The sequence below is a fragment of the Hymenobacter ruricola genome, from assembly GCF_015694525.1.
GTDB classification, from domain to species: domain Bacteria; phylum Bacteroidota; class Bacteroidia; order Cytophagales; family Hymenobacteraceae; genus Hymenobacter; species Hymenobacter ruricola.
The window spans coordinates 56946-112179 of the sequence record NZ_JADQDM010000016.1 but is presented as its reverse complement, the minus strand read 5'-3'; the positions used below and the strand labels follow the sequence as shown (position 1 = coordinate 112179).

Annotated in this window: 52 protein-coding genes, 1 tRNA gene and 2 pseudogenes (1 of these 55 running past the window's edge); 20 read left to right on the top strand and 35 right to left on the bottom strand. The window is 63.5% G+C overall.

Annotated elements, in window-relative coordinates:
- The 7 genes from I2H31_RS21180 to I2H31_RS21150 form a co-directional block, all read right to left on the bottom strand.
- Positions 1 to 197: the 5' portion of a sodium:solute symporter gene (locus tag I2H31_RS21180; RefSeq protein ID WP_196295047.1), read on the bottom strand. 1306 nt of this gene lie to the left of the window's left edge; 197 of the gene's 1503 nt are visible here — the first part of the coding sequence; it begins with the start codon at positions 195 to 197; its stop codon lies beyond the left edge, outside the window.
- 287 nt (positions 198 to 484) lie between these two features.
- A complete protein-coding gene (locus I2H31_RS21175; RefSeq protein WP_196295046.1) occupies positions 485 to 1498 on the bottom strand; it encodes an MBL fold metallo-hydrolase in 1014 nt (337 codons plus the stop codon).
- A 203-nt stretch (positions 1499 to 1701) separates the two neighbouring features.
- A complete protein-coding gene (locus I2H31_RS21170) occupies positions 1702 to 2709 on the bottom strand; it encodes a hypothetical protein (RefSeq protein WP_196295045.1) in 1008 nt (335 codons plus the stop codon).
- A gap of 149 nt (positions 2710 to 2858) precedes the next feature.
- The gene (locus tag I2H31_RS21165) at positions 2859 to 3854 is read right to left on the bottom strand and encodes a PspA/IM30 family protein (protein ID WP_196295044.1); all 996 of its coding nucleotides are present in this window, start codon (positions 3852 to 3854) and stop codon (positions 2859 to 2861) included.
- A 58-nt stretch (positions 3855 to 3912) separates the two neighbouring features.
- Positions 3913 to 4626: a hypothetical protein gene (locus tag I2H31_RS21160; protein WP_196295043.1), complete on the bottom strand. Its 714-nt coding sequence runs from the start codon at positions 4624 to 4626 to the stop codon at positions 3913 to 3915.
- Between the two features lie 190 nt (positions 4627 to 4816).
- Positions 4817 to 6682, bottom strand: coding sequence for a M61 family metallopeptidase (locus I2H31_RS21155; RefSeq protein ID WP_196295042.1), 1866 nt, complete (start codon positions 6680 to 6682; stop codon positions 4817 to 4819).
- A 182-nt stretch (positions 6683 to 6864) separates the two neighbouring features.
- Positions 6865 to 7548: a class I SAM-dependent methyltransferase gene (locus I2H31_RS21150; RefSeq protein WP_196295041.1), complete on the bottom strand. Its 684-nt coding sequence runs from the start codon at positions 7546 to 7548 to the stop codon at positions 6865 to 6867.
- A gap of 191 nt (positions 7549 to 7739) precedes the next feature.
- Between I2H31_RS21150 and I2H31_RS21145 the strand changes: the two genes are divergently transcribed.
- A tRNA-Leu gene (locus tag I2H31_RS21145) sits at positions 7740 to 7821 on the top strand.
- An 85-nt stretch (positions 7822 to 7906) separates the two neighbouring features.
- Entirely contained in the window at positions 7907 to 8587 is a 681-nt protein-coding gene (locus tag I2H31_RS21140; RefSeq protein WP_196295040.1) for a phosphatase PAP2 family protein, read from the top strand.
- Positions 8588 to 8733: 146 nt separating this feature from the next.
- Here the strand turns inward: I2H31_RS21140 and I2H31_RS21135 are convergent, their stop codons facing one another.
- The 4 genes from I2H31_RS21135 to I2H31_RS21120 all read right to left on the bottom strand — a co-directional run bounded on the left by I2H31_RS21135 (position 8734) and on the right by I2H31_RS21120 (position 14071).
- A complete protein-coding gene (locus I2H31_RS21135) occupies positions 8734 to 11106 on the bottom strand; it encodes a GAF domain-containing protein (protein ID WP_196295039.1) in 2373 nt (790 codons plus the stop codon).
- 80 nt (positions 11107 to 11186) lie between these two features.
- Positions 11187 to 11705 (bottom strand): hypothetical protein, encoded by a 519-nt coding sequence (locus I2H31_RS21130; RefSeq protein ID WP_196295038.1) that lies wholly within the window; start codon positions 11703 to 11705, stop codon positions 11187 to 11189.
- 109 nt (positions 11706 to 11814) lie between these two features.
- Positions 11815 to 12474: a hypothetical protein gene (locus tag I2H31_RS21125; RefSeq protein ID WP_196295037.1), complete on the bottom strand. Its 660-nt coding sequence runs from the start codon at positions 12472 to 12474 to the stop codon at positions 11815 to 11817.
- A 190-nt stretch (positions 12475 to 12664) separates the two neighbouring features.
- Positions 12665 to 14071, bottom strand: coding sequence for a dicarboxylate/amino acid:cation symporter (locus I2H31_RS21120; RefSeq protein WP_196295036.1), 1407 nt, complete (start codon positions 14069 to 14071; stop codon positions 12665 to 12667).
- 188 nt (positions 14072 to 14259) lie between these two features.
- Here I2H31_RS21120 and I2H31_RS21115 point away from each other — a divergent pair, with 188 nt between their 5' ends.
- Positions 14260 to 15267, top strand: a complete 1008-nt coding sequence (locus I2H31_RS21115) for an enolase C-terminal domain-like protein (protein WP_196295035.1) — start codon at positions 14260 to 14262, stop codon at positions 15265 to 15267.
- A 9-nt stretch (positions 15268 to 15276) separates the two neighbouring features.
- Here I2H31_RS21115 and I2H31_RS21110 read toward each other — a convergent pair whose 3' ends face one another.
- On the bottom strand, positions 15277 to 15843 hold the full coding sequence (locus I2H31_RS21110; protein ID WP_196295034.1) for a DUF6799 domain-containing protein: 567 nt from the start codon (positions 15841 to 15843) through the stop codon (positions 15277 to 15279).
- A 158-nt stretch (positions 15844 to 16001) separates the two neighbouring features.
- On the opposite strand from I2H31_RS21110, the gene I2H31_RS21105 reads away from it, so the two are divergent.
- Both I2H31_RS21105 and I2H31_RS21100 read left to right on the top strand, forming a co-directional pair.
- A complete protein-coding gene (locus tag I2H31_RS21105; RefSeq protein ID WP_196295033.1) occupies positions 16002 to 16487 on the top strand; it encodes a MarR family winged helix-turn-helix transcriptional regulator in 486 nt (161 codons plus the stop codon).
- A gap of 74 nt (positions 16488 to 16561) precedes the next feature.
- Entirely contained in the window at positions 16562 to 17209 is a 648-nt protein-coding gene (locus I2H31_RS21100; protein ID WP_196295032.1) for a YceI family protein, read from the top strand.
- Positions 17210 to 17287: 78 nt separating this feature from the next.
- On the opposite strand, the gene I2H31_RS21095 is transcribed toward I2H31_RS21100, so the two are convergent.
- Positions 17288 to 17845 (bottom strand): hypothetical protein, encoded by a 558-nt coding sequence (locus I2H31_RS21095; RefSeq protein WP_196295031.1) that lies wholly within the window; start codon positions 17843 to 17845, stop codon positions 17288 to 17290.
- 133 nt (positions 17846 to 17978) lie between these two features.
- On the opposite strand from I2H31_RS21095, the gene I2H31_RS21090 reads away from it, so the two are divergent.
- From I2H31_RS21090 to I2H31_RS21070, 5 genes are all read left to right on the top strand, one after another.
- A complete protein-coding gene (locus tag I2H31_RS21090; RefSeq protein WP_196295030.1) occupies positions 17979 to 18260 on the top strand; it encodes an ATP-dependent Clp protease adaptor ClpS in 282 nt (93 codons plus the stop codon).
- A gap of 99 nt (positions 18261 to 18359) precedes the next feature.
- Positions 18360 to 18974, top strand: coding sequence for a recombination mediator RecR (gene recR, locus I2H31_RS21085; RefSeq protein WP_196295029.1), 615 nt, complete (start codon positions 18360 to 18362; stop codon positions 18972 to 18974).
- Positions 18975 to 19278: 304 nt separating this feature from the next.
- Complete coding sequence (locus tag I2H31_RS21080) at positions 19279 to 21309, top strand: glycosyltransferase (protein WP_317192254.1); 2031 nt, start codon at positions 19279 to 19281, stop codon at positions 21307 to 21309.
- A 148-nt stretch (positions 21310 to 21457) separates the two neighbouring features.
- Complete coding sequence (locus I2H31_RS21075; RefSeq protein ID WP_196295028.1) at positions 21458 to 22681, top strand: pyridoxal phosphate-dependent aminotransferase; 1224 nt, start codon at positions 21458 to 21460, stop codon at positions 22679 to 22681.
- Positions 22682 to 22846: 165 nt separating this feature from the next.
- Positions 22847 to 23845 carry a bifunctional heptose 7-phosphate kinase/heptose 1-phosphate adenyltransferase gene (locus tag I2H31_RS21070; RefSeq protein WP_230687969.1) on the top strand — a complete coding sequence of 333 codons (999 nt, stop codon included), beginning with the start codon at positions 22847 to 22849 and terminating at the stop codon, positions 23843 to 23845.
- Positions 23846 to 23934: 89 nt separating this feature from the next.
- Here the strand turns inward: I2H31_RS21070 and I2H31_RS21065 are convergent, their stop codons facing one another.
- From I2H31_RS21065 to I2H31_RS21040, 6 genes are all read right to left on the bottom strand, one after another.
- Positions 23935 to 24144 carry an alkylphosphonate utilization protein gene (locus I2H31_RS21065; protein ID WP_196295026.1) on the bottom strand — a complete coding sequence of 70 codons (210 nt, stop codon included), beginning with the start codon at positions 24142 to 24144 and terminating at the stop codon, positions 23935 to 23937.
- 42 nt (positions 24145 to 24186) lie between these two features.
- Positions 24187 to 24378: a hypothetical protein gene (locus I2H31_RS21060; protein WP_196295025.1), complete on the bottom strand. Its 192-nt coding sequence runs from the start codon at positions 24376 to 24378 to the stop codon at positions 24187 to 24189.
- Between the two features lie 80 nt (positions 24379 to 24458).
- Positions 24459 to 24938 carry a hypothetical protein gene (locus tag I2H31_RS21055; protein WP_196295024.1) on the bottom strand — a complete coding sequence of 160 codons (480 nt, stop codon included), beginning with the start codon at positions 24936 to 24938 and terminating at the stop codon, positions 24459 to 24461.
- A 15-nt stretch (positions 24939 to 24953) separates the two neighbouring features.
- Complete coding sequence (gene hemE, locus I2H31_RS21050) at positions 24954 to 25982, bottom strand: uroporphyrinogen decarboxylase (protein ID WP_196295059.1); 1029 nt, start codon at positions 25980 to 25982, stop codon at positions 24954 to 24956.
- A 165-nt stretch (positions 25983 to 26147) separates the two neighbouring features.
- Positions 26148 to 28949: an outer membrane beta-barrel family protein gene (locus I2H31_RS21045; protein WP_196295023.1), complete on the bottom strand. Its 2802-nt coding sequence runs from the start codon at positions 28947 to 28949 to the stop codon at positions 26148 to 26150.
- A gap of 7 nt (positions 28950 to 28956) precedes the next feature.
- The gene (locus I2H31_RS21040; RefSeq protein WP_196295022.1) at positions 28957 to 29763 is read right to left on the bottom strand and encodes a GLPGLI family protein; all 807 of its coding nucleotides are present in this window, start codon (positions 29761 to 29763) and stop codon (positions 28957 to 28959) included.
- 149 nt (positions 29764 to 29912) lie between these two features.
- Between I2H31_RS21040 and I2H31_RS21035 the strand changes: the two genes are divergently transcribed.
- Positions 29913 to 31418 carry a sensor histidine kinase gene (locus I2H31_RS21035; RefSeq protein ID WP_196295021.1) on the top strand — a complete coding sequence of 502 codons (1506 nt, stop codon included), beginning with the start codon at positions 29913 to 29915 and terminating at the stop codon, positions 31416 to 31418.
- 111 nt (positions 31419 to 31529) lie between these two features.
- Positions 31530 to 32207, top strand: a complete 678-nt coding sequence (locus I2H31_RS21030; protein ID WP_196295020.1) for a response regulator transcription factor — start codon at positions 31530 to 31532, stop codon at positions 32205 to 32207.
- 131 nt (positions 32208 to 32338) lie between these two features.
- Here the strand turns inward: I2H31_RS21030 and I2H31_RS21025 are convergent, their stop codons facing one another.
- Positions 32339 to 32959 carry a MarC family protein gene (locus tag I2H31_RS21025; protein ID WP_196295019.1) on the bottom strand — a complete coding sequence of 207 codons (621 nt, stop codon included), beginning with the start codon at positions 32957 to 32959 and terminating at the stop codon, positions 32339 to 32341.
- 201 nt (positions 32960 to 33160) lie between these two features.
- On the opposite strand from I2H31_RS21025, the gene purE reads away from it, so the two are divergent.
- Complete coding sequence (gene purE, locus I2H31_RS21020) at positions 33161 to 33646, top strand: 5-(carboxyamino)imidazole ribonucleotide mutase (protein WP_230687970.1); 486 nt, start codon at positions 33161 to 33163, stop codon at positions 33644 to 33646.
- Positions 33647 to 33655: 9 nt separating this feature from the next.
- The gene (locus I2H31_RS21015; RefSeq protein WP_196295017.1) at positions 33656 to 34774 is read left to right on the top strand and encodes an endonuclease/exonuclease/phosphatase family protein; all 1119 of its coding nucleotides are present in this window, start codon (positions 33656 to 33658) and stop codon (positions 34772 to 34774) included.
- A 174-nt stretch (positions 34775 to 34948) separates the two neighbouring features.
- On the opposite strand, the gene I2H31_RS21010 is transcribed toward I2H31_RS21015, so the two are convergent.
- From I2H31_RS21010 to dnaK, 4 genes and pseudogenes are all read right to left on the bottom strand, one after another.
- Complete coding sequence (locus tag I2H31_RS21010) at positions 34949 to 35611, bottom strand: hypothetical protein (RefSeq protein ID WP_196295016.1); 663 nt, start codon at positions 35609 to 35611, stop codon at positions 34949 to 34951.
- Between the two features lie 118 nt (positions 35612 to 35729).
- Positions 35730 to 36389, bottom strand: coding sequence for a hypothetical protein (locus tag I2H31_RS21005; RefSeq protein ID WP_196295015.1), 660 nt, complete (start codon positions 36387 to 36389; stop codon positions 35730 to 35732).
- 222 nt (positions 36390 to 36611) lie between these two features.
- On the bottom strand, positions 36612 to 37397 hold the full coding sequence (locus I2H31_RS21000; protein ID WP_196295014.1) for a hypothetical protein: 786 nt from the start codon (positions 37395 to 37397) through the stop codon (positions 36612 to 36614).
- A 74-nt stretch (positions 37398 to 37471) separates the two neighbouring features.
- Positions 37472 to 39424 (bottom strand): annotated as a pseudogene (gene dnaK, locus I2H31_RS20995) (molecular chaperone DnaK); the annotation flags it as partial.
- Positions 39425 to 39681: 257 nt separating this feature from the next.
- On the opposite strand from dnaK, the gene I2H31_RS20990 reads away from it, so the two are divergent.
- On the top strand, positions 39682 to 40125 hold the full coding sequence (locus I2H31_RS20990; protein ID WP_196295012.1) for a hypothetical protein: 444 nt from the start codon (positions 39682 to 39684) through the stop codon (positions 40123 to 40125).
- 29 nt (positions 40126 to 40154) lie between these two features.
- Here I2H31_RS20990 and I2H31_RS20985 read toward each other — a convergent pair whose 3' ends face one another.
- Positions 40155 to 40340, bottom strand: coding sequence for a hypothetical protein (locus I2H31_RS20985; protein WP_196295011.1), 186 nt, complete (start codon positions 40338 to 40340; stop codon positions 40155 to 40157).
- Positions 40341 to 40372: 32 nt separating this feature from the next.
- Between I2H31_RS20985 and I2H31_RS20980 the strand changes: the two genes are divergently transcribed.
- The 3 genes and pseudogenes from I2H31_RS20980 to I2H31_RS20970 all read left to right on the top strand — a co-directional run bounded on the left by I2H31_RS20980 (position 40373) and on the right by I2H31_RS20970 (position 43689).
- Positions 40373 to 41155, top strand: a complete 783-nt coding sequence (locus I2H31_RS20980) for an ATP-grasp domain-containing protein (RefSeq protein WP_196295010.1) — start codon at positions 40373 to 40375, stop codon at positions 41153 to 41155.
- 100 nt (positions 41156 to 41255) lie between these two features.
- Positions 41256 to 41741, top strand: a pseudogene (locus tag I2H31_RS20975) (NIF family HAD-type phosphatase); the annotation flags it as partial.
- Between the two features lie 151 nt (positions 41742 to 41892).
- A complete protein-coding gene (locus I2H31_RS20970; RefSeq protein ID WP_196295009.1) occupies positions 41893 to 43689 on the top strand; it encodes a tetratricopeptide repeat-containing sensor histidine kinase in 1797 nt (598 codons plus the stop codon).
- A 16-nt stretch (positions 43690 to 43705) separates the two neighbouring features.
- Here I2H31_RS20970 and I2H31_RS20965 read toward each other — a convergent pair whose 3' ends face one another.
- From I2H31_RS20965 to I2H31_RS20930, 8 genes are all read right to left on the bottom strand, one after another.
- Positions 43706 to 44710 (bottom strand): alpha/beta hydrolase, encoded by a 1005-nt coding sequence (locus I2H31_RS20965; RefSeq protein WP_196295008.1) that lies wholly within the window; start codon positions 44708 to 44710, stop codon positions 43706 to 43708.
- A 139-nt stretch (positions 44711 to 44849) separates the two neighbouring features.
- On the bottom strand, positions 44850 to 45506 hold the full coding sequence (locus tag I2H31_RS20960) for a pseudouridine synthase (protein ID WP_196295007.1): 657 nt from the start codon (positions 45504 to 45506) through the stop codon (positions 44850 to 44852).
- 86 nt (positions 45507 to 45592) lie between these two features.
- A complete protein-coding gene (locus I2H31_RS20955; RefSeq protein WP_196295006.1) occupies positions 45593 to 46723 on the bottom strand; it encodes an MBL fold metallo-hydrolase in 1131 nt (376 codons plus the stop codon).
- 113 nt (positions 46724 to 46836) lie between these two features.
- Complete coding sequence (locus I2H31_RS20950; RefSeq protein WP_196295005.1) at positions 46837 to 47514, bottom strand: NAD-dependent epimerase/dehydratase family protein; 678 nt, start codon at positions 47512 to 47514, stop codon at positions 46837 to 46839.
- A gap of 178 nt (positions 47515 to 47692) precedes the next feature.
- Positions 47693 to 49774 (bottom strand): VWA domain-containing protein, encoded by a 2082-nt coding sequence (locus I2H31_RS20945; RefSeq protein ID WP_230687967.1) that lies wholly within the window; start codon positions 49772 to 49774, stop codon positions 47693 to 47695.
- An 18-nt stretch (positions 49775 to 49792) separates the two neighbouring features.
- On the bottom strand, positions 49793 to 50230 hold the full coding sequence (locus tag I2H31_RS20940; protein WP_196295004.1) for a type II toxin-antitoxin system VapC family toxin: 438 nt from the start codon (positions 50228 to 50230) through the stop codon (positions 49793 to 49795).
- Positions 50227 to 50472: a DUF6364 family protein gene (locus I2H31_RS20935; protein WP_196295003.1), complete on the bottom strand. Its 246-nt coding sequence runs from the start codon at positions 50470 to 50472 to the stop codon at positions 50227 to 50229. The genes I2H31_RS20940 and I2H31_RS20935 overlap by 4 nt, the downstream gene beginning before the upstream one ends.
- Positions 50473 to 50516: 44 nt before the next feature.
- A complete protein-coding gene (locus tag I2H31_RS20930) occupies positions 50517 to 51182 on the bottom strand; it encodes a YiiX family permuted papain-like enzyme (protein WP_230687966.1) in 666 nt (221 codons plus the stop codon).
- Between the two features lie 155 nt (positions 51183 to 51337).
- On the opposite strand from I2H31_RS20930, the gene I2H31_RS20925 reads away from it, so the two are divergent.
- The gene (locus I2H31_RS20925) at positions 51338 to 51868 is read left to right on the top strand and encodes a hypothetical protein (RefSeq protein WP_196295002.1); all 531 of its coding nucleotides are present in this window, start codon (positions 51338 to 51340) and stop codon (positions 51866 to 51868) included.
- A gap of 15 nt (positions 51869 to 51883) precedes the next feature.
- Here the strand turns inward: I2H31_RS20925 and fabG are convergent, their stop codons facing one another.
- Positions 51884 to 52633, bottom strand: coding sequence for a 3-oxoacyl-[acyl-carrier-protein] reductase (gene fabG, locus I2H31_RS20920; protein ID WP_196295001.1), 750 nt, complete (start codon positions 52631 to 52633; stop codon positions 51884 to 51886).
- 133 nt (positions 52634 to 52766) lie between these two features.
- Between fabG and I2H31_RS20915 the strand changes: the two genes are divergently transcribed.
- The gene (locus I2H31_RS20915; RefSeq protein ID WP_196295000.1) at positions 52767 to 54011 is read left to right on the top strand and encodes a geranylgeranyl reductase family protein; all 1245 of its coding nucleotides are present in this window, start codon (positions 52767 to 52769) and stop codon (positions 54009 to 54011) included.
- Between the two features lie 160 nt (positions 54012 to 54171).
- Here the strand turns inward: I2H31_RS20915 and I2H31_RS20910 are convergent, their stop codons facing one another.
- Entirely contained in the window at positions 54172 to 55131 is a 960-nt protein-coding gene (locus I2H31_RS20910) for a tetratricopeptide repeat protein (RefSeq protein WP_196294999.1), read from the bottom strand.
- Positions 55132 to 55234: the final 103 nt, after the last annotated feature.

Genomic DNA, 55234 nt, shown 5'->3' with positions numbered 1-55234 from the left:
ACGTTGCCCGGCACCGAGATGAAGGTGACGCCCGAGAGCGAGGTGCCAATCATGGCGAAGGCCACCATGTACCAGGGGGCGTTGCGGTTGGCCACGAAGAAGCTTTCGCTGGTGGCGCCCCGCGAGGTGAGCACGGCAATGATGATGAGAACGGCGAAGTAGCCCGCAACGAGGCTTAAAACTAAAGTAGGCGACATAGGGGGCAAAGGTAGCGCTTGCGGGCGCCGCTGTGCGCTTCCGGCGCGGTTTGGCCCGGTGGCCGCCCATCTCGGAAGGCTGGCCCACTGCCTCGGAACCGTGGCCGCGTATCTCGGAGCCCTGGCCCACTACCTGGAACGCTGGCCCAACACCTCGGAGCCGTGGCCGCATGCCTCGGGAGGCTGGCCCAACGCCTCGGAGCGGTGGCCCACCATCCCAGAGGATTGGCCCACTGCCTCGAAGCCGTGGCCCAACGCCTCGAAGCAGTGGCCCACGGCCCGGCGCGCTATTCCCAGTCCTGCCAGCGCAGCACCTCGCCCACGGCCGGGGCGTGCAGCTCGCCGCGCAGCATGCCGCCCGCGGCCACTTCCGTGAGCTGGCGCAGGGGCTCGGAGGCGGGCTCGTCGCTCAGGTCGAAGGTGCCGTGGTGCATGGGCACCACGTGGCCGGCGCGCAGCACGTTGGCGGCTTTGGCGGCTTCGTGGGGGTTCACGTGGCTTTGGGCCATCATGTAGGCCGGCTTGTAGGCGCCGATGGGCATCAGCGTGATGTCGATGGGGCCGAAGCGCTGCTCGATGGCCTCGAAGTGGTTGGCGTAGGCCGTGTCGCCGGCGAAGTAGAGGAGCTTGTCATTGACCTTAATCAAAAAGCTGCCCCAGAGCACTTCGTTCAGGTCGGCCAGGCCGCGGCGGTGCCAGTGGGCGGCCGGCAGGTAGGTGATTTCGAGCGGAGAATCGGGGCCGAGGTCGTACTGCTGCCACCAGCCGGCTTCCTGCACGTTGATATTTTTGGCCATGCCGCGCAGCAGCGGCCCCATGCGCAAGGACGAGAGCACCTGCATCTGCGGGTTCTGGTGGGCCAGCAGCTTGATAGATTTTTCGTCGAGGTGGTCGCGGTGGCCGTGCGAGAGCAGCAGGTAGTCGAGGCTGCGCATGGCTTCGGGCGGGCAGGGGAGGGCGTGGCGGTGGCGCAGGCCAATCGAGCTGAACAGCACGGGGTCGAAGAGCAGCGTGACGCCGGCGGCGCGCAGCAAAAAGCAGGAGTGGCCCAGCCACACCAGCAGGTCTTCGGTGGCGGAAAACGCGGCCGTGCAGTCCACCACGGCGGGTGCCCAGGTATCGGCTTTCTTTTCCTCTTTCTGCGGGTTGGTTTCGAGCTGCCACTTCAGCACGGTGCCGAAGCTGGGCTCTAACAGCTCTTCGCCGTTGGCGAATTCGTTGCCGAACAGCTTGTTGCCGGGGTAGCCGGGGCGCACGGTGGGCAGTTGGTCGTTGCGGAGGTAGGAAATGCGTTTGGGCATCGGCGGGAAACAGAGAGGAGCTTGGGAAGCCAAAGAAACGGGTGGGCGGCGGCAGGGTTTTATAAACCAAAAACGTCTGTCATCCTGAGCGCAGCGAAGGACCTTCTCACTTGGGAACGGCTTGTTCAGCGGTGAAAAGGTCCTTCGCTGCGCTCAGGATGACAGACGTTTACTATTGATTGTTTGCCAATGAAGAGACCTGCTTACTTGGGCAGCGTCAGCAAATAGCCGATGGTGAAGTTGGCGTCCCAGTCGAACACAAACTGCTTGCAGCCCGTGGCGTCGGCAATGGCTTTGTAGATGTTGAGGCCGGCTTTCGACTTGGCGTTGTCGAGCTGGTAGGCGCTCGGGGCGTCGAGCACGGTGTAGCGCTCCTTGCCGTTGCGCACCTTTTTGGCCATTTCAAACGGCACGCCGCCGATGATGAAGCAGGTGCCGCGCAGGTCGGCCGGCACCTGGCCGGCTTTGGCTTTCACCTCGGTGGCCACGGCGGCATCGTCGGTGCCTTTCTCAAAATACTTGGCGCCGTAGGTTTCCACCGATTTGGGCTGGTTGCCGTCGAGCCACGAAATCTTGGTGTTGCCCGAGCCGATGTCGGCTACAAACGCCCGGTCGGCATACGAGGCGGGCAGCACCGAGCGCAGGCCCAGCACGCCTTCCTTCTCGGGCGTCACGGTGTTCACCACGTAGTTGAGGCTTTTCAGGGCTTTCACGATTTTGGCCGTGCCCTCGGCTTTCAGCGCCCCAGAGCTCACCACAAAATGAATGTCGCGCCCGCCCACGCCAAAGTCCAGCATCGAGCCGATGTATGCCTTGAGGCCTTTGCGAATGTCGTCGTCGGACGCCATGTTTTCCAGCACCAGGCTGTTGCCGAATTCGGCCTTTTCCAGCTTCCAGGTGCGTTGCGGGTCGATGCGCACGATGAAGGAGTTGAAGCCGCTGGCGCCCAACTCCACCACGCCTTTCAGCTTGCCGTTCACCGGCTCGGGCGCGGTGTAGGCGAAGGCGGGCTTGGTGCCGGCCGCAGCCGGCGTGTCGGACGCCCCCCCCGAGCTGGTTGGGCGGCTGGTGGTGTCCGCCACCGGGTCGATGGCCGAGCGGCCCGACTGGGCCAGTTCCGGGTTGGTGGCCGTGAAGCGGCGAATGCCGAAATACAGGCCAATGAGGATGATGGCCGCAATGATGGCCTTGCTGGCAAAGGTGAGACGCATGAAAAGGTGGTAATGGTGAAAATGGAGAGGGTTTAGAACGTCATGCAGAGCGAAAGCGAAGCATCTTTACTGCGCAATGCATTCATTTACTATTGCGGTAAAGATGCCTCGCTGACGCTCTGCATGACGGCCTAACGTTTCATTATTTATCAGTCGAGCAGCTTGCCGTAGGCGTCGTCGGTGGCCTGGCGGGTAGCGGCCGCGCTCATGCGCACCGGCGGCTCATTCTCCATAATGGCGTTGAAGTCGCCGTTTTGGTATTTGTTGAGCAGGGCCTGTCCCTTCTCGGACATGACGCCGTTCTGGATGTCCATCTCCTTGACGAACTCCTGCGAGTAGCGCATGGCCTGCTTGATTTGGCCCAGCTGCTGGGCCATGTCCTGGGCCACGCGGTCAGTGGCCAAGTCGAAGAAGTACTTCTTGTCGGGGTCGCCACGCAAAATGTTCATCGCCGCCCGCATCCCCGAGCTCGTGCGCTTCACCAAGGCGTATTCATCCTTGAGCAAATTCACTTTAAACTTGCTGTTATCAATCTGGCGCAGGGCGGCCTTTAGTATCTGGCGCATCACCAGGCTCACGTTGGCCGTGGTCGTGGCCATGGGCGTCAGGCGCTTATTGTAATCTTCCAGCTGCGCGGCGCGGCTGGCGTAGCTGTCAGCGCTGTCTCTTTCGCCCTGGCGCTGGGCCGAGGCGGCCAGGGCCAGGTACTCCTTCATCTGCGCGTCGTTGGCGGCGAGCTTGCGCTTGACCAACTCGTGGGCGCCCTCGATGTTGGTGACTTCGGCATCCATCTTGCGGGCTTCCTGCTCGGTATTGCGGATGTAGTCTTCCATGATGCCGATGGGGTCGGTGTTCACGAAAATGCTGGCCGCCGTACGAAAAATGCGCTGCCCGGCGTACCAGAGCCCGGCCTGAATGCGCTTGTTGGTGGCCAGCAAAAACAGCACGAACAACGCCCCCAGGCCAATCCCCAGCTTCACGGTGTCGAAGACAATGTCAATCAAATACGGCAAAATCTTGCCCCAGTAATACACGCCCGCGCCCACTAGCGCGGCCACGAAAACCCAGGCGGCTGCTTTCTCGGGTTTCTGCCAGGAGGGAAGGCCGTCTTCCGGCGACGGCGGGCCTAGTAGGGGAGTGTTCATGGTCTTGCAAATAAGAAAGGAAGGTCGCCAGCCATTACGGGCGGGGCGGCGGGCGCGGCTACTTAGCCGCGCCGCCCGCGTTCAGGAAAGACGCGGCGGCTTTGCGGTGCGCTTGCAACTCCGCCAGGGCCGCGGAGTTGGCCAGTTCGTAAGACGCCAGCGCGGACTGGGTTTTTTGGAGCTCCTCGGCCAGCTGCTGTTGGGTCTGGAGCAGTTGTTGCTGCTTGGCCTGCACCTGCTGGGTGAGGTCGGCCAGCTCGGCGGCCAGCTTTTTTTCCTGGGCGGCGAGCTGCACGGCGGCGCTGGCCGCGGCGCCGGGAGCAGCAGACTCGCCCATTTTTTCGCGGTGGCGGGCCAGCACTTTTTCGTGGTCAGTGGCCAGGGCCTGCTCAAACTGCCCGGCCGAGGACAGCAGCGCGGGCACGGTGGCCCCGTTCACGGCCGCGAAGGCGTTGAAAGCCGTTTGGTAGAGCAGTGGGCCGGTGAGGCCGCTGCTGGCCATGCTCTTCACCATTTTCACGTAGGCGCTGAAGTCTTTGCCGTCGCCGGCCAGCAGGCCCGCAATGTGGTCGAGGTGGCGCTGCTCGGCCTGCGTGGGCGGCAGCGAAGCGCCCGGCACGGCCGCGCTGCCGGCTGCTGCCGGGGCCCCTGGCTGGGCCGCGGCTCCGTACTGCGCGGTGGGGGGCGTGGTGGGCGCGGGCGCCGGCTTGCCTTCTTCGGGCTCAATGAAAAAGTCCTTGGCGGCGCTGGTGAGCTTATCGAAAATGTCCATAGCAGGAGCTGGAAAGGAAGAAACGGGCCGCCGGCCGACGGGCAAAAAAGGCCGGCAACGATTCAAAGGTAAAGATATCGGGCAATCCAAGGTGGCCTGCCAACCCTACGCAAAAAAGCCCTGCTGGGCCGGCGTTGCGAGGTCAAACGCCGGTTCAGCAGGGCTTTATTTCCGAAAGCCGCAACGAAAGCTAATTGCTGGCCTGGCTGGCCAGCCAGGCCTCGCGCAAGGCTTTCTGGGCGGGCGAATACACCATTTTCTCCACCGTGTCGTTGGATTTTACCTGCACGTTGGGGTCCTCGCCCAGAATGAGCTGGGTAGTGCGCTCCACGCCGCCGCGGGTTTTCACCTTCACAAACACCACATCGCTGGGCGAGTGCTTGCGCAGCACGCCATCTAGGTCGCCGGCGCTTTTCAGCTCCTTGCCGTCGAGCATCACCAGCTGGTCGCCGCGGTCGATGCCGGCCTTGTAGAGGCCCGAGCCAATCTGGGTGTTGTAGGCCACGATGCAGCGGCCTTCTTCGTCAAATTCCACCTGCCGGGGCAGGGCCGCGCCCAGCACCCGCGTCGGAATCACGGCCAGGCCGGCCACCAGCAGGTTTTCGGTGAAGCGGGGCATCTCGCGGCCGTAGACGTACTGGCGGAAGAAGCGCCCGGCAAACACCGTGTCCTTGCTCACTTCGCCCACCACGCGCTGCACGTCGCGGATGGTGTAGGGCTTGGTGGGGGCGTAATTGGCTTGCTTCGAACCAAATTCCTGCCACAGCGCCTGCATCACCTTGTCCAGCGACGTGCGGTGGAACTGACGGAGCTGCAAGTCGAGCACCAGCGCAATGCCGGCGCCCTGAGTGTAGTACGACAGCGTGGTGTTCACCGTGTTCATGGGCGTGGCGCTGCCCGAGCCGTCGGTGAAGGCCGCCTGCCGGCTCATGTCGATGGCCGAGGCGTAGCGGGCGCCGGGGCTGTTCTGGCGCTGGTTCACCCAGCCGCTGATGTCGTCGAAAAACTCCTCGTCCTCAATCAGCTTGGCCCGGCGCAAACTCAGGCGGCCGTAGTACTGCGTGAAGCCCTCGGCCAGCCACAGCATGTCGCTCATGTTCACGCGCTGGAAGTCGAACGGTTCCAGGTCGCGCGGGCGCAGGCGCTCCACGTTCCAGGCGTGGAAAAACTCGTGCGCCACCGTGCCCAGGTTGCGGGTGCCGTCCTCCTCGCGCAAGGGGCGCGGGCTGGTGAGCGAGGTGGAGTTGCGGTGCTCCATGCCGTCGCTGGTGGCCTGGCTCAGGTAGTCGGCAATGAATGTGTAGCGCGCGAAGTCGAACTTCGGCAGCTCGCCAAACACCGCTTTTTCCTCTTTCACCACCTTCTGCACCTTCTTGGCAAAGGCATCAATCTCAGCGTTGGTGCCCTGGTACAGCAGCGACAGCTCAATGGTCTGGTCGCCCTCCTGCCAGCTCCGGAACTGCTGGTTGCCCAACGACACCGGGCTGTCCATGAGGTATTGCAGGTTGGGGGCGGTGTACACCGTTTTGTCGGCGCCCGACTGCAACTGCGTGGCCACTTTCCAGCCGGCCGGCAGCTCAAATTTCACTTCCGCCGCCCGCGCTTCCAGACCCGTGGCGTAGCAGAGCGTGGCCGGCGGGTTGAGGTGGGCGTGCTGCTGGTCGATGCCCGCGAAGGTGCCGTCGGTAAGGTCGCCGTACAGCGTGTAGCTGAAAATGACCTTGCCGTCGGCGGCCGGCGTCACGTCCCAGCCGTAGGGGTCGGGGCGGTTCAGGGGCAGGGGGTGGTTGGCGCCGTCGGTGGCCACCACGTAGTACACGTTTTTGGCAAAGTCGTGCAGGGCGTAGCGCCCCGGCGAGCTGCGGGCCATGCGCACATGCAGCGGCCCGGCCGGCAGGCCGGCAAACGTGGCCGTCACCTTGGCCTCGTGGTGCACCGCGTTCGGAAACGCCACCGTGTAGCGCACTGCAGGCCCCGCGCCCGCATCGGCCTGCGCACGGGCTTCGGTGAGGCCCAGCGCGAGCGAGGCAAACAATAGAGGGGCGAGGTTTCTCATAGTAGAAATTATAGGTTAACAAGGTATACCCTAACAGTCCGGTACCGAAGTACGATACAAAGTTGCGGAAAATTTACAATAAAAGAATAGAATCAACCCTGCAAAAGCCACCCAATACTGATAAAATTATGTTTCCGCAATATTGGGGGCGGTTATTAAAAATCAAGGGTAAAGCTCGGCCGCTACTCCGTATAAACGACGGCCTCAATTGCTTCGCCAAAAAAGCGCGCTTCCTGCGCGGGGCGCAGGCCCAGCCGGGCCAGCTCCGTGCGCAAGTCCGGCAGCTCGCGGGCCCGCAGCCCCGTGGTGAGGCGGAAAAACGTGTACATCGCCACCAATAGCCAATGGCGCCAGCCGCGACCGGCCGGCCGGAAGTCGGCCACGAGCCAGGGCGCGCCGGGCCGCCGGGCCCGCCGTAGCAGGCCCAGCGCCTCCGGCAGCTCCGGCAGTGCAATGCAGTCCAGTACAAAAAAAGTGACCACCGCATCGAAAGTTTCTGCGGAGCGCAAGGCGGCCTGCGTGCCGTGCCGAAACTTCACCTGTGTGCTCGCCGCGGGGTTTTGCCGCGCCAGCCGCTTGCGGGCCCAGGCCAGCATATTGGGCGAGGCTTCCAGGTAGAGCACCGTGGCTTGCGGCCGGCGCCGCAGCAGTTCGGTGAGCACCCAGCCGGTGCCACCGCCCAGGATGAGCACATGCGGCGCCTCCATCGCTGGCAGGCCCGCCAGGGCCGCCGCCTGCGCGCGCCGCTGGGCCGGCCCAAATACCAGCCTGGCCAGCGCGTCGTAGCACCACGCCACGCGGTCGAACCCACGCAGGGGCGCCGCGCCGGCCGGGGCGGAAAAGGCGTCGTTTGGCCATTCAGACATGCCGCAAAGCGCTACGCAGCGAAAAAAATATCATGCGGCAAGTAACTGAAAAACAATTGGCGGTGCCCACAGCGGGCCTCGGATACCGAAAAAAATGCAGCGAATGTTGCGTCGGGATAAATCGGGGCTGTATCTTTGTGCCATCAAAAGGCCGCTCCACCCTCGGATGGCGCGGCTTTTTAGCCCCAACTGCGCTTGTGGCGAAATTGGTAGACGCGCTGTCTTCAGGCGGCAGTTCCGCAAGGTGTGAGAGTTCGAGTCTCTCCGAGCGCACGTTTAGAAAAGCCAGTCCGAAAGGGCTGGCTTTTTCTGTTTTTCGTATCAACGGTTTTCGCATTCCATCCCCAAGCGTCGGCTCATGAACCGCCTCACCACTCGTTTATGGGCCCTGGCCGGGCTGCTGACCGCGGAAGTGGCCATTGGGCTGGGGCTGTTTGTGGCCGCGTTTGCGGGGTTCTTCTACCTGGCGCGGGTGGTCTTCGTGCACCATTCGCAGGCCCTTGACCAGTGGGCCTTTGCCACCGTCGACGCCTGGCAGCGCGCCCACCCCTGGGCCGAAGGGCCCATCAACTTCGTCACGTTTTTCGCCTCGCTGTATTTTCTGCTGCCCGCCAGCATCGGCGGCCCGCTGCTGATGCGGCGGCTTGGCCACCCGCGCGAGGCCTGGGAGTGGCTGGTGGCCATGGCCGGCAGCGTGCTGCTCAACCAGTTGCTGAAAACGTTTTTCAACCGCCCCCGGCCCGCCAATACCCTGCTGCACACGTACGGGCTGAGCTTTCCCAGCGGGCACGCCATGCTGGGGCTCACCTTCTACGGCTGCCTGGCCTGGCTGCTGGCCCGGCACTTCGGGCAGCGCGGCTGGGCGGTGCCGCTGCTGCTGTGGGCCGGCCTCATCGGCCTCACGCGCATTTGCCTGCACGCCCACTACGCCACCGACGTGCTGGCCGGCTTTGCAGGCGGGGCGGCCTGGCTGGTGGCTTGCCGCGCCGGGCTGAAGCTGTTTTGGAAAGAGGAAAAAGCGGCGCTGGAAAAGAGGTAGAAAACGCATCTTGCCGCAGGTAGTATAACGGTCATGTCGAGCTTGTCGAGACATCTCGCGTGCTACCACCAATCCATTGGTTACTGCCCCGAGCGAGATGTCTCGACAAGCTCGACATGACGTTCTGTTGCGCTCGGCTTGACATTCTATTGCTCACCGATTTTCACCTTCACGCGCAGGGCCAGCAGCCCTTTCACGCCCTGCAACTCTTCAAGTTCCAGCTCTTCCACGCCGGGTTCCAGCAGGCCGCGGTCCTGTAGGTAGTCGATGTACTCGTAGTACTCCACGGCCTCCCGGGTTTGGGCGTAAACCAGGGCAATGGTGCCGGGCTGGGTGAGGCGCTCGCCGGTGCCCAGCACGGTGGCTTTGTCGATGCGCTTCTTGATGATTTCGTAGCGGATGTTGTAGGCGCCGTCCACGTCGAACTGGCGCTCGTCCTGCCGAAACCGGATGCTCAGCGGCTGGCCGTGGATGAGGATGAGCTGCGTGGTGTCGAGGGGCACGGGCAAGGTGGCCTTTAGCGCGGCGGTGCGGCGCGTGATTTCCACCATGGTCAGCAGCTGCCACAGGCGCAGGTTTTTCAGGAAAACCAGGTCGAACGGCTTATTCTCCACCAGCGTGCTGCCCACGTAGATGTTGAACTCCACGCCGTCGGTTTTGTAGCGCTGGAAGTAGTGCGGAAACATCTGCTGGGCCTTTTCCTCCTCCTCGTCGAGGTAGTCGCTCACGGCGTCATTCAGCGTGGTCACGCTCGTCTCAAAATCCTGGCGCCGCTTGTAGAGGATGCCCAGCTTGGGGTCGATGTTGCTCCAGTACTTGATGATGATGGGCCGCAGCTCGGGCGTGTGCGTGGCCAGGTATTCGAACAGCGGCTCCACCTCGCGCTTCAGCGAGTCGTAGATGTTGGCCTCGTCGCCCGAGAGCATGCCTTCGCGCAGGCGCTTCAGGTTTTTGGTGACGTAGAACTTCAACTCGTCCAGAATGGGCAGCTCCTGGCATTCGGAGGCCTTTTTCAGCACCTTGTTGGCCAGGGTGAGGTGCTCAATCAGGTCGCCCTGAATGGCTTCGTTGCGCACGGTGCTGCTGCTGCGAATGTCGCAGGAGCCGTGCAGCGGGTACACGTCCTCGAACACGATGGGCTCCATCTCGGCCGTGCGGTTGCCGGCGTCGAGCTTGGTCAGCAGGTTGCGGGCCGCGTCCATAAAGCGCCATTCCATGGTGGGGTGAATGGCCGTAAACTTCTCGCGGATAACCGATTGCACCCGCGATTGCAGGTCTTCGGCGTTGCGCTTCACCGCCACCGCAAACAGCGGCACAAACTGCGCCACCTTGTCCATGTCGAACTCATCGAGCGCGCCCACCTGCGGCGTGCCCAGCTCCAGCAGGCCCACCGTGTCGTTGCCGTAAGGCAGCAGGGCCAGGATGGCCGAGTGAATGCCCAGGCCCATAATCTGCTGGCGCAGGTCTTCCGGAATGTCGGCCGTGGTCACGTCTTTCAGCACCAGGGGCTCGCGCTCGCGCAGCAGCCGGTCGTATATCTGCCGGAAGCTGCCGTCGGCCGCGGAGTTGCTTTGGACTTGCTTGGTGAGAAAGCTGTGGTTGATTTTTTTGCCGAAATCCACGAAAGCGCGCTTTTTCTCGTCGTAGGCGGCAATGCCCAGCTGCAGCGAGGGCTGCGCAAACAGCACCCGCAGCTTCTCCTGAATCTGCTCGAAACGGGCTGCGTTTTGCAGCACGTCGCGCTCCAGCAGGTCGTATTTCAACTCCGAGAGGATTTCCTGGTCGGTCACGTCCACCAGCTGCAGCAGGTTGAAGCCCTCCAGCTCGAAGTGCTCGGGCGGCAGCAGCTCGCGCCACAGCTCGGGCCGGTGGCGGTTGTGCACCAGCATTTCCACCTGCTCCGGCGTGAGCTTCGGCGGCTCGCCCACCACGTTCACGGTCACAAATTCCGAGTTGAAACCAACGCCGTAGTGGCGGTAGAGGCCAATTTTATAGTCGGGCACCGTGAACACGATGGTCCCCAGTGGCGGGATTTCGGCGCCGTATAGCCGGTTCAGCACCAGGTGGTAGGCCATCAGGCCCATGTGCCGCTCCATGGTCGGCATGTCGATGTTCAGCGGCTGCTTGATGCTACGGTCCTTGTTCAGCATCACCTCCTGAAACAGCGCCGTGGAGTAGAAGCAGTGCCGCTGAAATGGCCCCACCACGCCGCTGATGTCGGTGGCAAACGAGGCCGGTGGAAACACGGCCAGCATCAGCGTCTCAATCAGGTCGCAGTTGCATTCCAGCAGCGCCAGGTCGGTGATGGGGCCGCGGCACCACGCCTCCTGGGCCACCTGCTGGCCAATGGCTTCGGCCAGCAGGCGCACGCCGGCGTTGGTCGACTGCTCGCGGCGCTGCCAATAGGCAATGAGCGGCTCCAGGCTGAGCGTGGAACGAAACGGGAAGGACGTAGGAGCCGCGTTGGTGCGCGAGTCGGGCACGGCCAGGGCCAGGGGCAAGGGCGAATCAGGAAGCATAGTGAGAGTAAACACGCGCCTCCGGCCAATCGTTGCAGCGGGAGACTGCAGGCCCTATACGTGCGCCCCGACCGGCCCGGCTACTTGGGTATTTCCAGCGAGGGCAACTGGGTCAGGTCAAACGTTTTGCCTTGGATGAATGCGGTTTTGCCGGTGTTGCGGTAGTTGGTGCAGCAGGCGCTGCTGTTGTAATAGCTGCCCTGCACCCGAATGCTGTCGATGACCAACACATTGGTCGTCACTGGCCTGATGGAGTTGTTCGGGTGCGCCAGGTACTGCACCACGTAGCGGTAGGCGCCCAGGTTGGTATTGCCCACCCGCGCAAACGGCGCATTGTTATTCAGCAAAATAGAGTCGCGCGCCTGCGCCGAGTTGCGCAACAGTATCACGTTCTCGGGACGGGTGGTGGCCGTGAATCTCTTCGGATAGCGCTGAATGATAATGGTATCCAGGTCGCTCACCGTGAAGTTCGGCGAGAAGCGCAGCTTTACGGCATCGGCCAGCGGGTCGTCGGACTCGCACACGTCGTTGGCGCAGCAGCCGCCCAGTCCGAGGGCCAGCAGCAAGGCAGAAAATCGAAGAGACAGCAGGTTTGCCATAGCGGCCCAAAGGTAAGGCCCGCAGCGCCCGGCTCGCCACCAAGTGGGCAAAACCGGGCCCCGCGGGCCACCGGAAACGAAAAGATGCGCAAAAGCTTGTGTGCCGCGCCTAGCGGCTGCCCGTCACCACCGACGACGAAGGCAGCGTGGGGTTTTCCACGGTGCCGCCGGCCAGCAGCAGCGGGCGCAGGCGGGCGGTGGCGGTGTCGAGCTGGGGCCGAATCTGGGCCATGGCGCCGCGCAGGGCAATGATGTCGGCCAGGCGCGGGGCGGCGGTTTGTGAGTAGCCGTGGTACATGGCCACCTTCACTTCCGAGGAGCCGGTGCCGGCGTAGGAGCCCAGCAGGTTGCCGGCGGCGTCGCTCACCTGCACTTCGGCCTGCAGCGTGGTCTTGTACCATTCCAGCGGAATGCCCACCACCGCCGGAATCATGAAGGTGAGCACCTGCAGGCCCTGCACGGCGCGGCCGGTGCGCAGCGTCTTCACCTTTTTCACCACCAGCTTGGCGTAGCCGTAGGTGGCCGAATCGGTGGGCTCGGTCAGGTTCACGCGGCACTCCTGCTGGAACAGTTTCAGCGGGTCTTCGGGCAGCGCCCCGTCATTCATCGCGAGGGGCCCCTGGTCGGCGAGCACCTCCAGGGCCGGCAGGCGGTTGGCAATGGTGGCCGTGGGCGTGCTGCGCATCTGGTTTTTGACCGACACGCAGGCCGGGGCCAGCAGCAAAGCGGGCGCCAGAGCAAGCAGCGCGAGTTGACGAGTGGCTTTCATAGACGGGAGGTACTTGAAATAATAGAAAAAGGAAAGGCAACAATCGGAAAGTACCGGTCGCTGGTTCGGTAGAGCGAAGTACTGCGTTACAAAAGCTAAATTAGGCAAATTGTGCCGCGTAGCGGCTATTTCTCGGTGAATGGCTAAAAAAAGCCAGCGACTGGTTTAAAAAAATCCGACTAGTTTTCGTTCAATTCTCTACGGTTTGGGGCTGTTCCACGGCCGCCGTCAGGTCGGGGCCGCGGTAGTCGTCCACGAATTCGCCTTCCCAACGGGCCACTACGGCCGTGGCCAGGCAGTTGCCCAGTACGTTGGTGGCGGTGCGGGCCATGTCCATCAGCGCGTCGATGCCGAGGATGATGAACACCGGCCAGGCCGGCAGGTTGAACGAGGCCACCGTGGCCAGCAGAATCACGAGCGAGGCTCGCGGCACGCCGGCCACGCCCTTGCTGGTGAGCATCAGGGTGAACACCATCAGCAGCTGCTGGCTGAAGCTGAGCGGCACGCCCGCCGCCTGGGCCACAAACACCGCCGCCAGCGACAAGTACAGCGTGGTGCCGTCGAGGTTGAAGGAGTAGCCCGTGGGCATGACGAACGCCACGATGCGGCGCGGCACCCCGATGCCTTCCATGGCCTCCATGGCGCGGGGCAGCGCCGCTTCCGAGGAGGTGGTGGCGAAGGCGATGCTCACCGGCTCGGCCACGGCTGCGATGAAGCGGCGCAGCGGCACCCGCGCCAGCAGCGCCACCGGCAGCAGCACCAGCAGCACGAAGGCAATGAGCGCCCCGTACAGCGTGAGCAGCAGCTGAAAGGCATTCAGCAGCGGCGCAAAGCCCATTTTGCCCACCGTGTAAGCCAGGGCCCCACCCACGCCCAGCGGCGCGAAATACATCACCACGTTGGTGAACTTAAACATCACTTCCGACAGGCTTTCGCAGAAGTTGAGCATGCGGCGGCGGGGCTCCTCGGGCGTGAGGGCCACACCGATGGCGAACAGAATGGCGAAAATGACGACCTGCAAAACCTGCCCCTCGGCCACCGACTTGGCGATGTTTTCGGGGAAAATGTGCAGGATGATGTCGGCGGCGGTTTGGGGCGGGGCGGCGGCCAGGGCTTCCTCTTTCACGCCGGCCTGGCTGATACCCACGCCGGCCTTGGTCAAGTTGATGGCCGCCAGCCCGATGAACAAGGCAAACGTGGTGACGATTTCAAAGTAAACCAGGGCTTTGAGGCCCATGCGGCCCACCTGCTTCAGGTTGGCGTGGCCCGCGATGCCCACCACCAGCGTGGCAAAAACCAGCGGCGCGATGATGGTTTTCACCAGCCGCAGGAAGGCGTCGCTCAGCACCTTCAGGCTCATGGCCACGCCGGGGGCGTCGTGGCCCAGCTCGATGCCGACCAGCATGCTCACCACTATCCAGAGGGTGAGGGAGCGGCGCGGGGCCACGGCGGCGGCCACGGCCAGCAGGGCGGCCCAGCGCACCGCCACCGGCACGGCCGCCGGCAGCGCCAGCACGTGGTTGGCGCTCAGTAGGGTAATCAGGCCCGCAATGACCAGGCAAATAATGGCAACAGGAAGTAAACGGGATTTGGGCATGCAGCTAGAAAAAAGCCAGGGTTGGGAATGAGACCCTAAAGAACGGCATTATCCCGCCAGCGCGGCCAGGGCCGGGCGTCAGCGGCCAAAAAAGGCGGCGGCGCTGGCCTTTTTCGGCGGGCGTCCGTAGCTGTGGTGTTTCTGCTGCATCTTTCGGGCCCGCTGCGGCGCGCCTAGCCTTCCCACCCATGCCCACCTGGACCCTAACTGCCCACGAGCTACCCCTGCGCTTCGTGTGGAAAATTTCCCGCAACGCCTCGGCCGCCAAAACCAATCTGCTGCTCCGCATCGAGGGCGAAGGCCACGCCGGGACCGGCGAGGCGGCCCCCAACGTGCGCTACGGTGAAACCCCCGAGCTGCTCACGCAGCAGTTCGAAGCCCTGCAGGCCGCAGGCCTTGGGGCCGTGCAGTCGCTGGCCGACTACGACGCCTTGCTGAGCCGTGTGCCCGTGGCCCACGCCCTGAGCTTTGGGCTGGAATCGGCGCTGGTGCAGTGGCTGGCAGTGCGGGCGGGGCAGCCGGTGTGGCAGTGGCTGGGCGTGCCGGCACCGGCCGCGGCTGTGCCCACGGCGTTCACGCTGCCCATCATGGAGCCCGGCGCGGTAGCCGGGTTTGTGGACGAGCAGCATGCGCGCCGGTTTGGACTCCTGAAAGTGAAGGTGAACGAAGCCGAAGGCCTGGACCTGCTGCGCGAAGTGGCGCGCGTGCTGCCCGGCCACCCGCTGCTGGTGGACGGCAACGAAACGTGGCCCAGCGCCGACGCCGTGCTCCGCTTTCTGGAGCAGGCCACGGCCTTGCCGGGCCTGAGCCTGCGGTTTCTGGAGCAGCCCATGCCCGCCGCCCTGGCCGACGAATACCGCGCCCTGAAGCCGCGCTGCCCCGTGCCGCTGCTGGCCGACGAATCGGTGACCGATACGGCCGACTTTGCCGACATTGCCCAGCAGTTTCACGGCGTGAACGTGAAGCTGATGAAGGCCGGCGGCTTCCGGCGCGGCATCGAGCTGCTACGGCGCACCCGCGCGCACGGCCTGGTGCCCATGCTGGGCTGCATGGTCGAAACCAGCGTGGGCATTGCCGCCGCCTTGCAAATCAGCGCCCTGGCCGACGTGCACGACCTCGACGGCATCCTCATTATAAAGGACGAGCCGTTTGGGCTGGTGACGGAAGCCGCCGGGCAGCTCACGCTGCGGGCCTGAAACCGGACGCTATTTCGGTGCGCCGAGCTGGGCGTTGACCTGCGCCAGCTGGTCGTCAATCGACTTGGTGTCGGGCAAATCGGTGCGGCCTTGGCTCAGCACCCGCACCTTCTGGTTCAGCAGCTCCACTTTTTTGCTGAGCAGCGACACCTGCATGGCGGGGTCGGCGTAGCCGGGGCCGCGCTGGGTGTAGGGGTCAAACTCGCCTTTGGTGCCCGCGGGGGCCTCGCCGCGCGCCGCGGCGGCACTGCCCGGGGTGGCAAACACCACGCCGCCGTCGGGGCGCACGTAGTCGCCTTCGTGCAGGGTCAGCTTTTTGCCTTTGGGGTTGACTTTGTCGGCGGGCATTTCCACGATGCCGTTTTTGTAGTTGATTTTGATGCCGTTGGCCAGCTTCACGTTTTGGGTGAGCGGCTGGGTCTGGGTGCCTTCGCGCCGCACCACTTCGCCGTTCAGCATCACGAATTGGGTGCGGGCGGTGGTTTGGACGGGAAAGCCGCCGTCCTGGGCCGCGGCGGGGCGCGGGGCCGTGGCCAGGCAGCCGGCCACCAGCAAAGTCAGAAAAACGCGGGTCATGGCATATAGGAAAAGGTGAATGGCCGTGAATACGTGGTTTCGGGCAAGAGGGTAGGAGAGACTTTCGCTGTTGCTACATTATTTTTGAAAAAACTGGGAACAATGTTGTGACATTAAATGTAGGTACATTATATTTGTACCCGATTCCACTGCCTCTCATGCGCATCGAAGACGAAATCAAGCAGCCCATTTTCCGCGACGAGTACCAGAAGGCCATCATCAATCTGGTGTACACGACCGGCTGGCTGCAGCTGCGTCAGGCCACGGCCTTCAAAGCGTTTGGCCTCACGTTGCCGCAGTTCAACATCCTGCGCATTTTGCGCGGGCAGCACCCGCTGCCGGCCACCGTGGCCTTGCTCATCGACCGGATGCTGGACAAAACCAGCAACGCCTCCCGCATCGTGGACCGGCTGGAAGAAAAAAAGCTCGTGACCCGCACCGTGTGCCCTGCCAACCGCCGCGCCGTCGACATTCGCATCACCCCGGCCGGCCTGGAGCTGCTCCAGCAAATGGAAGATTCCGGCGTGCTGGACGACGCCCTGCCCAAAGGCATCAGCGAAGACGAGGCGCGCCAGCTCAACGCGCTGCTTGATAAAATTCGCACCGAAGACGGGGCAACCCCCGGCACGCCGTCCTGCGAGTAGCCCTTGGCACGTTTTTTAGTGGCTGCCCAGCCACACTTTATTTCAGAACTCCCTTTTTTACTTTTTTCTTCAAGATGAAAAAAATCCTGTTGCCCGCCCTCTTCGCCATGGCCGTTATAGGCGTGGCTCCCGCCGCCTCGGCCGCCAACGTGACGCCCCCCGCCAAGGCCGCCAAGGCCGACCCCGCCTACAAGCTGCAGCCGCAGCTGAGCACCCTGGGCTGGGAAGGCAAAGCCGTGACCCACGGCCACAACGGCACCATGAACTTCAGCGACGGCGAGCTGCTGGTGAAGGGCAACGCCATTGTGGGCGGCACCGTGACCGTGGACATGAAGTCGATGAAAGCCACCGACATCAAGGATGCTGAAAGCCACGGCAAATTCGTGGGCCACATGAGCAGCGACGACTTCTTCGGCGTGACCACCTACCCCACCTCGACCTTCAAAATCGTGAGCGTGACGCCCATCAAAGGCGCTGCCAAGGATGCCGACAACGCCACCATCGCCGGCGACATGACCATCAAGGGCGTGACGCAGCGCATCAGCTTCCCCGCCAAAGTGGGCGTGAAAGGCGACCTGGCTTCGGCTACCGGCAAGGTGACCATCGACCGCACGAAGTTTGGCCTGAAGTATGGCTCGAAGTCCTTCTTCGAGAGCATCGGCGACAAAGCCATCTACGACACCTTCGATTTGACCTTCAACGTCATCGCCAAGAAAGCCTAACGGCTGCCGGAGCACCGCAAAAAAGCCCTGCCGATGTTTCGGCAGGGCTTTTTTTATGGGCGTTGAGGTCGGCGGGCGCTACTCCGGAATCTCAAACTGCCGGGGCAGCTCGAACTTGAGGTGCCGGCTTTTGCTGCGGGCGTGCAGGTCGCGCAGCACGCCGTCGAGCTCGGCCTTGTATTCCACCCACAGGTCTTCGTGCAGGCTTTTGAGGACGAGGGCGGGCAGGCGGGCGGCCAGGCGGGCAGTGGCGTTGAAAAAGCCGTCGTACACGCTGTCGAACTGCCCGGAATAATGGTCGATGCACTGCCGCAGCACGTACACCAACAGGTCGATTTCGAGCTGCTTGTTCTTGGTGATGCGGCGGGCGCGGGCGGCTTCCTGCACGCTGGCGCGCACGGCCTTCACCAAGCTGCGGTTGAGCAGGCGGCCGGTCACGGCCACGTTGAACAGCTCGTGGATGCGGTCGGCGGTTTCTTCCTGGATTTGGCCCAGGGTCACGTCGGCCAGCAGCTCGAAGCGGAAGGTTTCGTAGAGCTCGGCGTCGCGGCGCACAGCGCGCAGCAGCAGGGCCTCTTTTTCGGTTTCGGAGAGGCGCTTGAGGGCTTTTTTGAAGTCGGCGGACGGAACGGGCATGGAAGGGGAAAGCAGGAACGCGCCGCACCGGAGCGGCGGCAGGCAAAACAAGCCGTTTTGACGAAACGAATCTGCGCGGTTTTCAGTTATAAACGGCTGCCCCGCGCGGGCTTTCCTGCGTAAATTTGCCCTTATGAACACCCGACCGCAAATTGAGCACGACGAGGACGTCCTGCTGCTCGAAGAAGAAGTTGAGTTGCGCAACCTGGTTGTGTACAACGACGACGTCAACACGTTCGACCACGTCATCAAAACCCTGATGGACGTGTGCGGCCACGGGCCCGAGCAGGCCGAGCAATGCACCCTGCTCATTCATTACAAGGGCCAGTGCACCGTGAAAGTCGGCACCTACGAGGAGCTCGAGCCCCAGTGCACCGCCATCCACGACCGCGGCATTTCGGCCGACGTCGTTTAATTTCTGGTGCTTGGTTGTTGGTGCTTGGTGCTCGGTTTGTTAGAACCGCACCCTGGAGCCAAGCACCAAGCACCAACAACCAAGCACCTAACTACTCGAATGGAGTTTCCTTCTAAACTGATTGAAAACGCGGTCGGGGAGCTGGCCCGCCTGCCCGGCATCGGCCGCAAAACGGCCCTGCGCCTGGCCCTGCACCTGCTCAAGGCCGAGATGGACACCACCGCCACCCTGGCCGAGGCCCTGGCCAAGATGCGGTTTGAAATCACCTACTGCAAGACCTGCCACAGCATTTCCGACTCGGAAGAGTGCGGCATCTGCGCCAATAAGCTGCGCGACCACAGCCTGGTGTGCGTGGTGTCGGACGTGCGCGACGTCATTGCCATCGAGAACACCGGCCAGTACAAGGGCGTGTACCATGTGCTGGGCGGCGTCATTTCGCCCATCGAAGGCATCGGGCCGTCCGATTTGCACATCGATTCCCTAGTGGAGCGGGCGGCGGCCGAAGACTCGGAGGTGCGCGAAATCATTTTGGCCATTTCGCCCACCATGGAGGGCGACACCACCGCTTTCTACCTCTCGCGCCGCCTGCGCGACCTGCCCCAGGTGCACATCAGCACCATTGCCCGCGGCATTCCGATGGGCGGCGAGCTGGAATACGCCGACGAAATCACCCTCGGCCGCAGCATCGTGGAGCGCCTGCGCCAGGCCCGGTAAGTAGCGCGGACTTTGTAGTCCGCGTCCCCGGCGGACGCCCAAACAACCACCAAACGGCGCCGGGACGCGGACTACAAAGTCCGCGCTACCTCCCAAAGCCCCGGTTCTATCCAGAACCGGGGCTTTTTGCTGCTGAGATTGCACTTGAACGCCTGAAACTAGGATGGAAACCGGTCCGGGCTCGGCCGGAGCCCTTGCAAACGCGGTTGCAGGCCCCCCGGCCAAGCCCGGACCGGTTTAAATTGCGTTAGCAGCCGGGCCGGCGGCTACCGAAGCCCGGCGGCATTTCGTAATTTCGTCCCTTGTGGTGAAGCTTTCCGTCGTCATTGTCAACTATAACGTCTGCTATTTTCTGGAGCAGGCCCTGCTCTCGGTGCGCCGCGCCGTGGAAAAGCTAGGCCAGCCTGTGGAGGTGTTTGTGGTTGATAACAACTCGGTGGACGGCTCGGTGGCCATGGTGCGCGAGCGGTTTCCCGAAGTACACCTCATTGCCAACCGCGACAACCCCGGCTTCTCGCGCGCCAACAACCAAGCCCTGCGCCAGGCCCGGGGCCAGTACCAGCTGCTGCTCAACCCCGACACGGTGGTGCAGGAAGACACCTTTCGGGCCTGCTGCGCCTTCATGGACGCGCACCCGACTTGCGGCGGGCTGGGCGTGAAAATGCTCGACGGCCAGGGCCATTTCCTGCCCGAAAGCAAGCGCGCCCTGCCCACGCCGGCCGTGGCCTTCTACAAGATGTTTGGCCTGGCCAGCGTGTTTCCGAAGTCGCGCACGTTCGGGCGCTACCACCTGGGCTACCTCAGCCCCGAGGAAACCCACGAGATTGAGGTGCTGAGCGGGGCCTTCATGCTGCTGCGCAAGGAGGCGCTGGACCAGGTGGGGCTGCTCGACGAAGACTATTTCATGTACGGCGAGGACATCGACCTCTCGTACCGCCTCACCCAGGGCGGCTGGAAAAACTATTATTTCCCCGGCACCCGCATCATCCATTACAAGGGCGAAAGCACGAAGCGCACCAGCGTCAACTACGTGTTCGTGTTCTACCGGGCCATGGTCATCTTTGCCCAGAAGCACTTCGCGCCGGGCCGGGCGGGCCTGTTTTCCTTGCTGATAAACGCGGCCATCTGGCTGCGGGCCGGCGCGGCGGTGGCCGAGCGCCTGGCCGTGCGCCTGGCCCCGCTGCTGCTCGACGCGGGCCTGATATGGGGGGGCATGTACTTCCTGAAAACCTACTGGGAGCACAACCACAAGTTTGCGCCCGGCCTCTACCCGCTGCGCTACATGACCGTGGCCGTGCCGGCCTACATTCTGGTGTGGCTGGCCTCGGCCTACCTCAGCGGGGGCTACGACCCGCCGGTGCGCACCTCGCGCATGGCGCGCGGCGTGTTTGTGGGCACGCTGCTGATTTCGGCGGCGTCGAATTTTCTCGACGCCTGGCGCTTTTCCAAGGCCCTGATTATCCTGGGCGGGGTGTGGGCCGTGGCGGCGCTGGTGGGCCGGCAGCTGCTCACGCACTTTCTCAAGTACCGCGACTTGCGCATGAGCGAGCGCCGGCAGAAAAACATCGCCATCGTGGGCTCGGGGCCGGAAAGCCGGCGGGTGCGCAAGCTCCTCGAAGCCGCCGGCGTGCAGGCCCGCGTCATCGGCTACGTGGCCGTGGCCCCGGCCGAGAACCTGGTGCCGGCCGGAGCCGAAGCATATTATGCCAACAGTTATTCCGGCGGCTCCGGCGCTTACCAGCCGGTGGAAGAGCCCCTGGGCGAGCTGCGCCAGCTGGCCGACATCATCCGTCTGTACGAGTTGAACGAGCTGATTTTTTGCGGCAAGGACCTGCCCGCCAGCCGCATCATCACCCTCATGCTGAGCCTGCCCGCCGACCCGCCGGTGGCCTACAAAATCCTGCCCGAAGACAGCCAGTACATCATCGGCAGCAGCAGCAAGGACGCGCCCGGCGACTACTACACCCTCGACATTGCCCTCAACCTCTACCAGCCCCGGCAGGCCCGCGCCAAGCGCCTGCTCGACGTGCTGCTGAGCCTGGGTCTGCTGGCCACCGCGCCGCTGCACGTGTGGCTGCAGCCGCACAAGGCGCGCTTCCTGGGCAACTGCGTGGCCGTGCTGCTGGGCCGCCGCACCTGGGTGGGCCTGCGTTACACCGCCGGCCCCGCCCGCGCGGTGCCCGCCGTGGTCTCGCCCGCCGACGCGGCCGTGTCGGCCACCCCGCTCAACGACACCACCAAGCGCCGGCTGGAGCTGCTCTACGCCAAAGACTACGAAACCAGCACCGACCTGCGGGTGCTCTGGCGCTGCTGGCGCCGCCTGGGCGGGCGGTAGGCGAGCTTAGCGACTGTCATCTTGAGCAGAGCGAAGGACCTTCTCACCGATGAACCAGTCGCTCAGACGTGAGAAGGTCCTTCGCTGCGCTCAGGATGACAGTCGGAAACCGCGCGGTTATCTTTGCCACCCCACCCGCGCCCTCGTTATGTCCGAAAACGCCACGCTTGCCCTTGTTTCGCCGTTGTCTGCCCGCGCGCAGGCCATGCAGGAGTCGGCCACCATTGCCATGGCCAAGAAGTGCCGCGAGCTCATCGCCAAAGGCCTCGACGTCATCAACCTCAGCTTCGGCGAGCCCGACTTCCAAACCCCGCAATACATCAAAGACGCCGCCAAGCAGGCGCTCGATGACGGTTACACATTCTACACGCCCGTGCCTGGCATCCCGGAGCTGCGGCAGGCCATCTGCGACAAATTCCGGCGCGACAACCAGCTGGACTTCCAGCCCAACCAGATTGTGGTGAGCACCGGCGCCAAGCAGGCCCTGGCCAACGCCGTGCTCAGCCTGGTGAACCCCGGCGAGGAAGTGATTGTGTTTTCGCCCTACTGGGTAAGCTACGAGGAGATGGTAAAGCTGGCCGGCGGCACCACGATAGAGCTGCGCGGCACCCTCGAAAACGAGTACAAGGTGACGGCCGCGCAGCTGGAAGCCGCCATCACGGAACGCACCAAGCTGGTGATGTATTCGTCGCCCTGCAACCCCACGGGGGCCGTTTTCAGCCGCGAGGAGCTGGGCACCATCGCCGGGGTGCTGGCCCGGCACCCGCAGGTGTACGCCCTGGCCGACGAGATTTACGAGTACATCAACTTCGTGGGCGAGCACGTGAGCCTGGCCCAGTTTCCGGAGGTCCGCGACCGGGTCATCACCGTGAATGGCTTTTCGAAAGGCTACGCCATGACGGGCTGGCGCCTGGGCTACCTGGCCGCCCGGCCCGACATTGCCTACGCCTGCGAGAAAATGCAGAGCCAGATTACGTCCGGTACCTGCTCCATCAGCCAGCGGGCGGGGTTGGCGGCGTTGCGCGGCGGCCGTAGCTCGGCCGATGAGATGGTGGAAGCCTACCGCCGCCGGCGCGATTTGGTGCTGGACATCGTACGCGACATTCCCGGCTTCAAAACGCCCACGCCCAGCGGCGCTTTTTACATCTTCCCGGAAGTCTCGGCCTATTTCGGCCGCACCGCGCCCGACGGCCGCCCCATCAGCAACGCCATGGATTTGGCCCTGTACCTGCTGAACGACGCGCTGGTGTCGGCCGTGTCGGGCGAGGCGTTTGGGGCGCCCGAGTGCATGCGCTTCAGCACCGCCGCCGCCGATGACCAGCTGGTGGAAGCCTTCCGGCGGGTGAAGGAGAGCCTGGCGAAATTGAATTGAACAACTTTAGCAGAACGGTCATGCAGAGCCATCTGGTCATGCAGAGCGCAGCGAAGCATCTTTACCGCTGTAGTAATCCCCTTGAAAAAGGAGTTGGTGTTGCAGTAAAGATGCTTCGCTGCGCTCTGCATGACGGTCTCTTGTTCCTTTAACCCCAGCAATACCTTGCGCGAAACCTCCCTGCGAACCCTTTTCGACAACTTCAACTCCCTGCGCGTCCTCATCATCGGCGACGTGATGGTGGACGCTTACGTGTGGGGCCGCGCCACGCGGCTCTCGCCCGAGGCGCCCGTGCCCGTGGTGCACGTGGCCCGCACCGAAAACCGCCTCGGCGGGGCCGCCAACGTGGCCCTCAACGTGCAGGCGCTGGGCGCCACGCCGCTGCTCTGCGCCGTGATTGGGACCGATGCCGGCGGCGACCAGCTGCTGCAGCTGCTGCACGAAAGCGGCCTGCCCGCCGATGGCATTATCCGCAGTGCCGGCCGGCCCACCACGGTGAAACAGCGCATCCTGGCCCACGGCCAGCAGCTGCTGCGCATCGACTCGGAGGTGGAAACCGACCTTGACGCCGACGAAAGCGCGCAGTTGCTGGCGGCGTATGACGACCTGCTGGCCCGCGCCGACGTGGTGGTGTTCGAGGACTACGACAAGGGCGTGCTCAACGAAGCCATCATCACGGAGTGCATTGCCCGGGCCCGGCAGCGCGGCATCCCGACGGTGGTGGACCCCAAGAAGAAGAACTTCCTAGCTTACCGCCACTGCACGCTCTTCAAACCCAACCTGAAGGAGCTGCGCGAAGGCCTGAAGCTGGAATTTGGCGACCCGGTGGCCGACCGCGTGGGCTTTGAGGCCGCCGTGGCCCGGCTGCAGGACGTGCTGACGCCCGAAACGGTGCTGGTGACGCTGTCGGAGTACGGCGTGTTCGCCCAGCAGGACGGGCAGAAAACCTACCTGCCGGCGCACCTGCGCACCATTTCGGACGTGTCGGGGGCGGGCGATACCGTTATCAGCATCGCGGCGCTGTGCGTGGCGCTGGGGCGGCCGGCGGCCTTCACGGCGGCGCTGGCCAACCTGGGCGGCGGGCTGGTGTGCGAGCAAGTGGGCGTAGTGCCCGTGGAGAAGCAGCGACTACTGGAAGAAGCCCAAGAAGCGGGATTGCAGTAGCGCGAACTTTGTAGTTCGCGTCCCCGCGCCGTGTGATGTTCGTTGGAGGGTCCGCTGGAGACGCGGACTACAAAGTCCGCGCTACGTTGTTAGGCTTTCTTCAGGAACTCGGTTTTCAGCACCATGGTGCTGCCGCCGGCGCGGCCTTCAATCTCGGCGGCGCTGTGGGTGAGGCGGATGTTTTTGACCAGCGTACCGCGCTTGAGCGTGAGCGAAGAGCCTTTTACTTTAAGGTCTTTGATGAGGGTGACCGAGTCGCCCTCGGCGAGCAGGGTGCCGTTTCTGTCTTTTACGTCCATGAGGGAAGCAATTGGTATTGAAGCCTGAGAACCTCAGCTGCTTTAGCGGCGGAAGAGCAGCAGGTAGAGTAGGAAGAACACGGGCGAGAGGCTGCCAATCGAAATGAGCACGACCATGAAGGTTTCGATGCCGGAGCGCTCGGACTTGCGCAGGTACCACCGCCACATGAAGAAGAGCAGGCCCAGGAGCAGGGCCAGGGTGAGGTAGAAGGCGGGGCTGAAGGTGGGGGCCATAATGGTGATGCTGATTATTTCAACAATCGAATACTGTCGGAGAAGGAAGACTATTTTTAAGCAGTATCTATTAGAACCTATTACAATGAATCACAAATTGCCTTAAACTCAGCAGCGCTATCAAAGGACAGAAAGTTGCTGTAGTCGACATATGAGATGAGCCCTGTTGAAGATTGTAGAAACTGCTTTAACTCTACTAGCATGAGGTCTTCAGCTTCATCATTACTTTCAATAGTTAAGGATATCACCAGATGGCCATCTGCTAGAAAGTGTGCCCCAGCCATAATCTTAGGCGCTGAAGAGTCAAGCAGCGCATGATTAGGGCTGATGTGTGGATGACCGCCGCCTATTGCTTGAGGCCCGTTCCAATAGCGGGTAACAGCTAAATCAGGGTGTTCCTGAAAGTAACGCAGCATGTCGTACTCGCTCGTGTAGTCCACGCCGAAGTCCTCATAATCCTCCGTGATTGGATTATGATAGGATAAATAGCGCTCTAGCACTTGCAAAACGGTATCGGCGAGTCGGTCGTTAGCGAGTACATAGCATATAGCGTCGTACATAAGTTTAGCAGGAATTTACCCCCGCCAAGCCTTCACCGTGTCCACGAACACGCGCACGTTGTCGGGGTTGGTGTCGGGGTACACGCCGTGGCCCAGGTTGGCGATGTGGGGGCCGCCGGCGAACTGGCGCAGCATGGTTTCGGTGGCGGCTTGCACCTGCTCGCGGGTGCCGTAGAGGGCGCAGGGGTCGAGGTTGCCTTGCAGGGTTTTGTTGCCGGCCTGCTGGCGCACCTGGGCGGGGTCCTGGTTCCAGTCGAGGCCAATGGTGCGGCAGGCGGTGGCGGCGAACTCGGGCACGGCCCACCAGGCGCCTTTGGCAAACACGGTGACGGGCACGAGCGGGGCCAGGGCTTCGGTGATTTCGGCGATGTAGCGGGCCGAGAACTCGGTGTAGTGGGCGGGCGGCAGGGTGCCGGCCCAGGAGTCGAACACCTGCACCACCTGGGCGCCGGCGGCCACCTGGGCCTTGAGGTAGGCGATGGTGGTGGCCGTTATTTTGGCCAGCAGCTGGTGGGCCAGGGCGGGCTCGCGGTAGAGCATGCCGCGGGCTTTTGAGAAGGTTTTGGAGCCGTGGCCTTCCACCATGTAGGCCAGTAGCGTCCAGGGGGCGCCGGCGAAGCCGATGAGGGGCACGCGGCCGTTAAGGGCTTTTTTGGTGATGCGCAGGGCTTCGAGCACGTAGCCGAGGCCTTCTTCGGGGTCGGGGATGCGGAGCTTTTCGACGTCGGCGGCCGATTTGATGGTTTCCGGAAACAGGGGGCCGCGGGCTTCCACCATTTCGTAGCGCAGGCCCATGGCGTCGGGCACCACGAGGATGTCGGAGAAGATGATGGCGGCGTCCACGTCCAGCGCGTCGATGGGCTGGATGGTGACTTCGGCGGCCAGAGCGGGGGTTTCCACCAGCTCTTTGAAGCCGGAGAGGCGGGCACGCAAGGCGCGGTATTCGGGCAGGATGCGGCCGGCTTGGCGCATGAGCCACACGGGGGTGCGCTCGGTGGCTTCGCCGCGGGCGGCACGGAGGAAAAGGTCGTTTTTCAGCGTCATATTGCCCGCAAAGGTAGGGGTGCGGGGCGGGCCGGGGGTGGTAACTGTCATCCTGAGCGGAGCGAAGGACCTTCTCACATTGGCGCATTTTGATGTTACTACCAATTGTTCAGGCGTGAGAAGGTCCTTCGCTCCGCTCAGGATGACAGAAAAGCAATACCCCGACTACTTTCCGAACTGCCGCAGGTTATAGGTGAAACTCAATAGGAAATACTGCTGCAAAATGCGGCTGCGCACGTCTTCCACGTAGGTTTCGGTGGTGTTGCGGACCACGCTGCGGTTCTGGTTCAGCAGGTCGTAGACCTGCATCTTCAGCTCACTTTGCTTGTTGGCAAAGAACTGGCGGGCGAGGCCGAGGTTCCAGAGGGCCACGCGCTGGTTGTAGCCGGCGGCGCGGCCGGTGTTGTTGGTGTACCAGAGGTCGGAGGTGAGGACGAGGCGGGCGGGGAGCTGGTAATAGACGTCGGCGGTGAGGGTTTGGGTGAGGTAGGCGGTGTTTTGGTCGGGGAGGCGCGAGTAGGTGGCGTTTTGGTAGGTGAGGTTGGCGCTGAGGCCGAATTCGAGCTGGTCGTTGAAGGCCGAATTGGCGCCCAGGCCCTGGCCCAGGCTCCAGGTGCGGCTGGTGTTGGGCTCGCCGTTCACGAAGCTGGGCGACTGCACGAAGCTGGCGTTGGTGGTCAGGTTGAGGTTGATTTTGTGGGTGGCCAGGCGCTGGCCCAGCGACAAAAAGCCGTTCACGCTGTAGAAGCCGTCGGCGTTCACGGGGCGGGTGGTTTGCACGCCGCGGGCGCTGAAGCCGGTGGCCGACACGATGCGGTCGTCGACCCGGCTGGCGCTGAGCAGGGCAAACACGCTGCGGTTGGTGGCGGCGAGGAACTGCGAGTAGTTGGCTTGCAGCGACTGCCCGTATTCGGGGCGCAGGGTGGGGGTGCCGGTTTGGATGCTGAGCGGGTTGGAGTTGTCGCGCACGGGCTGCAACTGGGCGGCGCTGGGGGCGTTGAGGCGGGTGCGGTAGCTGAGGCGCAGCTGGCGGCCGCGGCTTCCGGTGTAGGTGAACAGGGCGTTGGGCAGCAGGCTGGTGAAGCGGCGGGCCACGGTGGTGTCGGCCGAAAAGTTGCGCACGCTGAGGTCGGCCCGCTGGGCGTCGAGGCCCGCCCCGATGGTGTAGCGCAGGCGCCGCTTTTGCAGGGTGAGGCCGGCCCGCTGGGCTTGAAAGTGGCTGGTGAATTCGTTGCTCAGGGCGTGGTTCAGCAGGTCGTACTGCTGGCTGGCTTCGTCGAAATCGGTGGTGAAGCGGCTCCCGTCGTTGCGGGAATCGGTGAGGGCGTAGCGCGCTTCCAGCTTGGTGCGCAAACTCAGCGGCTCGGTGTAGGAGAGGCTCAGCACGTGGCTGCGCACCGGCGTGGCCTGGGTGATGCGCTGGTTGAGGCGCTGGATGGCCGGCTGGCCGGCGGCGTCGAAAAACGTGTTGGTGGTCTGGTTGAATGCGGTGGCGTCCTGGTCGCTGAGGGTGGAATTGAGGTTGGCCGAAAACGTGCGGCCGGGCCGGGCGAAGCGGCGCATCAGCAGGAAGTTGCCGCCGCCGCTGGGGTTGTCGGTGGAGGCCTGGTAGCCGTTGGTGCCCTGGTTGAGCAGGCGCCCGGCCAGACTGGATTGCTGGGTGTTTTGGCGGCTGAGGTCGGTGGTTTGCCACCAGGCGTAGGGCGTGAAGCGCAGGCTGGTGAGCGAATCGAGCACGTAATCGAGCCGGAAGTTGAAGCGGTGGCTGGTGCTGCTGCTGCGGCTGAGCAGGGTTTGGTCGGTGAGCAAGGGCGGGCCGGCTTCGGGGCCGGTGAGGCCGGCCACGTTTTCGCGCCGGATTTGCTGGTCGGTGGTGACGGTGGCGCGGCTGGCGAGGTAGCTGGTGGCCACTTCGGCGCGCGGGCCCCAGGCGTCGCGGTAGTTGAGGCCCGCCGCGCCCGATTCGGTGATGCTGCTGGGCTGGGCGCTGCTGCCGAGGGCGTTTTGGCGCCCGCTGCCGCCGCCCAGCAGCACGCGCACCGCGCCGGCCCCGCCGCTGGGGCCGCCCGGCGCCGGCCCGGCATCAATCGGGGCCGGCCCGCCGTCGTCGGCAAAGCCCTGCTGGTTGAGGTTGTTGGCCTGGGCCAGGGCCGAAAGCTGGCGGCCGTTGTTGAAGCGGTTCAGGCCGAGGCGGGCCTGGTAGCGGCCGTCGGTGCCCAGGCCGGCGGCCTCGGTGCCGAAGTAACCCTTGCGCTTGTCGCGCTTGGTGACGAGGTTCAGGGTTTTCTGGCGGTTGCCGTCGTCGATGCCCGAAAAGGCCGACTGGTCGCTCTGCTGGTCGTAGAGCTGCACCTTGTCGATGATGTCGGCGGGCAGGTTTTTGGTGGCCATTTTGGGGTCGTCGCCGAAGAAGGGCTTGCCGTCCACCAGCACGCGGTTCACGGCCTGGCCCTGCGCCCGGATGCTGCCGTTGCGGTCCACCTCCAAGCCCGGCAGCTTTTTCAGTAGCGACTCCACAGCCGCGTTGGGCTGGGTTTTAAAAGCGCTGGCGTTGAAGGCAATGGTGTCGCCGTGCACGCTCACTGGGGCGCGTTCCTGGGTCACCACCACCTCGCCCAGCTGCTGGCTGAGCCCGCCCAAACGCAGGGTGCCCAGGTCGGGGTTAGGAGTGGCCGCGGTTACGGCCACGGGCACGCGCCGGGTGCGGTAGCCCAGCGCCGACACCTGCACCACGTAAGCGCCCACGGCCACGCTTTTCAAAGCAAAATGCCCGTCGCCGTCCGTAATGCCGAAGCTGACGTAGCTCGAATCCCGGGCCAGGGTCAGCGTAACCGAGGCTTCGCGCAGGGGCTTGCCGGTGGCCGAGTCGGCCAGGGTGCCGCTGATGCTGCCCGGGCGCACTGGGGCCTGTGCCCGGCCGGCCGGGGCCAGGCCCAGCAGCAGGCTCAGAAGTAAAAGCACGCGCATGGCCGGCCTAGTTGCGGTTGAGGCGCAGGCCCCCGCCTTCCATCATCTTCTGGCGGAAGTCGGCCAGGGCTTTTTCGCGGGCGTCTTTTAGCTCGGCGGGCGTCACTTTCCGGGCGGTGGCGCTAGGCTGCACTTCCGCTTCGGGCACGGGTTTTAGGTCCACTTTGGTAGCCTGGAACTGCTCCTGCTCGCTTTCCAGGGCCAGCACCACGCCCTTGTCCGGCGTGAGGTCGCGCACTGGGGAGTAGCTGAACGGCAGGTCGGTGGTGTACCACACGGTGTAGGTTTCTTTCTTGTAGGGCACCGTGGCCTTGCGGCAGGTGTAGCCGGCTATTTTCTTGGTTTGGGCGGTCAGCGTCCAGTTGGCGGGGGCCGGAATGGGGGCGTCGGCGCGGTAGGTGGTGGCGGCATTGTCCTGCTTCACCGTGAGCACCGTGGTGGTGGCGCGGTTGGCCAAATCCAGGTAAGTGGCCTCCTGAATGGGCCGCGGAATGTTCATCTGCTGCGGCACCCCGCCGCCGGGGCCGCCTTCCACGGTGCGTATCACCATGCCCGCATTTTCGCGCTCTTCTTTGGCCGCATTGCCGGCGAAGGAAAGCGTGAGGCCGAAGCTGCGCGTCTCGGGAATATCGGTGGGAAAATCGGGGCTGCCGGGCTTTATCTGCTGGCCGTTTATGATGATGCGGACTTGGCTCAGGTCGACGCGCTGGGTGGCTTCGTAGCGGATGTGGCCGCTGGTTTGGGCCGGGGCCGCGCCCGCCGCGAGCAGGCCGAAGGTGAGGGACAGGACCAGGTTTTTTGCAGCGTTTTTCATGGGTGTTGGCGTGGGTGAATGGAACGCTGCAAAGCACCGGCAACCTTTTGTAAAGTACTGTTATCCTGTGTTAAATAGTGTTAACGGGGCCGGATGGGCGGCCGGCGCCCGTACTTTTGTTTGGCCGAAACCTCTCTCAAACCGCTCCCATGAAACGCCGCATTCGCTCCATTTTCTGGCTGATGGTGGCGTGCATGCTGGGCATCAACGGCTTCCAGGGCTACTGGCTCTACAACACCTACCAACTCACGGCCAGCCAGTTTGCCCGCACCACCCGCGAGGCCTTGGCCACGGTGGTGCAGAACCACCAGCTGGGCATGGCCCGGCAGTTTGTGAGCGGCGCCCAGGCCTCCAAAGGCCGCGTGGTGGTGTTCCAGAACATCACCGACGACGGCCAGTTCGACCGGGTGGTGGTGCGGCAGCACGCCGCCTCCGACGGGTCGCGGCAAGGGTTTTCGTGGCAGCGCGAAGCGGCCGAAAGCAGCACCCGGCTGCAGCTGCCCGGCCACGACGTAATCCGGGAAATCCGGCTGCATGGGCTGGGGCGGGCCGCCCGCATTCCGGGTCCGGCCGATACGATGGTGCGCAAAATCTCGAAAATCCTGGTGAAAAACTTCGCGAATGGCCCGCCCGTCGACCTGCGTCAGCTGGCCGCCGACTACCACCGCGAGCTGCGCCTGCGCGGCACCGACGCCGCCTTCGTGCTGGACACCCTGACGATTCCCCTCCGCCCGCCCGAAGCCCGCCGCGTGGCCTCTACTAAAGCCCCGGCGCGGCCCGGCTTCAGCCTGCAAACCCCGCCGGTGTCGCTCAATCCGTTTCGGGAGCAGTATGTGCAGGCGTCGTTTCAGACGCCCACGTCCTACGTGCTGCGCCGGATGGGCGGCCTGCTGGGCGGCTCGGTGCTGCTGCTGGCCCTCACCACGGGCTGCTTCGGGCTGATGCTGAGCACGATTTTGCGGCAGAAAAAGTTGTCCGACATCAAAAACGACTTCATCAACAACATGACGCACGAGCTGAAAACGCCCCTGGCCACGGTGTCGGCGGCGGTGGAGGCGCTGCAGAATTTCGGCGCCCTCCACGACCCGGCCAAGACCCAGACCTACCTCAACATCTCGCGCAATGAGCTGCAGCGCCTGTCCGACTTAGTCGAGAAAGTCCTCAACATTGCCGTCGACGAGCGCCAGCCGCTGGAGCTGCGCCCCGAGCCGGTGCAGCCCGCCGAGCTGATGGCCGAAATCGTGGCCCGCCACCAGTTGCAAGCCGCCAAGCCGGTGAAATTCGACGTAGACGTGGCGCCCGCGGCCGGGGTGCAATTCGACAAGCTGCACATGGGCAACGTCATCAACAACCTCATCGACAACGCCATTAAGTATTCCCGGGACGCCGTCACCGTCACCATCCGGGGCTGGCAGGAGCCCGGCGGCTGGCACTTCACCGTGGCCGACAACGGCCCCGGCATCGAGCCCGGCTACCAGGAGGCCATTTTCGACCGGTTCTTCCGGGTGCCCACCGGCAACGTGCACAACGTGAAAGGCTTTGGCCTGGGCCTGTACTACGTGCGGCAAGTGGTGGAGCGCCATGGCGGGCGCATTGCCGTGCGCAGCAGCCCAGGCCGGGGCAGCGAGTTTGCACTGTGGATTCCGCAGGGGTAATCGCCCGTCAGGTCGAGCTTGCCGAGACATCTCGCGTGCAAAAACTAATTAGTTATCCCGAGCGAGATGTCTCGGCAAGCTCGACCTGACGGTTTTATGTTAACAGCCAAAATGCCCAACATCCTCCTCATCGAAGACGAGCCCTCGCTCGGCCTCATCGTCAAAGACAGCCTGGAAAGCCGCGGCTTCGCCGTGCAATTGGCGGCCGATGGCGAGGCCGGCCTGCGCCTGTTCCGGCAGCAGTGCCCCGACATGGTGGTGGCCGACGTGATGATGCCCAAGCTCGACGGCTTCTCGCTGGCCGAGCAAATCCGGCGCGAAAACGCGGCCGTGCCCATTCTTTTTCTCACCGCCCGCTCGCAGCCGGCCGACGTGGTGCGCGGTTTCGAGCTGGGCGGCAACGACTACCTGAAAAAGCCCTTCAGCATGGACGAGCTCATTGTGCGCATCAAGGCCCAGCTCTCGCGCCCGCCCGCCGCCGTGCCCGCGCCCGCCGGGCCGCTCGCCATCGGCCGCTACCAGTTCGACCATCCCAAGCAGAAGCTGCGCTTCGGCGCCCACGAGGAAACCCTCACCAACCGCGAAGCCGAACTGCTGAAGCGCCTCTACGACCAGCGCAACCGGGTTTTGGAGCGCAGCGTGGTGCTGCGCGACCTGTGGGGCGACGACTCTTTTTTTAACGGCCGCAGCCTCGATGTGTTCATCACCCGCCTGCGCCGCTGCCTGAAAGAAGACCCGCAGGTGCAGATTGTGAACGTGCGCGGGATTGGGTATAAGCTGATTTGGTAGGCCATCTGTATAGTGTAAGAACGTCATGTCGAGCTGGTCGAGACATCTCGCGTGCCGTAACTAATCCATTGATTGAGTTAGTAATAGCACGCGAGATGTCTCAACCAGCTCGACATGACGTTCTTTTAACCTTACCGCGTCAGCCCCGGAAACAGCGCGGCGATGGCCGTGGCGAAGAAATTGACCCCGATGGCCAACGTGATGAAGCCCATGATGCGCGCCATGGCCGCCATGCCGGGCTTGCCCAGCACCCGCGTGAGGCGCAAGGAGAAGAGCAGAATGATGAACGCCGCCAAAGCCACCAGCGCAAAGCCGAACACGGTCATGGCTTTGTCGACGTAGGTGGGCCGAATGAGGCCGATGCAGATGGCCATGGACCCCGGCCCGGAGAGCATGGGCATGGCCAGTGGCGTGAAGCTGATGTCGTCTTTGTGCTTGCTTTCTTCGAGGGCGTCGGGGCCCACCCGGTCACGGTTGGCGCCGGGCGTGAGCAGCTCGAAGGCCGAGCGCATGAGCAGGATGCCGCCCGCAATGCGCAAATGCTGGATGTTGATGCCGAAAAAGTTGAGAATGTACTGCCCGCCGAAGAAGGCCACGCTCAGAATGGCCACCATGTAGACGCAGGCGCGCAGGGCGGTGCGGGCCCGCTCGGCGGCGCGGTCCTCGGCCGTAAGAGTCAGGAAAACCGGCATCGCCCCGAACGGATTGACGATGGAAAACAGGGTGGTGAAGGTGGCGAGCAGAACTTCCATAGGGCGCAAAGGTAGGGAAACGGGCGAGCCGGGCGGAAAAGTACTATTTTGCCACCTCAACGGGGAGCTGCTGCTTTCCGTAGCCCCGTTTATTCTCATTCGCTTTCCCACCCAATGCTTCCTGACTCCTCCACCGGCGAACATTCCGCTGGTTCCGAAACCGACCGCCCCGTGACCGAAAACCCCATCGTGGGCATCATCATGGGGTCGAAGTCGGACCTGAAAATCATGTCGGCCGCCGCCGATTTGCTCCGCCAGTTCGGCATTCCCTACGACATCACGCTGGTGTCGCCGCACCGCACGCCCCACCGCATGGTCGAATACGCCGAAAGCGCCCGCAAGCGCGGCCTGCGCGTGCTCATTGCTGGCGGGGGCGGGGCGGCCCACCTACCGGGCATGGTGGCGGCCTTCACCACGCTGCCCGTGATTGGGGTTCCCATCAACAGCACCATTTCGGTGCAGGGCCTGGATTCGATTCTGAGCATGATTCAGATGCCGGCCGGGGTGCCGGTGGCCACCGTGGGCATCGACAGCGCCGCCAACGCCGCCGTGCTGGCCACCCAGATTCTGGCCCTCAACAACGCCCGCTTGGCCGATGCGCTGGAGAAATACCGCACCACCCTCAAAGACCGGGTGATGCGCACCATCGAGGAGCTGCGCAAGGGCGGCTTTCAGGACGATTTGTAGGCTTTGTGCATGGCTACTATTTCTTCCGTTCTGCTCACCGTCGGCCACTGGGTGGTGTGGGTGGTGGGCGGCGCGGCCATCCTGGTGACGCTGCTGCCCATTCTGCGCCAAACCGCCTGGTGGATTCGCATCTGCGACTTCCCGCGCCTGCAAATCGTGGCCGGGCTGGGCCTGAGCCTGGCCGCCGCGCTGGCCCTGCCCACCGCGCGCAGCTTCGGCGCCGACTTGTTTCTGGCGAGCCTGGTGGCGGCGCTGGTGTACCAGATTAGCCGCATCTGGCCCTACACGCCGCTGCACCGCATCCAGGTGGCGCAGGCCAGCCGGCCCGACGATGACGACGACCACCACATCAGCCTGATGGTGGCCAACGTGCTGATGTACAACCGCGACGCCTCGCGCCTGCTCGGCCACATCCGGCACTACCACCCCGACATCGTGCTGGCCGTGGAAACCGACGACTGGTGGCTGAGCCAGCTCAAGCGCATCGAAACCGAGTTTCCCTACACCTGCCACGCGCCGCTGCCCAACACCTACGGCATGCTGGTGTTTTCGCGCCTGCCGCTGCGCGAGCCCCAGATTCGCTACATCCTGGACCCCGAGATTCCCTCGTTTCACGGCTGCGCGGTGCTGCCCAACGGCGTGCCCGTCAACCTGCACTTCCTGCACCCCAAGCCGCCCGCGCCGCAGGAATCGAAAAACAGCGCCCGCCGCGACGCCGAGCTGCTGGTGGTGGGCCGGGTGATAGAAAAGCGCGACGGCCCCACCATTGTGGCCGGCGACCTCAACGACGTGGCCTGGTCGCACACCTCGGAACTGTTCCGGCGCCTGTCGCGCCTGCTCGACCCGCGCATCGGCCGCGGCCTGCTGCCCACTTTCCACGCCGACTACAAGCTGCTGCGCTGGCCGCTCGACCACGTGTTTCACTCCGCCCACTTCCGCTTGCAGCGGCTGGTGCGCCTCACCCACATTGGCTCCGACCATTTTCCCATCTACATCCGCCTCAGCTACGAACCCAGCGGCTGGCAAGAGCAAGAGCTGGAGCTGGAAGACGCTGATGCCGACGACCATGAGGAAGCCGAAGAGAAAATCGAGGAAGGCGTGGAGGACGTGGCCAACGGCGAGCAATAAAAAGCACGCAGCAAAAAGCCCGTCACGCAGCAAAAAGCCCGTCATGTCGAGCTTGTCGAGACATCTCGCGTGCTATTACTAACTCAATCAATGGATTAGTTATGCCACGCGAGATGTCTCGACAAGCTCGACATGACGGGCTTTCGGGGCCTTTTTGGCCGGTTGAAGCTTGGTTTACTTCGCCGAAACCGCCTTCTTGGCTGTCACCAACTGAATGGTTTCAAAATCGGTTGGCGGCACTTGGCGGCCGCTGGCACCCACGTACACCGGCCGGATGCGCATGGTGAGGCGGCGGTTGGCGGCGGTGAAATCGGTGAAACCCGCGGCGAAGGCCGCCGGCGTGCTGCCGCTGAGTTGCGCGGGCTTCACGTTCATATCAATGGCAATGGGCAGGGTTTCGATGGCGCTGGCTTCCAGCTGTAGGTTCTGGCCGGTGGTGCCGGTGGTCAGCTCTTTGCCGTCGAGCAGCAGCTGGTAGTCGAGCTGCTTGAGCTGCACGCTGGTGGCGCTGGGGTTTTTGGCGTACACCCGCATTTTGAGGTGCAGGGGCAGGTTGCCTTTCTTCAGGGCGGCCTGTAGCTGCTCTTGCTGGGGCGAGGCAATATCGGCCGCTTGGCGCACAAACAGGATGTCCTGGCCGCCGAGCTTGGCTTCGTCCACGAAGTTGAGGCGGTATTGCATGAGCGCGTAGGCCTCGTTTTCGAGGGCTTCGGCCGAGACGTTTTTGCCGCTGGGCTTGTCTTTGACTTGTTCGCTCACGCTGCACTCGGCGGTGGCGAAGAGCAGGCCGCCCAGGGCCAGGGCGCGGGCAGGAAACAGGAGGGAAGAGAATTTCATGGGAGACTGGGCGCCGTTGGGAGAGCAAATGGTATGAGGGCATTACGGACCACCCTGGCCGCGCTTACGAGAAAGAACCAGTGAAAGGTTAAAGGCGGCGTGGAAATGCTATTTATTATTAGTTGCCTCGCACGAAGCGCACCCACACCCAGAAGAGGAAGCAGACCGTGCCCAGCGCCATGATGCGCAGGCCGTGCACCCGGTCCTGCGGGGTGTGGGCCAGCACTTCGCGGCCATCGGACAGCAGTTTCTTGTCGGCGTACAGATTCCAGCCGATGATGATGGAAAGCACACCGCCGAGCAGGGCCAGTCCGTAGCCCCACCGCACGAGGCCCGTGGCCGACGGCTCGGGCTGCTTTTGCTCCGCCACGCGGTGCTCCCGCATCAGCCGGATGGCGTCCACCGACACGTCGCGGCCGCGCTGGCGCAGCAGCTGCCCGGCCAAGATAACGTCCGGGTTGCTCCACTCGTGGGGGTTCACCAGGATGTCGAACAGCTCGGCATCAGTGAACTTGAACAGGTAATGGTCGGGGCTGATGGTGGCAATCAGCTCCCGGCTGGCGTCTTCTTCCAGGCGGCGCACCCACTCAAAATCGGGCCCGTGCAGCTTCACCACGAAGGTCGCGTAGGTGTTGTTGAAGGTGAACGCCGGGTTAAAAACGGGCTCGCCGGTGTCCACGGCCGTTTCAAAGGGCACGTTGTGCTGGCGCAGCAGCTCCAGAAAAGGCTCGGCGGCCTCGGCCGAAGGAAAAGATTGGTACTTGTGGAATTCCAGCATGGAAGAAGTAAAGATGGGCGAGCAAAGGAAACAAAAAAGCCCGACGTGCTACGCCCAACTTCCGCTTACAACTGCGACAAAGGAAACCGCAGCCCCAGCAAAGCCTGCGAATCTTCCAGCGTTGAAAAGTGACGGTATAAGCGCAGTTTCATCAAGAAGCTTTCGCGCCGGCGATGGCGGTTAATCAGCTAGCCATTAGGGAGCAGCTGCCCTGGGGCATCATCAGGGCTGGCGCTCGAAAACCGTCTGGTTGAGCACCGTTTCATACGTCAGGTATTGCCCGCGCACCTTCCGCTCCGTCACGGCGCAGCTGTGCAGCACCAGCCGGCCCGCCGGGTCGAGGCCCACCTGCGAAACGGCCCCGGCTCCCTTGGCCAAGCCATACACCAGCAGGTAGCGGCCGTTGACCAGGGCGTATTTTTTGCGGCCGAGTTTTTCCAGCGGCGCCGTCGCGCCGTGCCGGGCCAGCAGCGTGATGCGGCCATCGGCCAGCGTCACGTCCACCTGTTCATCGCTGGCTTTCAGCCGGGCACTGCGGTAGAATTTCTTTTCCCGAATCACCGCCGAATCCCGGTGCACGATGGTGCGGGCGAGCACGCTTTTCCATTTTCCTTCCAGCTGCGCGGCGTTGGCCACCCGCGTCAGCGTGTCGAGCTGGGCGTGCGGCGAGGCCGAAGGCTGGCACCACCATACCTGCACGTTGCCCTGCAGGTAGCTAAGTCCCAGTTGCGTGCGGCGAATCTCGGGCGTGAGCAAACGCTCATATTTCGCGTAATCCTGCTCCCAATCGTCAACGCTCAGCCGGGGCAGCGAGGTGCAGTAGCTCAGCGGAAAAGCGCCGGTGTCGGCCGGCATGGGAACGGCGAGTGGTTGGGCCACCTGGCGGGGCGCCGCCGGCGCGCTGCTGGCGTTCAGCTCGGCTTTCGCCTGGGCCGAAGCCGGGAGGTGGCCCATCAGCAGCCACCCCAACCCGATGAGCAGCATGCGCAGGCCATACGTATTCGTCATAAGCCAAATATAAACGCAAAAAGGCCCGGAAGCTTGCGCCTCCGGGCCTTTTCATTGCATGCGGCTAGCGGGGATTACTTGCCGTCTACTTCTTCGTAGTCCACGTCGGTCACGTGGTCGGCGGGCTGGCCTTGCTGGCCGTTGCCGCCCTGCGGCTGGCCGTCGCCGCCGGGGAAGCCCCCGGCGCCGGGCTGGCCGCCTTCAGCGCCACCGCCGGCGGCGTACATCTCCTGCGAAGCGGCCTGCCAGGCGGCGTTGATGGCCTCCATGGCGGTGTCGATGCGGGCGAGGTCTTTCGACTCGTGCGCCGATTTGAGGTCGGCCAGCGCGCCTTCGATGGCGGTTTTGTTGCCGCCGCTCAGCTTGTCACCGTACTCTTTCAGCTGCTTCTCGGTCTGGAAAATCATCGAGTCGGCGGCGTTGATTTTGCCGATGCGCTCCACCTCGGCCTTGTCGGCTTCGGCGTTGGCGGCGGCTTCTTCGCGCATGCGCTTGATGTCGTCGTCGCTGAGGCCCGAGCTGGCTTCGATGCGGATTTTCTGCTCCTTGCCGGTGCCCTTGTCCTTGGCGGTCACGTTCAGGATGCCGTTGGCGTCGATGTCGAACGTTACCTCAATCTGGGGCACGCTGCGGGGTGCCGGCGGAATGCCGTCGAGGTGGAACTTGCCGATGGTGCGGTTCTTGGCGGCCAGCTGGCTGTCGCCCTGCAGCACGTGGATTTCCACCGAAGGCTGGTTGTCCGAAGCCGTGGAGAAGGTTTCCGATTTCTTGGTCGGGATGGTGGTGTTGGCCTCAATGAGGCGCGTCATCACGCCGCCCATCGTCTCAATGCCCAGCGAGAGCGGGGTCACGTCGAGCAGCAGCACGTCCTTCACTTCGCCGGTCAGCACCCCGCCCTGGATGGCCGCGCCAATGGCCACCACTTCGTCGGGGTTCACGCCCTTGCTGGGCTTCTTGCCGAAGAACTTCTCCACTTCCTCCTGGATGCGGGGGATGCGGGTCGAACCACCTACGAGGATAACCTCGTCGATGTCGGAAGTGCTCAGGCCGGCATCTTGCAGGGCCTTTTTCACCGGGTCCATCGAGCGGCGCACCAGCTCGTCGGCGAGCTGCTCAAACTTGGCGCGGCTCAGCTTCACCACCAAGTGCTTGGGGCCCGAGGCCGTGGCGGTGATGTAGGGCAGGTTGATTTCGGTTTCGGTCGAGCTGGAGAGCTCCACTTTGGCTTTCTCCGCGGCTTCTTTCAGGCGCTGCAGGGCCATGGGGTCCTGGCGCAGGTCGAGGCCTTCGTTGTCCGACTTGAACTGGTCGGCCAGGAAGTTGATGATGACCTGGTCGAAGTCGTCGCCGCCGAGGTGGGTGTCGCCGTTGGTGCTCAGCACTTCAAACACGCCGTCGCCCAGCTCCAGGATGGAGATGTCGAACGTGCCACCGCCGAGGTCGTACACGGCGATTTTCTGGTCTTTGTGCTTCTTGTCGAGGCCGTAGGCCAGCGCGGCGGCCGTGGGCTCGTTGATGATGCGCTTCACGTCGAGGCCGGCAATGGCACCGGCTTCTTTGGTGGCCTGGCGCTGGGCGTCGTTGAAGTACGCGGGCACCGTGATAACGGCTTCGGTCACCGAGGTGCCGAGGTAGTCTTCGGCGGTTTGCTTCATTTTCTGAAGCACCATGGCCGAAATTTCCTGCGGCGTGTAGTTGCGGTCGCCGATTTTCACGGCCACCGTGTTGTTGGAGCCCGAAGCGAGGTCGTAGGCCACGTGCTTTTTCTCTTCTCCCACTTCGGAGAAGTTGCGGCCCATGAAGCGCTTGATGCTGGCGATGGTGTTCTTGGGGTTGGTCACGGCCTGGCGCTTGGCGGGGTCGCCCACCTTGCGCTCGCCCTTGCCCCCGTCGAGAAACGCGACGATGCTGGGGGTGGTGCGGCGGCCTTCGCTGTTCGGAATCACAACGGGTTCGTTGCCTTCCATCACGGCCACGCACGAGTTGGTGGTGCCGAGGTCAATGCCGATTATTTTGCCCATGTTTTGGGGTGTTGGTTGGTTAGGAGTGGAATGTCAGGTCATACGCGGGCGTTGCCGCCGCTGCCCGACGATTACAAGCAACGTACCAGCGTCGTTTTGGTGACAAACTGTCACCGATTTGCGGCCCGCGCCGGGCTTTGGTGCCGGGGTGGCCGGTTTTGGTGAGAAGGGGTGGGGCGGGCCTGACAAGGGCGCAGGGAGTTGGGTCCATTCCGGTGCTACTTGCGTCATCAAACGGTCCAGCCCAAAGCTTACACTTGGAAATGACAGATGAAACGCGCAAAACAGTCGAAGAAATAGACACGATAATCAGGCAGAATGCGTGGTTTGACTTCTGTGTTGGCTCTTCTAATGGCAATGATTTGGTAATTACTGGAAGTACTGATTTCTGTTATTATCACGAGTTGGAAATAACATTCCACAACGTATTCTTTGCTTCGGTGTATTTCCAGAATTGGAAATCAGACACTAGGTTGCCTGTTTTTATAATTCCTGAGCAGGCAGAAGCATACCAAATGAATTTTCAACTCGAAATAGAACAAGGGTTTGACCTATTTATTTTCAGGGTAGAAGATTCCAAGACGGATGTTATCATCGCCGCCGCAAGCATTTCATATAATACGGATACAGTTCTTTATTATTACCGAGAGGATTTGCAACCGGGAATGAGACTAGCCTCTACCGTAACTAAGCCTAATACTGTCTGAAACGCCAAGCGGCGCCGTTGCCGGAGCTGTCAGCAAAAAGCCTGTTTCTGGAAGCCGGCGGCCCGCCGCTCGGCCCGGTACTCGGCCCCATCGGGAAAATTGGCGCTGAGGGTTTTGGCGAGGCTGGAAAGCACCGTGGCGATGAAAGCGCGTTGGGTGTCTTTGGCGGCCACGGCTTTGAAAACGGCACCATTGGTTTCGGTGAGATGGCCCACCCGTTATTTTCGGCACATAAATCCTGCTAGCCATGCTCAACATCCTCCTGCCCAGTCTGCCCTACCAGCGCGCCATCGACCCGATGTGGCAGGACGAAATGGAAGCAGCCCAACGGCACGGCCACACCGTTTGCCTCTACGATGCCGAGCGAAACAAGCTTTACCAGCAGCCCAATGCCCAATGGCCCACGCTCTACCGCGGCTGGATGCTGACGGCGGATGAATACGAGCAACTGGAGCAACTGACGCCGCTGTTGGTGCCGGCGGCCATGTATCTGGCTTCTCACCAAGCGCCGGGCTGGTACGCGGCGGTTGCAGAATTTACACCGCGCAGCCAGGTAGTACAAGCGGATGCGGCGGAAGAAGTGGTGGCGGCTTTGTTGCGCCGCGACGGGCGTTGTTTTGTCAAAGGGCTGAGCAAATCCTTCGGAGAAGATTCCGTCATTCATTCGCCGGAGGAACTGCGGAAGGTGCTGGGCAAGCACTTGGAAAATGAAAGCCAGGAATTGTTTGTGCGCGAATTTGTGGAGCTGTCTGACCAGCCGGAACAACGATTTTTTGCGGTGCGCAACCGGGCGTTCGGGGCCAATGGCCGCGAGTTTCCGTCCACATTGTTGCCGGCCCTGGCCGCTTTGCAAAGCCGATGGTTGTACACGGTTGACGTGGCCCATCGGCCCGACGGCCAACCGCTGATTATTGAAGTCGGCGATGGCCAGGTATCTGATACCAAGGAATGGACACCGGCGGAACTGTACCAAACGGCCCTGCAACACCTGGCCGAATCAACGAGGAATAGCAGTACGTCTGATGACTGAGACGAGAAGTAAAATCCTGCTCATCCTGGACCTAGACGAAACGCTGATTCACGCCACGGCAACCAAGCTGGGCGATGATTTCGCGTAGTACTACGTTTATAAGCGCCCGGGCCTGGAGGCGTTTCTGGCCGCGTGCGCGGAGCTGTTCGATTTGGCCCTGTGGTCGTCGGCCAGCGACGACTACGTGAAGCAGGTGGTGGAACGGGTATTTCCAGCCGAAATACAACCGGTATTTGTGTGGAGCCGCTCGCGTTGCACGCCCTTGGCTTTGCCCCAAATCGATGAGTACGGCTACTACAACCCGGACGGGGCCAGCCACTACGAATATGCCAAACTGCTGAAGAAAGTGCGGCGGCTGGGCTACAATCTAAACCGCGTGTTGATAGTGGACGACACGCCGGAAAAGGTGCGCAACTGCTACGGCAACGCCATTTATCCTACGCCCTTTCTGGGTGACCCCGCCGATAGGGAATTGGTAATTCTTGGCCAATACCTGCACTCGCTGCATGAGGCAGACAACGTGAGAAGCATTGAGAAGCGGCAGTGGCAGCAGCGGTTTCCTTCGGGTGCCGAACCGGCGGGGTAAGTTGCCGCGCCGCCGTCCAGCCCCGCCCACCGCGCTGGGGCCGCTCCTAGCTAGCCTTTTGGATAGCGGGAGCGCAGTTCCGTCCTTTGGAGAAGCGCCCCCCCGGCTTGGGCAACCACCACGCGTGCCGGGGCGGCACTTGCCGCACGTAATGAAGCAGCTAATCACCTATGCATTGGCCATTTGTGGGCTGGCCCTGTGCGCTCCGGCCTGGGCCGCGGCCACCGAGCCCGCCCCGTCGGCCGCCGTCAACAGCCTGCGCCGGCGCCTGGCCGCCCTGCCCGCCGACACCACCCGCGTGCTGCTGCTGGATGAGCTGTGCTGGCAGCTGAGCACTTCCGACCTCAAGCAGGCCATTGCCTACGGGCAGCAGGGCCTGGCCCTGGCCCGCCGCCTGCGCTACCGCCGCGGCCAGCTCAAATGCCTCACCGACCTGGGCAACTGCGCCATGTACGGGTCCGACTTTCCGGGCGGCACCCGGTACTTTCTGGCCGCGCTGCAGCTGGCCCGCCAGCCCCCGGCCAACGCCCAGATTATCGGATTTGCCTACAACGGCCTGGGCAGCCTGCACCTGCTGCAGAAGGAATACCCCGCCGCCCAGCACTACCTGGAGCAGGCGCTGGCCGAGGCCCAGGGCCGGCACGCCGCCGCCGACGTGGCCCTGTTTGCCAGCAACCTGGGCAACGTGCTGCAGCAGCGCCGGCAATACAGCCCGGCCGGGCGCCGGCTCCGGCAGGCGCTGGCCCTCTACGACTCGCTGGGCCACGAGCTGGGCCAAACCAATTGCCTGGTCAACCTCGCGCTGCTGGCCTCGGAACAGCGGCAGTGGGGCGCCGCGCGGCAATATGCGCAGCGGACCATCGCGCTGGCCCGTGCGGCCGGCAACACCCACTACCTGGGCATCGCCTACTCGGTGCTGAGCGGCGTGGAGCAGGCCGAAGGGCACTGGGCCGCGGCGCTGGCCACCAGCCGCCGGGGCCTGGCCTATGCCCGCCAGAGCGACAACCACGAAGTGGCATCGGAGTGCTACCAGGACCTGGCCGCCATCAGCCGGCACCAGGGCGATTTTCGGCAGGCCGATGCCTGGCAGCAGCGCTACGTGGCCTTACACGACAGCCTGGTGAGCACGGCCAAGAACGAGGAAATCGCCGCCCTGCAGGTGAAGTTCGACACCGAGCAAAAGGAAAGCCGCATTCGCACTCTCACCCACCAAAGCCAGCTGCACGAGCTGCGCGCCGCCCAGCAGCGCAGCCGCCTGCAAACCCTGCTGCTGCTGGGCACGCTGGCCGCACTGCTGGCCGGCGGGGGGCTGCTCTACCTGAGCCAGCGCCGCCGCCGGGCGCGGGCGCTGCGCGAGGAGCGGCTGCGCACCCGCATCGCGGCCGACCTGCACGACGAAGTGGGCACGCTGCTGGCCCGCGTGAGCATGCAGGCCGACCTGCTGCGCCAAGCCGCGCCCGGCGACAACCCGGCCCTCGACCGCTTGCTCGGCAATGCCCGCAACGCGGCCGGCATCATGCGCGACATCGTGTGGGGCATTGATGCGCAGGCCGACAACTCCGGGGCGCTGCTCGACCGCATGCGCGAGCACCTCGACCAGGCCGCGGCCCCCGCCGGCCTGAACACCCACCTGGCCGTGACGGGCCTCGACGACCACCACCCCCTGGCCCCGGAGCTGCGCCAGCACCTCTACCTGGTGTTCAAAGAAGCCGTGACCAATGCCGTGCGCCACGCCCGCGGTGCCACCGACCTGTGGGTGACCCTCACGCGCGAAGCCGGCGAGCTAAAGCTGGCCGTGCGCGACAACGGCACTTCCCCGCTGCCAACGGGCCGCAGCGGCTTGGGCCTGCGCAGCATGCGCCAGCGGGCCCAGGCCCTGCGCGGCACCCTAGCCGCGGGGGCCGTGCCGGGTCAAGGCTTCAGCGTAGCCCTCACGGTGCCGGTGTAAAGCCACCCCAGCTGCGCTAGCGCCCCAGAAACCCCCGAATTTGCTGTTCCCACTCGGCCGCGTAGCGCTTCCAGTACGGCTCGTGGCCCACGCCGGGGAAGTCGTGCCGGGCTTTGGGGCCGGCCAGGTGGGCGAAAATGGCGTCGGTTTCGGCGCGGGTCACGCGCGGGTCGGCGGTGCCCCAGAGCAGGAGGGTGGGCGTGTGGATTTGGGTGGCGTAGCGTTCGGCGTTGAGGCCGAAGGCCCAGAACCCGTTTTGCACGCCGCCCCAGAACACCAGCAAGTCGGCCATCGGGAAACCCGGGACGTGCATGGAGGCGAAGCGGTTGTAGGCCGTTTGGCGCATGTTGCCGTAGGGGCATTCGAGGATGTTGGCCGCGGGGCGCACGCCCAGTTCCGCCTCGGCCCGCAGGATGGCCACGGCGCCCATGCTCACGCCGTAGAGAATGATTTTAGCGTTCGACCGGGCCGTCTCACCCCCCGGCCCCCTCTCCGGTGGAGAGGGGGAGCCTGACGAATCGTTCTGTAGCCAACGGAAGGCGGCGGCCACGTCGTCGGCCTCGCGGTAGCCCACGGTGGTGCGGAAGCCGGCCGAGTTGCCGTTGCCGGCCTGGTCCACCAGCAGCACGTTGTAGCCCAGGCGGCGGAAGGTGCCGGCTTCGTGGGCGAGGTGCGACTTGCTGCTGGTGTAGCCGTGAAACAGGGCCACCGTGCCACGGGCCCGGCCGCTGTCGGGCCGCGCAAACCAGGCTTCGAGTGGGCCGTTGGGGCTGGCGATGGTCACGGTTTCGATTGGAAAGCCGGGCCGGGGGCCGTTCTGCGGCTTGGGGTTGCGGATGCCGGTGAGCAGCAGCCACAGCTTCTGGCCGGGGCTGAGCTGCTCGGGGTTGGGCGAGTGCAGGCCGGGCTCGTTGGCAAAGTGCGTGAAGCGCCAGGCGTGAAAAAAGGCCACGGCGTTCATGGCGGCGAAGCCGAGGAATGAGAGCAGCAGAAGCCGGCGGAGGCGGGAGCGTCTCTTCAAGTCAGAATGATTGGCCAGTGTACGGAATTGAATAAATTAGAAAGGATACCATTGCGACAAAAAGCCGTGCGACAATTTAAAATGTCGCACAGCTTTTTGTCGCAATGCGTAATGCTCAAACGTGGAAAGGAGCTTCCGCCTAGGATTTCAGCGGGCGGCGCGGCGCCGGTTGCGGCGCTTTTTCGCTTTTCACCGGCACCTTGCGGTGGGCCGGGTTCTTCGTCAGCGAGAACTTGGCTTTCAGCTTGCGGGACTCTTCGGGGGCCAGCTCGCGCCACTGGCCGGGGGCCAGCTCGCCCAGCGCCAGCTCGTCGATGCGGGCGCGGACGAGGCGCAGGCAGGGCAGGCCCGCGGCGGCGCACATCTTGCGCACCTGCCGGTTCATGCCCTGCGAAATGGTGATGGCCAGCCAGCTGGTCGGGATGCTGGCCCGGAAGCGGATGGGCGTGCTGCGCTCCCACAGCCCGGCCGGTTCGGGCATCACTTGGGCTTGCGCGGGGGCAGTTAGGCCTTCTTTAATCTTAACGCCGCGCCGCAGCTTTTCCAGCGCTTCTTCCGAAACCTGGCCTTCCACCTGCGCCCAGTAGGTTTTCGGAACCTTGAATTTGGGGTCGCTCAGGCGGTGCTGCAGGGCTTTGTCGTCGGTGAGCAGGAGCAGGCCTTCGCTGTCGAAATCGAGCCGGCCCACGGGGTACACGCCGGGCACGGGCACCAAGTCCTTGAGCGTGGCGCGGCCGTGCTCGTCGGTGAACTGGGTGAGGACTTCGTAGGGCTTGTTGACGAGGAGGTAGCGCATGACAGCTTGTAGCGTGGACTCTGCGGTGGGGCCGCGCATGGCAGGAGGTAAACGGGTTCATGCGCGGACTCGCCGCAGAGTCCACGCTACAACTGACCTTCCCACCAGCGCGAATTTGGCAGTGCATCGCCCAAAGTTACGGGTTCGCCCAGGTGCGGCGTGGTCATCACCTGGCCCAGGCGCGCGGCCTCGGCGGTGGCGCGGGTCACGGGCTCGTTCCAGGCGTGGAGCGACTCGGTGAAGGCGCCCCAGTGCACGGGCAGCATCACGGCGGCGCGCACGTCGCGGGCGGCCTGCACGCTCTGCTCGGGCTTCATGTGGATTTCGGCCCAGCTGTCGTTGTACTGCCCGCACTCCACAATAGCCAAATCGAAGGGGCCGTACTGCTGGCCGATGGCCGCAAAATGCGGCCCGTAGCCACCGTCGCCGGTATAGAACACGCGCTTGGTGGGCGCCTGCACCACCCAAGAGCACCACAGGGTGGAGTTGCGGTTGGTGAGGCCGCGGCCCGAAAAGTGGCGGCTAGGGGTGCAGTGCAACAGCAGGCCGGGCAGGGTGGCCTGGTCGCCCCAGTTCATTTCGGTGATGCGTTCGCGCGGCACGCCCCAGGCCCGTAGGTGGGCGGCTATGCCCAGCGGCACGTAAAACTGCCCCACCTTGTCCTTTATTTTCTTGATGGTCTGGTAGTCGAGGTGGTCGTAGTGGTCGTGCGAAATCAGGACGGCCGCGATGTAGGGCAGCTTTTCGGGCGTGATGGCCAGCTCGCGGTTGTAGCGGTTGGGGGTGGCCCAGCTCACCGGGCCCATCTCCACGCTCAGCATGGGGTCGAGCAGGATGTTCTGGCCCGCGATTTCGAGCAGGCTGGCCGAATGGCCGAACCACGTTACGCGCACCAGCTCCGGCGTTTTGCGGAGGATGGCCAGCGAGTCGAGCGGCCGGGTGGGCAGCGGGCCGGGCGGCGCGGCCTGAGGCGACTTGTGAAACAGGAACTTCCACATCACCGAGGCCGTGCTGCCGCCGGTCATCTCCCGCGTGGGAATCAGGTTCACAAATTCGCCGTCCTTGTAGTGGCCCGATTTTGCAAACGCCTCCTTTTCCGGCCGCGTGGGCGTGCCGCCCAGCTGCGGGCTGAGGTTGGTGAAGGCCACCACCGCCACAAGCAGGGTGCCGAGAATGCCGCCGGTGGTCACGAGGAATTTCTTTAGGGATGAACGCATAAAAAGGGATGGGCAAGCGCAGTAGCGCGGACTTTGTAGTCCGCGTTCCCGGCGGATACCCGAACGAAGTTAGTAGCGCTAATAGCGCGGGGACACGGACTACAAAGTCCGCGCTACTTTGGGGCGGCTTTGCTGTGGGCCAGCGCCACGATGTCGCGCACTTCCAGCACGGGCTTCGAATAGCCAAAATCGGCCGCGTTTATCATGGCCCGGCTCACTTCCTGCATGGTGCTCACGAAGGCCGGCGCCAGCCGCCGGGCCACCGGGTAGAGCCAGGCAATGGCCGGGTACCACTTCAGAATATTGCGCTGGCCCGCCGTGGCCTTCATGAAGCCCGGCCGGAACATATAGGCGGCGCCAAAGGGCAGGGCCAGCAGCTCGTTTTCGGTGCGGCCCTTCACGCGGGCCCAGTGCTGGCCGGATTTTTCGCTGCCGTCGGTGCCTGCGCCCGACACGTAGATGAACGTCAGGTCCGGATTGAGGCGGGCCAGGGTTTCGCCCACGGCCAGCGTCAGGTCGTGGGTGATGCGCTCGTATTCTTCCTTTGAAACGCCCACCGAGGAAATGCCCGCGCAGAAAAAACAGGCGTTGTAGCCCGTGAGCTGGGTTTCCACAGCGCTCAGGTTGGCCAGGTCGGGCACCAGCAGCTCGGTCATTTTGGCGTGGGTGCGGCCGGTGGGCTTGCGCGTGAGCACCAGCACGCGCTCCACGGTGGGGTTTTGCAGGCATTCGAGGAGGACGCCCTCGCCCACCATGCCGGTCGCGCCGGTAATTATGGCTCGTATTTTCATGTCGGTTCGGTAAAGTAGGAGGGAGGACGTAGCGGGTGAATTTCTACTTTAAAGCCCGTCATACCGAGCGCAGCCGAGGCTTCTCGCGTGGGGCAGTAAATCAAGACTATTTGCAACGAAGCGAGCGAGATGCCTCGGCTGCGCCCGGCATGACGTTTCTTTTTGGGCAATTCCAGCCCTACACACTGCCCGAGTACTTGCGCGCGGCCCACTCCACCGTCAGAAAAGCCAGAATCACGAAGAAAAGCCACTTCAGATTTATCAAATCTTTCAAATCTTCCTCGGTCGTAATCACGGGCTTGTAGTTGGCCTTGAGAATGTCCTGCGCCAGCTTGTCGAACTGCGCCGGGTAGTAGAGCCGCGAGCCGCTACGGCGCGCCAGTTGGGCCAGCAGGTTGTGGTCGGCCTTCGATTCCAGCGCTTCCAGGGGCTGCGACTGCACTAGCAGCTCGCCGGCGTCCTGCTGGGGTTGGCCGCCCAGCGTGGCGCGCGCCTGGTAGCGGTAGAGGCCGGCCGGCAGCGGGCCCAGGTGCAGCGGTGCGCCGTCCTCGGCATTGGCAAAGCTGAAGCGCCGGGTCTGCTGCTTGGCGTCGGTCAGGGTGAGGTCGATTTTCTGGTTGTAGAGGCGCTCGAACACGGCGTTGTAGGTTTCGGCGCCCAGCGTCACGTCGTCCTGGGTGCCGAAGGCGTCCTGCGTGGGGTACACGTCGAGGCGCTTTTTGTTGGCGTTTTGGGTGAGGAGCTGGAGCGTGCGAATGACAAGGCGGTCGTAGGCTTCGGGGCGGTCGTCGTGCTCCACGGCTTCCTGCAGGCGCCACTGCCAGCTGCCGTCGGTGAGCAGGGTGGCTTGGCGGCGGTCCTGCGGGCCGCCGAATACCAGCAGCGGTTTCTGGGTGGCCACCCGGCCCACCTGCTGCCAGAGCGCGGCCTCGGCCCCGGCCCCGAGGCGGTAGTCGCCGAAGGGCACCGGCGCGGGCGGGTACTGCGCAAAGCGACGGGCCGCCTCCTCGTCGGTGGCGAAGCGGGCGAAGCCGGGGTTGGGCACCGGCGTCACGTCATCCGTCTGCGCGCCGCGCGGCTGAATGGTGAGCCCGGCCCCGAGCTGGTTGTAGGCCGCCAGGTCCGACTGCGCCCCCAGGATGTAGAAGGCCGGTGTTTTGCGGGCCTTCACCTGGGCCAGAATCTCGTTGCCCAGCCCCTCCTTGGCCGGCAATTGGTGCAGAATGGCCACGTCGAAGTCGGCATCGGCCCGGAGCGGGGCCACGCCGGGCAGCGCAATGGTCAAATCAAAGTTGTCGTTGGCCAGAATGGCGGCGCGCAGGGCCTTCAGGTCCGGGTGCGGGGCGGCGCCGGCCAGCAGCACGCGCAGCTTGCCCTTCACGACTTCAATAAAGGCCGTGCGCTGGTTGTTCAGCTCCGTGAACTCGCCGGGCTGGGGCACCACGCGCACGTCGTAGCGGCGCTTGCCCGGCGCGGGCGCCGTGATTTGGAAGCTGGCGCGCACCCGGCGGCGCTCGGCGGGCAGGGCCACGCGGCGGGTGTCCAGCACCTTGTTGCCGTCGCGCAGTTCCACGGTGGCGGTGCCGCCGGTGTAGCCCTCAAACCCAATTTCAGCTTCGATGGGAAATTTATTGCCACTGAACGCCACCCGGTTGTACGTGAGGCCCGTAAGGCGCAGGTCCTTTTTGGGCACGGTGTCGCCCACCGCCACGCCATAAATCGGGAAGCTATACTCTGAATAAGCGGGGCTGCGTCCCTGGTTCACGAGGCCATCGGACACGAGCACCACGCCGGCCAGGTTGCGGCCGTCGTAGGCCGCACGGGTGCCGCTGAGGAGCTGGTCGAGGTCGGTGGTGGCGGCCGAGAAGCGCAGCGAATCGAGCCGGGCCGGGCGGCCGGGCATGGCCGTCAGGGTGCGGGTTTCGACGGCGAAGCCCCGGCCGCGCAAGGTTTCGGCCAGCTTACCGAGGCCGGCCGTGGCCTGGCTCAGCACGTCTTTGGGCGTGAAGAGCTCGACGGACTGCGAGTTATCCACGGCCAGCACCACGGTGGGCGCCTCGGTGCGCGCGGTGGTGGTTTTGATGAACGGCGCCAGCAGCAGGTAGCACAAAAAGCTGACGACGGCGAAGCGCAGGGCCGCCAGCGCGTAGTTCAGCTGCCGGCTCCACGGGGCCTTGGCCGAGTACTGCAGAGCGGCGTAGCCGGCCCCCACGGCCAGGCACAGCAGGATAAACCAAGAAGAATATTGAGTAGTCAGCAAAAGTGCAGTTTAATAAATTTACCGCTCTGGTCCGGAGGCGTTATCCAATTCAATCAGCGCGTCAGCCACCGAGAGTACAGGCAATGCGCTTCGGCGAAATCCCTTGGGGTCGCGGGTGATGATGGCCGCAATGGCGGGCTCGGTGAGGGCCGTGAAGTATTGAATTCCATCCTCGAAATCAGTAAAATTGCTGTCGAGCGTCTGTCGAATGATGGCCGCATTTAGGGAGAGAATTTCTACCATCGGCATCAAGCGGTCCAGCAACAGGCGGGCGTGCGCGGCGGTCGTCAGCCTGCGAGTAACGTACTCAATATTGGCAAAGGAAAGACTAGCCACATAAAAGCGAGCCTCCCCACTAACTCCTGCCTCCATCAACTCAACGGCATCCCTTCCAAAGGGCTCGCGGTTAATTAAGTAATCAATGAGAACATTCGTGTCAAGCAAATAATGTCTCATAAATACTTTTCCAGCAGCGCATCGCCCAAGGCCGTTTTGTAGTCAAAATCCGGTGGCACTGACAGGCTGCCGGCCAGGGCTGCTACCGCTGGGGAGATGGGCCGCCGGCGCCGTGGGGGCTGGGCAATAAGTGGCCGCATGGTCGTAGTGAACAGGGTAGCTAAGTCGGTGCCCATACGTTGAGCATACGCTTCGGCCTGAGCGATAAACTCGTCGTCGAGGGTTAGCGTGATGGTGGACATGGCGGAATGAATGAGAACGGCAAGGTACGCATGCCGGCTGTTGCTTAACGGCTGAGCACGGTAACCAGTTCGGGGCTGTTGAAGATGCTGACCGGCGAAATGACGGTTTCATTCAGCGGCAGGTTGCGGCCGTAGCGCTCGGTCAATTTGGCTTTCACCACGGGGTTGCTCAGGTCGAAATCGCGCAGGTGCCGCAGTTGGCCCACTTGCCGGCCCAGGCCCTGCTCGTACACTTTCCAGATGAGCTCGGAGCAGTAAATCCGGTCGTTGGACCAGCCAAAGGCCAGGTCGTAGTCGCGCCCCAGCATGGCTTGCCCGGCGGCCAGCATGCGCTGCCAGGCTTGTGGCGTCAGGGCTTTATCGGCGTCGCGGAGGCGTTTCACTACATAATGGTCGCCCTTGCCACGAATTACCCACTTGCGCAACGAGGTGAACTTCACCGGCTGGATGGCTTCCAAAACCATCCATTCGCCGTTCTGCTGGCAAACCAGGCCGCAATGACTATACGACGAATGCGTGGCCAACTGAATGGCGAGGCTCTGCTCCGATTTGGACGTTTGGAAAATCAAGTCGCCGTTGCGCAGCCGCTGGCGGTCGGCCGCCATCTGGCCGAAGGCATAGCTATAGGCGCGGCGCACGGGCTTGAACGCCACGGCAACGAGGACCGCGCTTAGCGTGAGCAGGAGCAGGTATTTTCGGATTGGGGGCATGCGAATAAATGCGAATATGGCGTTCTACGGTCCGCTGCTTGGCATAAGGCCCCTCAATCCAAATGTAGACCAAGCCCGATAAGAGCAAGCCAAATGATGCTACTGCTGACCAAATTAGCCACTTCAAATAACTCATAAAACGTCTTTCACCACCCATGAAACGAACAAGCCGACAAGAACCGTATTTGCAGGTGTTGACTTCTAAGTGGGTGACGTTTCCGCTGCTGTTGATTTTTGGATTTGCAGCCGGGTTTATTTGCGCGGGCTATGGCTGGACAAAAAGTGGGTTGCAATTCCTGCCATCAGAAATTGTTATCAAGCCGCCACCATCAAACACAATTGCTTGCTTCCCGGACATGGGATTCGTCGGAGCCTTGAATTTTCAAAAGGAATTGGCGGCACAAATGCATAATAAACAGTTGCGGCACTACAGCGACTCCGTGATGCAAAGCAGCATTCGCGCTTGCCTGGCAAAAGGCGACGATGCTTTTTCGCTGCATCTGCTGCATGTAAGCCCAGGGCAATTTCGGCTTGTCTCGACGGCGACTGGCGGTTTGACGCCATACAGCAACCTCACCCTCGTAACGGAATCAGGCTGTTATTATCTCTACCCCATTCCCAAAAGACGGAGTAACGATTACGACAGCCTGATTCAGATTCGTTGGAAGGAGCAAGCGAAGCTGTAGGAGAAAAACGCTCGGCTACGTCAGCATTCCGCCGTCCACCTGCAGCACCTGGCCGGTGATGTAGGCCGAGTCGTCCGACGCCAGAAAGGCCGTGGCCTTGGCCACGTCCTCGGGCCGGCCGCCTCTTTTCAAAGGAATGGCCTTGCGCCACTCGTCCACCTGCTTGGGGTCAAGAGCGTCGGTCATTTCGGTTTCGATGAAGCCCGGCGCCACGGCGTTGCAGCGGATGTTGCGCGAGCCCAGCTCCAGCGCCACCGATTTGGTGAAGCCGATGATGCCGGCCTTGCTGGCGGCGTAGTTGGCCTGCCCGGCGTTGCCCTTGATGCCCACCACGCTGGTCATGTTGATGATGCTGCCGCTTTTGGCGCGCATCATGGGCTTGGTGGCGGCCTTGGTGAGGTTGAAAACGGACTTGAGGTTGACGTTGAGCACCTGGTCCCACTGCTGCTCGCTCATGCGCATGAGCAGGCCGTCCTGCGTGATGCCGGCGTTGTTGACGAGGATGTCGAGCTTGCCGAACTCGGCCACCACGTCGTCGATGAGTTTTTCGGCCTGGGCATAGTCGGAAGCGTCGGAGCGGTAGCCTTTCACCTTGGTGCCGGCGGCCGACAGCTCGGTTTCCAGGGCCTGGCCCTTTTCGACGGAGGAGAGGTAGGTGAAAGCCACTTGGGCGCCCAACTGGGCAAAATGCGCCGCGATGGCGCGGCCAATTCCTTTGGAAGCGCCCGTCACGAGGGCCACTTTTCCGGTGAGTGTGTTGGTCATGGGGCGAAGGTAAGTAGCGCGGACTTTCAGTCCGCGAAGGGAACGGCCAGATGATTCTGCCATTGACCGCGGGCTCGCGGACTAAAAGTCCGCGCTACGTTCGCGCAACGGCGGCCTAACTTCGCCGCAGATTATGCCCCATCACGACATTTGCATCCTGGGCGCGGGCCCCGGCGGGGCCACCGCCGCCCTGCACCTGGCCAACGCCGGCCACCCCTGCCTGCTGCTCGACCGCGCCGCTTTCCCGCGCGACAAAGTGTGCGGCGATGCCCTCAGCGGCAAGGTCATCAACGAGTTGAAGCGCATCGAGCCCGGCCTGCACGCCAAGCTGGCCGCCTCGCCCCGCCAGATTCCGAGCTGGGGCATCGACTTCATCGCGCCCAACGGCCGCCAGCTCAGCATCCCCTTCAAGCCCAAGTTCGACAAGACCCAGGACGCCACCGCCGGCCACGTCGCCAAGCGCATTGATTTCGATAATTTCCTGGTCGAGGAAGTGCGGCAGCGGCCCGAAATTGACTTCCGCGAGAACGTGGACGTGGCCCGCACCGAGCGCCTGCCCGACGGCGGCTGGCAATTATTCGACAAAGCCGGCCAGGAAATCGCCACCTGCCGCCTGCTGCTGGTGGCCAACGGCGCCCAGTCGGAATTTGCCCGCAAAGTGGCCGGCCACGCCCTGGAGCCCGACCACCACTGCGCCGGCCTGCGCACCTACTACGAGGGCGTGAGCGGCCTTAGCCCCGATAATTTCATCGAGCTGCACTTCATCAAGGACTTCCTGCCGGGCTACCTGTGGGTATTCCCGCTGCCCAACGGCCAGGCCAACGTGGGCGTGGGCATGCTCTCCAAAACCGTGGCGGCCAAGAAAATCAACCTGCGCCAGCGCCTCGACGAGATTCTGGCCACGCACCCCACGCTGGCGCCGCGCTTTGCCGGGGCCACGCGGCTGGGGCCGGTGCGGGGCTTTGGCCTGCCGCTGGGCTCGAAGCGGCGGGCGCTGTCGGGGACCAACTATTTCCTGCTCGGCGACGCCGGCTCGCTCATCGACCCGTTTTCGGGCGAGGGCATCTCGCACGCCATGGTGAGCGGGCGCCACGCCGCCACCTGGGCCGTGGAGGCCGTGAAAAAAGCCGATTTCAGCCCCGAATTCCTGAAAAACTACGACAAGGCCGTGTACAACCGCCTCGGCCAGGAGCTGCGCCTGAGCCGCGTGATGCAGCGGTTGCTCAACTTCCCCAGCCTCTTCAACATCGTGGCCAACCGCGCCGTGAGCAACCCCACACTGGCCGCCACGCTCTCCATGATGTTCATGGATTTGGACCTGCGCGAGCAGCTGCGCAAGCCGGGCTTCTATTTCAAGCTGCTGTTTGGCGGGAAGTAAGGGAGGGGAAGCAGGAGAAGAACACCCGAACAAAAAAGAACGTCATGTCGAGCTGGTCGAGACATCTCGCGTGCCGCCACTAATCAATTGATTACTGCCCCGGGCGAGATGTCTCGACCAGCTCGACATGACGTTCTGACAACTTTTTTGACTGCTTCGGCTACTGCGCCGGCGTGCTCGCGGCTGGCGCAGTAGCCGGCTTGTGGTAGCCGGGCTTGGGGTGGTAGCCGGTGCCCGGCTTGGCCACCGGGGCGGGCTTGATGGGCGCCAGGCCGTCGTTGGCGCCCACGTAGCGCTTCAGGCTTTTGGCGGCTTCGGGGTTGAGCTTGGCGGCGCGCTCCAGGTCGCGGCGCGCTTCCGAGAGCTTATCAAACGAGGAGTAGCTGATGCCGCGGTATTCCCAGGCGTCGGCGTAGGCCGAATCGAGTTGAATGGCTTTCGTGAAATCAACCACGGCGGGCTTGTACTGGTACATCTGCATCTTGGCCACGCCCCGGCCGAAGAAGGATTCCTTGTCGTCGGGCCGGTACTTGAGGGCGCCCGAGAAGTCGGTGGCAGCGGCCTTGTACTGCTTCATCATCAGTCGGTTGACGCCGCGGTTGTAGTAGGCATCGGGGTTGTTGCGCTGGTACTTGATGGCGGCCGTGTAGTCCGGGATGGCCTCTTTGTACTGCTTGAGGTAGCTCCTGGCCTTGGCCCGTTGCAGCAGGGCGGCGGGGTCTTTGGGGCTGGTTTTGAGGCGCGAGTCGGCCGATTCCAGCATGGTGCGGTAGTCGGCGGCGGTCATTTTTTTCTCTTTGGCCCGCTCGGCCGAGGCCGCGGTGGCGCTGGGCGTGTTGGGCGCGGCCGTTTCGGGGGCGCCGGCCATCTCGGCGGGCAGGCCGTTGGCGGTGGCGGCGGGCTCGGCGGTGGCCGCCGAAGCGGTGGTGGCCACGCGGGCATCGGTGGCCGTGGCGGCGGCGCCGGTGGAGTCGGAGCGGACGGCGCCGGTGGCCACGGGGGCTTCCATGGGCTGGCTGGTCACGGTGGGTTTTTCTTTTTCGGTGACGGTGGTGGCGCAGTTAGTGAGGAAGGCCAACAGCCCCAGCGCGGCCAAAGGAGTGCGAAGAAGTGATTTCATGAATGCTAAAAATGAGAGTTGCGCGCCTTTTTGGGCCCAACCGGGGCTTATACGGTGCCCGGACAAGATTGGCTGCTAGCACCCTTTGGGCCAAAACATTGTT

What these genes read in the sequence shown, in the direction of transcription:
- I2H31_RS21175 (WP_196295046.1), bottom strand. Translation starts at nt 1,498, where the DNA reads ATGCCCAAACGCATTTCCTACCTCCGCAACGACCAACTGCCCACCGTG.
- I2H31_RS21170 (WP_196295045.1), bottom strand. Translation starts at nt 2,709, where the DNA reads ATGCGTCTCACCTTTGCCAGCAAGGCCATCATTGCGGCCATCATCCTC.
- I2H31_RS21165 (WP_196295044.1), bottom strand. Translation starts at nt 3,854, where the DNA reads ATGAACACTCCCCTACTAGGCCCGCCGTCGCCGGAAGACGGCCTTCCC.
- I2H31_RS21160 (WP_196295043.1), bottom strand. Translation starts at nt 4,626, where the DNA reads ATGGACATTTTCGATAAGCTCACCAGCGCCGCCAAGGACTTTTTCATT.
- I2H31_RS21155 (WP_196295042.1), bottom strand. Translation starts at nt 6,682, where the DNA reads ATGAGAAACCTCGCCCCTCTATTGTTTGCCTCGCTCGCGCTGGGCCTC.
- I2H31_RS21150 (WP_196295041.1), bottom strand. Translation starts at nt 7,548, where the DNA reads ATGTCTGAATGGCCAAACGACGCCTTTTCCGCCCCGGCCGGCGCGGCG.
- I2H31_RS21140 (WP_196295040.1), top strand. Translation starts at nt 7,907, where the DNA reads ATGAACCGCCTCACCACTCGTTTATGGGCCCTGGCCGGGCTGCTGACC.
- I2H31_RS21135 (WP_196295039.1), bottom strand. Translation starts at nt 11,106, where the DNA reads ATGCTTCCTGATTCGCCCTTGCCCCTGGCCCTGGCCGTGCCCGACTCG.
- I2H31_RS21130 (WP_196295038.1), bottom strand. Translation starts at nt 11,705, where the DNA reads ATGGCAAACCTGCTGTCTCTTCGATTTTCTGCCTTGCTGCTGGCCCTC.
- I2H31_RS21125 (WP_196295037.1), bottom strand. Translation starts at nt 12,474, where the DNA reads ATGAAAGCCACTCGTCAACTCGCGCTGCTTGCTCTGGCGCCCGCTTTG.
- I2H31_RS21120 (WP_196295036.1), bottom strand. Translation starts at nt 14,071, where the DNA reads ATGCCCAAATCCCGTTTACTTCCTGTTGCCATTATTTGCCTGGTCATT.
- I2H31_RS21115 (WP_196295035.1), top strand. Translation starts at nt 14,260, where the DNA reads ATGCCCACCTGGACCCTAACTGCCCACGAGCTACCCCTGCGCTTCGTG.
- I2H31_RS21110 (WP_196295034.1), bottom strand. Translation starts at nt 15,843, where the DNA reads ATGACCCGCGTTTTTCTGACTTTGCTGGTGGCCGGCTGCCTGGCCACG.
- I2H31_RS21105 (WP_196295033.1), top strand. Translation starts at nt 16,002, where the DNA reads ATGCGCATCGAAGACGAAATCAAGCAGCCCATTTTCCGCGACGAGTAC.
- I2H31_RS21100 (WP_196295032.1), top strand. Translation starts at nt 16,562, where the DNA reads ATGAAAAAAATCCTGTTGCCCGCCCTCTTCGCCATGGCCGTTATAGGC.
- I2H31_RS21095 (WP_196295031.1), bottom strand. Translation starts at nt 17,845, where the DNA reads ATGCCCGTTCCGTCCGCCGACTTCAAAAAAGCCCTCAAGCGCCTCTCC.
- I2H31_RS21090 (WP_196295030.1), top strand. Translation starts at nt 17,979, where the DNA reads ATGAACACCCGACCGCAAATTGAGCACGACGAGGACGTCCTGCTGCTC.
- recR (WP_196295029.1), top strand. Translation starts at nt 18,360, where the DNA reads ATGGAGTTTCCTTCTAAACTGATTGAAAACGCGGTCGGGGAGCTGGCC.
- I2H31_RS21075 (WP_196295028.1), top strand. Translation starts at nt 21,458, where the DNA reads ATGTCCGAAAACGCCACGCTTGCCCTTGTTTCGCCGTTGTCTGCCCGC.
- I2H31_RS21065 (WP_196295026.1), bottom strand. Translation starts at nt 24,144, where the DNA reads ATGGACGTAAAAGACAGAAACGGCACCCTGCTCGCCGAGGGCGACTCG.
- I2H31_RS21060 (WP_196295025.1), bottom strand. Translation starts at nt 24,378, where the DNA reads ATGGCCCCCACCTTCAGCCCCGCCTTCTACCTCACCCTGGCCCTGCTC.
- I2H31_RS21055 (WP_196295024.1), bottom strand. Translation starts at nt 24,938, where the DNA reads ATGTACGACGCTATATGCTATGTACTCGCTAACGACCGACTCGCCGAT.
- hemE (WP_196295059.1), bottom strand. Translation starts at nt 25,982, where the DNA reads ATGACGCTGAAAAACGACCTTTTCCTCCGTGCCGCCCGCGGCGAAGCC.
- I2H31_RS21045 (WP_196295023.1), bottom strand. Translation starts at nt 28,949, where the DNA reads ATGCGCGTGCTTTTACTTCTGAGCCTGCTGCTGGGCCTGGCCCCGGCC.
- I2H31_RS21040 (WP_196295022.1), bottom strand. Translation starts at nt 29,763, where the DNA reads ATGAAAAACGCTGCAAAAAACCTGGTCCTGTCCCTCACCTTCGGCCTG.
- I2H31_RS21035 (WP_196295021.1), top strand. Translation starts at nt 29,913, where the DNA reads ATGAAACGCCGCATTCGCTCCATTTTCTGGCTGATGGTGGCGTGCATG.
- I2H31_RS21030 (WP_196295020.1), top strand. Translation starts at nt 31,530, where the DNA reads ATGCCCAACATCCTCCTCATCGAAGACGAGCCCTCGCTCGGCCTCATC.
- I2H31_RS21025 (WP_196295019.1), bottom strand. Translation starts at nt 32,959, where the DNA reads ATGGAAGTTCTGCTCGCCACCTTCACCACCCTGTTTTCCATCGTCAAT.
- purE (WP_230687970.1), top strand. Translation starts at nt 33,161, where the DNA reads ATGGGGTCGAAGTCGGACCTGAAAATCATGTCGGCCGCCGCCGATTTG.
- I2H31_RS21015 (WP_196295017.1), top strand. Translation starts at nt 33,656, where the DNA reads ATGGCTACTATTTCTTCCGTTCTGCTCACCGTCGGCCACTGGGTGGTG.
- I2H31_RS21010 (WP_196295016.1), bottom strand. Translation starts at nt 35,611, where the DNA reads ATGAAATTCTCTTCCCTCCTGTTTCCTGCCCGCGCCCTGGCCCTGGGC.
- I2H31_RS21005 (WP_196295015.1), bottom strand. Translation starts at nt 36,389, where the DNA reads ATGCTGGAATTCCACAAGTACCAATCTTTTCCTTCGGCCGAGGCCGCC.
- I2H31_RS21000 (WP_196295014.1), bottom strand. Translation starts at nt 37,397, where the DNA reads ATGACGAATACGTATGGCCTGCGCATGCTGCTCATCGGGTTGGGGTGG.
- I2H31_RS20990 (WP_196295012.1), top strand. Translation starts at nt 39,682, where the DNA reads ATGACAGATGAAACGCGCAAAACAGTCGAAGAAATAGACACGATAATC.
- I2H31_RS20980 (WP_196295010.1), top strand. Translation starts at nt 40,373, where the DNA reads ATGCTCAACATCCTCCTGCCCAGTCTGCCCTACCAGCGCGCCATCGAC.
- I2H31_RS20970 (WP_196295009.1), top strand. Translation starts at nt 41,893, where the DNA reads ATGAAGCAGCTAATCACCTATGCATTGGCCATTTGTGGGCTGGCCCTG.
- I2H31_RS20960 (WP_196295007.1), bottom strand. Translation starts at nt 45,506, where the DNA reads ATGCGCTACCTCCTCGTCAACAAGCCCTACGAAGTCCTCACCCAGTTC.
- I2H31_RS20955 (WP_196295006.1), bottom strand. Translation starts at nt 46,723, where the DNA reads ATGCGTTCATCCCTAAAGAAATTCCTCGTGACCACCGGCGGCATTCTC.
- I2H31_RS20950 (WP_196295005.1), bottom strand. Translation starts at nt 47,514, where the DNA reads ATGAAAATACGAGCCATAATTACCGGCGCGACCGGCATGGTGGGCGAG.
- I2H31_RS20940 (WP_196295004.1), bottom strand. Translation starts at nt 50,230, where the DNA reads ATGAGACATTATTTGCTTGACACGAATGTTCTCATTGATTACTTAATT.
- I2H31_RS20935 (WP_196295003.1), bottom strand. Translation starts at nt 50,472, where the DNA reads ATGTCCACCATCACGCTAACCCTCGACGACGAGTTTATCGCTCAGGCC.
- I2H31_RS20930 (WP_230687966.1), bottom strand. Translation starts at nt 51,182, where the DNA reads ATGCCCCCAATCCGAAAATACCTGCTCCTGCTCACGCTAAGCGCGGTC.
- I2H31_RS20925 (WP_196295002.1), top strand. Translation starts at nt 51,338, where the DNA reads ATGAAACGAACAAGCCGACAAGAACCGTATTTGCAGGTGTTGACTTCT.
- fabG (WP_196295001.1), bottom strand. Translation starts at nt 52,633, where the DNA reads ATGACCAACACACTCACCGGAAAAGTGGCCCTCGTGACGGGCGCTTCC.
- I2H31_RS20915 (WP_196295000.1), top strand. Translation starts at nt 52,767, where the DNA reads ATGCCCCATCACGACATTTGCATCCTGGGCGCGGGCCCCGGCGGGGCC.
- I2H31_RS20910 (WP_196294999.1), bottom strand. Translation starts at nt 55,131, where the DNA reads ATGAAATCACTTCTTCGCACTCCTTTGGCCGCGCTGGGGCTGTTGGCC.